The organism is Nostoc sp. (assembly GCF_036917415.1).
Taxonomy (GTDB): Bacteria; Cyanobacteriota; Cyanobacteriia; order Cyanobacteriales; family Nostocaceae; genus Nostoc.
In genome coordinates this window covers 1-57671 of sequence record NZ_JBALDJ010000062.1, presented here as the reverse complement: position 1 = coordinate 57671, position 57671 = coordinate 1, and the positions used below count along the sequence as shown (strand labels likewise).

Sequence of the window (57671 nt, the reverse complement as noted above, 5' to 3'; positions counted from 1 at the left end):
TAACTGAACCCTTCACCATTTACTCTGATGGCCCTGTAACTCCCTTATTTGAAGAATTCTCCACAGGCGCACAACTCAATGGTTGTAAGTCACCAGAAGAAAGGCAACAACTATGGGCATCGGAAATTTTTCGTCGTCAGTTTCGCCAAGAATGGCTGAGTAAATGGCGTAAATCATTCCATCGTCGGTTAGATTTGATGGAAGTTATTCACTGTCCCGAAGCAAGTTGGCAAGGGTTAAGTTTTGCCCAAATTGCTCGTCAAAAGCAACAAGAACCAGTGGATTTATTTATCCACGCATTACAAAAATACGATACAGATTTACGCTGGGTGGCGACAGGAGCGAACGATCGCCTAAAACCCCGTTTAGCGATGATGCAGCATCCCTGTATTTTGCCTGGTTTTACCGATGCTGGCGCTCACGTCCGTAACCTGGGCTACTATGATGGAGCTTTGTCTTTGCTCAAACAAGCAGTTGCAACGAAGTTCCTTTCACCTGAAGCTGCGATTTGCCGCGTTACGGGAGAACCTGCTGGTTGGTTTGGTCTTGATACGGGAGTTCTCAAAGTTGGTGCGAAAGCAGATATAGTTTTACTCGATCCCAATGCTTTAAATCAGCCAATTAGCCCGCAGGTGCAGATATCAGATCCAGTTTTAGATGGTGAACCTCGGATGGTTAAGCGTGGTTCAGATGAGATTGTGCAAGCGGTTTATATTAATGGGATTCGGGTTGTTTGTTGGGGGAAAGTGAGCGATCGCTTGGGGCGTGAAAAGTTGGGAAGTGTTTTGTTTCCTGTTTGAATTATCTCACGCAGAGACGCAAAGATAAGTTTGAGAGTTTAGCATTGAATTGCTTTTACCCCACACCAGCAATCACCTGCCCAATATCTTGAGGAGTTGCACCTGTTGCTAACATTGCCCGAATCAACAATTCAATTGATACTGAAGCATCGCCATTTTCAGCTTTAGCAATCCGAGGTTGGCTAGAACTAATCTTAGCAGCGAGTTCACTTTGAGTCATCAGTTTTTGCCGACGCTCCTTCAAGTTTTGGCTGAGAGCTAGCTTAATTTCAACAAAGATAGTTTCTTCAGGTGTTAACTCCAAAAAATCTGAAACTGTGCCAATTTTCCAGCCTTTAGATTCCAAACGTTCTCTCTTAGCTTGATCCATCACATTACTCCTGTTGATCGGTATCGTATTTGCTCAGGCGCTTTTTGCAAACTTCAATTATCTTCTTGGATGTTGTTCTGGTTGTTTTATTAAAGACTTCAACAATCAAGATTGCATCGTCATCAATTCGATAAATGATTCTCCAGTTTTTATCTGTATCTCGAATACGTAATTCATGACAGTGAATTCCTATACTTGGCATAGGGCGTGAATGTGGCAACCCAAGGGATTCACCTTCCTGTAATTGTCTGAGCAGAACACCCGCTTCTATGCGTGCTTCTTGACTGAAAGGTGGGGTTTTAACTTCACCATGCAGCCAAACTAAAGGTTTACTTTAATCTCCCATACTGTATTTATATCATATCTGATATATCGATATAATATACCTATTAAAGGGAACTTATATTAATGGGATTCAGGTTGTTTGTGTGGGCAAGGTGAGTGATCGCTTGGGGCGTGAAAAGTTAGGAAGTGTTTTGTTTCCTGTTTGAATTATCTCACGCAGAGGTGCAAAGGCGCGGAGGGTTGTTAAGATAAATTCTGTATAATCGTTGGATATTGATGATGTACAGAAAATTTATTAATATCATAATTAAAATGTTTGTAATCCTTTCTGTATATGAATCGCTTCGTGTGCTTTATGGAAAATTTTTGTATAATAAATAGTTAGACAGACAAAATTAGTTCTACTTAAGGTATTGCTACTCTTACCTATTTCTCATCCTAGATAGCAGTTGAGTTAAGATTGTGAGAAAATTTTTAACACTGTGATGACCAATTTACCAAAACGTACAAAATCTCAGAGAATCGGCCAAAGTGCGGCGGACTTCCTTAAATCAGTTTTTACTAAATTTTGCATTGTTATTCCTGTTCCTCAAGAACTGGATCTTGGCATTGATTTTATCTGTGAAATTATGCAGGGAGAGTACCCAACTGGAAAATTATTTAACATTCAATGTAAAGGGACAGAAGAAACTGAAGTAAAAGGCAATTCAATTACAGTTCCTATTGCAGTAACGACTCTTAATTATTGGTTACTTCAGAAAAATCCCACATTATTAATTATTGTTGACTGCCAAAATTACATTTTTTATTGGTCTTTTCCAAAAGATTTTCTTAGTTCACTTAATAAAAACTGGCAAAAACAAAAAAAGGTATCGATCCCGGTTTCTATTCAAAACCGTTTTGAGCAAGATATAAACTCTTTACCCGCTCAATTAGTTTCAATAGTTAATTCACAGGCTTCTGTTACTCCTCAGCATGGCAATTATCTTGGAACGTTGACTCTCGCAGATGCTATAGAGAGAGCTATTAATTCTGGATTAGATATACTGATTGCACCCTTCCACCGTCCTTTCCAGTATATTGGAATGTCCATTACAGAAGCCGCAAAAGCTGTTGGGGGGAAGCCTAATGAAGTGGGTAACATTATCATTGAATCTGAGCAATCCCACATGTTATTAGAGGCAGAAGGAAACTTTATCAGCTATGTAGATGTTGAACTCAAAAAAACTGCACCCTGGAGTCAAAGCCGCCCGTTCGATTCTGAGCAAATCTTGGGTGTACTTAGTATTAATCCATTCGAGTTAGAACTAGTCCGCAAACAGACGCACTTTCACACCTATTACGACCACAAGAGGAAGTTAAAGGTCAGCATATCCTGCCAGTATGATGGCGCACCTCTGTCAGTAGGATTCAGCAGTAAGTATTATGGAATGTAAGGTGTGAAATATGGTCAAGTGCGATCGCTATTATTGTAGGCTACATTAACGAAACATAACGCACTCTTTTTATAAGACTGATACTTACGGCGGGTGTCGCCGTGATTTGGAGTCATGTCTTGGCAGTCGAGCTGGGGTATCTGAGATACTATCTCGTAAACGCTCCTTGACCTTGGAGATGATTCGCAAGTTAAATCAAGAGTTAGGTATTCCGGCTGAGATTCTGATCCAACCGTATAATTCGGTGCAAACCTCTGCTTAATAATTCTATCGTTTTTGAGCCATTGCCATCATTACAAAAAATCGGTAGCATCAGGGTATAACTAAGGTTATACCAATCTATGAAAACAGCGATTTCCATCCCTGATCCTCTATTTGAGGCTGCTGAAGAATTTGCAAAACGCATGGGTTTATCCCGTAGTCAGCTTTATGCTGTGGCACTTCAAGAATACTTGCGATCGCATAAACGGGATGAAATTACTCAACAGTTAGATGCTGTATATGCCGATGAAGATAGCAGTCTTGATCCATTGTTTGTAAAGCTACAAGCGCGTACTATATCTGAGGAAAATTGGTAATGCAGCGAGGTAAAATTTGGTGGGCAGACCTGCTAATGCCTGTTGCCTCTGAACCAGGATATCGTAGACCAGTTCTGATCGTTCAGTCAGATGAGTTTAATCGTAGCCGAATTCGGACTGTGATTGCTGCTGTTCTTACAACTAATCTGCGGCTGGCTGAAGCTCCAGGCAACATTTTGGTGACAACAGATGAAACTGGTTTACCCCAAGACTCGGTTGTGAATATTTCCCAAGTGATTACTGTGGACAAGTCGTTTTTGATGGAGCAGGTAAGCCAAGTAAGCGATCGCGTAATGGTGCTTGTTGATGAAGGTCTTCGTTTAGTGCTTGCGCTATAGGTCTTGAGTTATGCCAGCAAGATAACAAGTTGATCGAGCGGACGGTTGAGATATCTGAGTGGTGTTGCCAGCGATCGCACTAAACAATGATTAATTCTAGAAGGTTTTGACATGAATTATTATAATCCTCAACAAAAGTTAAAAAATCAGATTAATAATCAAATTCTGGATCATCCTTTTACAGATTATTGGGATATTTTTATTCTTAAACATCAGCATCCAATTAATATTACTCTACACATTTTGGGAATATTCTTTTTTTACGGTTTACTCTTTTATAGTTGGAAAGTGCAAAATTTTTGGTTATTCTTGGGCTTACCGTTAACTCAATTGTTAGGATTAACCGGACATTTCTTATTTGAGCGTAGTCATATTGATTTACAAGATGCTGTTTTTTCTTGGCGGGCATCTTATTGTTTGGGTAAAATGTTATTTAGGATTTTCATGGGTAAATATCAAGATGATATTCGCCAACGACAAGAAATATTAAATAATTATCTGTCAAACAATTATGCAAATATTTAACAACTGGAATGTAATTGCTAAGGGTTGGTATATTGCCTGTCCTAGTCAGGAGATACCTAAAAAAACAGCAAAATCTGTAGAAGTGTGCGGTCAGAAAATTGCCATTTTTAGAGGTGAAGATGGGCAAATGCGGGCTTTAGATGCTTACTGTCCTCATTTGGGGACAGATTTAGGAATTGGAAAGGTTGATGGTAATTGGATTCGTTGTGCATTTCATCATTGGGCATTTGATGAAACAGGGCTTTGTAAAAATATTCCCTGTCAATCAGAAATTCCTACTCAAGCTAAATTGCAAGTTTATGCAACAGAGGAAAAGTATGGATTTATCTGGATTTATCCAGATGCTAAAGCACCGGAAGGAGTGGCTGATTTTGATGAATTGAAGGGAAAAGAAATTGTTGCACAAGCTGATATTGCATTTACAAGAAGTTGCCATCATCATATTTGTATGATGAATGGGATTGATGCTCAACATTTAAAAACAATTCATCATTTAGATATCAAAATGGATTTGTCGTTACATCGCAGCGAATTAGGCACTCAAATTGACTTTACAATGCGGGGACAATTCCCCAAAACTACCTTTAGAGAACAATTAGGTCAAAGATTTCTTGGTTCTACATATCAGTATTCAATGCGTTATGCTCATGGTTGCATTGGTTTGTTAACAATGATGAAGGATGTCAGGCTTTTTCCGCCACTGTATATGATATATGCTTATACTCCAATTGCACCTGGAAGAACGAGAATTCAACCGATTTATGTAACTGAAAAACGTAAAGGTATTGTGGGATATCTGCTGAGTCAGTTTTTGCTATTCAGTACTCGCTTGGCTTACTATATGCTCCGAGATGAAGATGGCAAAATTTACGACAATATTCGCTTTAATCCAAAGTTGCTCCTAAGTATTGATCGGCCATTGGCTCAATATATGGAGTATGTAAACCAGCTAAAACCGTCTCGATGGTCAAAAAATAGGAGTGTAGAATAGTAGGTTGCGTTAGCGAAAGTGTAACCCAACAAAAGCTTTGGTAATGTTTCGTTTCTCAACCTAACCTACATCTGAATTATTTTCTAGAGTAGGCAATGCCCACCAACTCTTATTAAGAAGGTGCAAGATGTGAATACAGAATTGTAGTGTAAATAACCATTCTGAAATCTGTCACATTACACCGTAAATTTACCAAATTGGTCGATAAAGTAATAATTACAAACATATTACAAATCGATTTTAGGTAATTTCCGAATAATGAAGAGTTTGCTGATTCCTGTTCAAAAGTTGCAACCAAGCGATCGCACCGCCATGTATGTGCTGCTGCAAAATTACTTTAAAGGTATAACCTGGGATGGGTTTCAAATTGATCTAGAGCGCAAAAACTGGGTTTTATTGTTGAGAGATGAAACATCCAATGCACTCAAAGGATTTTCAACTCTGATGTTATGCCAAAAGACTTTTTTAGGAGAAAAAATTAGTGTGGTATATTCAGGCGACACTATTGTCGATCCTAGTGCTTGGTCGAGTACAACACTACCACGTAGTTGGATTGCCGCCATCAATTTTCTGCGTCAACACTATCCAGAAAATAAACTTTACTGGCTGCTAATTTGCTCTGGTTTTCGCACTTATCGTTTTCTCCCTACCTTTTGGCAAGATTTCTACCCCCGTTATGATATCACAACACCTGCTGATGTTAAGAATCTAATGGGAAATTTGGCACAGGAATATTATGGTAACTTATACCAAGAAGCAACTGGTATTGTCCGGTTCTCGCATCCCCAAATTTTACAGGAAGGGTTGATTGAAATTCCATTAGGACGACAGACTAATCGCCATATCCAGTTTTTTGAGGAAAAAAATCCAGGCTATCGACAAGGAGATGAATTAGTTTGTTTAACTGAGATCGGTTATGACAATCTCACTCGTGCTGGACAACGGATGTGGGAGTCAGAATCATCGTTAACATTTGTGCAAGATTGTGTTCTCATTTAACCTTTATGCCATCTACCAACCTACACTTAAACTTTAACAATCCAACACAATTTTTAGAGGGATGGTATTGGACATTACCATCAAAAAAATTAAAAATTGGCAAGGTAAAAGCTATAACGTTGCTAGGTAGAAATCTGGCAATTTATCGGGGAGTTAGTAGTCAATTAGTAGCTATAGATGCCTATTGTCCACATATGGGTGCACATTTAGCAGAAGGTAAGGTAGAAGGCGATAATATTCGCTGTTTTTTTCATAATTGGAAATACAATGAACGCGGAATTTGTATAGATATTCCTTCTCTCGAAAAACCACTACCTGTGTATATTAAAACTTGGCACACTGCGGAAAAGTACGGCATGATTTGGATTTGGGTGGGAGAAGAAAATCCAAGTTCGCTGCCTTTTGTACCAGAATTAGAACAGGCAGACTGTGATTATATATTGGGGACTCGGTTTGTTAAAAATTGCCATCCCAATGTCTTACTAATTAATGCGATTGATGCTCACCACTTTAATACAGTACACAATCTGCCCTTAGAGATTATATTTGATTCCCAAGACCTCAACCCCAACGCTATTACCTTCAGTAACACTACACGGGGAGGGGATGATTCCTGGTTAATCCGCCTGATTCGCCCTCTATACTGCAACGAAGTTACTTACAGTATGTGTTATTGGTATGGCAACACTGGCACTGTGACGCTAGGGCCGGATTTCCTGCACTTCTACATTATATTTGCGCTGCGAATGATAGAAGGAGGAAAAACCGAGGGACAAACAATTTTAGTGACTCCCAAACGTCCTGGATTTTTAGGATGGGTAATAAATCGTGGTTTGCTATGGTTAACCCAACAGGTTGGTAATTATTTTGCAAAGGGGGATACCCAGGTATTTCAAACTATTCAATTTAGTTTACAGACTCCCACTAAAGCAGATAAATCAATTTTGCAATTTATTCAGCACGTTAATCACCAAAAAGCCTTAACTTGGGGAAAGTGGGAAACTGTTAATTACTCAAATATTCAAATACCATCAACACCTAACCCTGAGTTGAGTTTAATTGAACAAGAAAAAAATGGATTTAAAATATAACATTGTCGGTTTTGATCTACCACACACAGATTCTCATGGCCGTTTGCAGCGGATATTAATAGCAGCATTACCCAATCAGAATAATTATGCTTTTTACCCACAATTAAATTATTGGGATGCTGAATTTTTCAAATTACATCAAGTCAAAATTTTTCAACAATCTAATATTAATGAACAATCTGCTATTCTGGAACTTGCCAACCGCAGTTTGTTAGAAGAATCATATTTCATTGAGAAAGCAGGCGTTGGCTACATGGCAAAAATGGTACTGTTAGCAGAAACAGTTGAAGAACGAATGCTTTATGGACTGTTTACGGCTGATGAAGCTACCCACCTTTACCAAATTAGCCATTTTTTACCAGAAATAGAAGTAACTAGCACGGATAAACCGTTTTTGCGCTTACTATCAGAAGTGGTTGAAAGTGCAGATAAAACAGTTTTATTATTTGTGCTGCAAGTAGTTTTAGAAGGATGGGGTTTAAGCCATTATCGGCGTTTAGCGAAGGAATGCCGCTATCCAGTTTTAGCAGAACTTTTTTCCAGTTTTTTACAATCTGAATCCCGTCATCACGCCACAGGAACCACCTTGTTTAATCAAATTCCAGTTTCAGCATTCAGTCAAACAACAATTCTTGATGTATTGGCACAGTTTTTGTTTATGGTACAAGTGGGGCCACAAAGCGTACTAGCAGCAGTGGAACAAGTGAAAGGACATCTGACGCGATCGCAAAAAATCCAAATTTTAGAAGAACTGAATACAGAAACTCACAGTGGAACGCGATTACAAATATTGCGATCGCTCATGGGGATAAAATCAGCCCAGTCTATCCTGCAAATCTTGGAAGAACGCGGAGCTTTTGAACCACTCCCCGCCCATCAATGTGTGTAATAAATATCCATCTTATGTCTGCGTTCAATCAAAACGGATATGGAAAAAACTATTCATCACAAATTACAAATTAACCACACTCGCAACAAACAGCAAGACCATACTGCTTTAATGGATGAAGCAGTTACCAAGTTTTGCTATGAAGATTGTCAAAACGAGTATTGGAATCCAGAAGAGTTTTCCCTGCTATATGGTACACCTTTATGGGAACAGTCCAGCCAACATCAGCGTATAATTTTGAACCAGCTTTACTGGGTAGCTTACTACTCACAAATTGTTTCTGCTGAAATTGCAACTATCTTTTTCAATCAAACCAGTGCAGCCGGACTTTACGCTCAAGAAGATTTTCGGTTAATCTGCGATACATTAGATTTGGAGTCCTCCCAAGAGCGATCGCACATTAACGCCTTCCGCACAATTGCTAAACAGGTTGAACAAGCGTTGTTTGGGGAACTTATCTTTACCTACCCCATGCGCGGCCCCTTTACAGAAACGATGGTTTATGCTGACACCAATGCCCTAAAAACTTGGTGGAAAAAAATTCAACTTCAATACTTTGGGCTAATTTCTGCGAATAATACTTTTTTAGCTTGTCAGTATTTCACAGTCCGGGGAGTGCGGACACTAAATGGCAAGTTGGTACAGCACAAACTTAGCAATTATTATCAAAAACATCCCCATCCTGAAGTTGCTCCAATTCCTGCTAAAGTCTCATATTATCACTTTCTGGATGAAAGTTTTCACTTCAATAGTTCGACTATTATATCTCACGATGTTGTCACTTGCCTTAAGCCGCCAACTGCTTTTGAGCGACTGGTGGCTAATTTAGGTTTATGGGGATGTCAGCGCGATCACTTTCATTTTTCAGCTGCGATTAATGGGATTTTTTGGTACGATCCGGCGTTGTATAGCAAGATTTATCGGGTGTTGCGATCGCCCATTTTTGAAATGAGTGACAGGGATGCTAAAGAAATGATGCGCCGTTGTTTTACAGAGGAGTCGGAAGGATTGCAGCGCAGTTTTTCAACTCATCAGGAGGCGATGAAATCTTATCAGGTGTATGTTGAAAAACTCAATTATCTTTGGCAACATAATCGGGATATGTCACTTATGGAAACTAATTCAATTTCTCGATATTTGGCAACTCAAAAAATGGCTTTTCAAGGTTTTGAGCAGTATTATACTAACAATTTACAGAGATTTACTGCAAATGAATAGACTATTAAAAGTAAGGCAAATTCAGTTTGTGTAAATTAAAAGTATAAGAGCTTATACTAGTTTGTTTACATTTGGTGAAGAGAATAGTTTGTTTATAATGATATACGAGCGATGAGGTTCAAACCCTCTTCCTTTCTGCCTACTGCCTTATCCTAACGATAAATATTCACGCCTACCTACTTATTGCTCTTTTATCATTTCCTATTTATCGAGGATAGCGTTTGTTATGAAAGTAAATGTAATCTAATATGTAATTAATCCCTCTGTAGATCAGCAAAGCACCTGAATTCTCAGGATCTTCATGGCAATGCTTATTCACTACTTAGGCAGATCAAAAAGTTCTTTCACTTCCCACTCCTCGGAATTTTTTCCTATGCTCCAAAGACTGTATATACACAACTTCAGATGCCTAGAAAACTTTGAACTACCCATAAAGGGGATGTCATCTGCTCTCTTGATTGGAAAAAACGGTTCAGGTAAATCAACTACTGCTTCTGCATTAGAGGTACTTCAGAAGATTAGCCGAGGCATAAATAGAGTTAGTCAACTTGTCCAGTCGAAAGATTTTACTCGTGGAAGGGCTGATGTTCCAATCCGCTTTGAAATAGAAGTATTACTTGATGATAAATTATACAAATATGTCCTTGCCTTGGAGTTGCCAGAAAAATTTAAAGAGCTTCGAGTTTCTGAAGAACAACTGCTAGTTTCAGGAGATCCAATCTACTCTCGAAAGGAAGCCAAAGTCACTCTTCACAACAGTTCGCAAAATCGTGAGGCTCAGTTTTTAGTGGATTGGCATCTTGTCGCCCTTCCAGTAATTCAGGAGCAATCAGAAACTGATCCACTTCGTATTTTCAAGACTTGGCTTGCTCGCATGATTATTTTAGCCCCGATCCCAAGCTTGATGACAGGAGACTCCAATGGCGACACTTTGGAGCCAAAACGTGATGGTTCAAACTTTGGGGAGTGGTTTTCTGGGTTACTCAGTCGCTATCCTGCTGCGTACACACAGGTTGTCCAATATCTCCGTGATGTTATGCCTGATATTAAGGATTTTCTGAATGAACTAATCGGCAAAGACTCCAAAAGTATGATTGTTCGATTTCAAAAAAATAATGCGAATCTGAGTGTTGATTTTGAAGGTTTATCTGATGGGGAAAAATGCTTTTTTCTTTGCTCTGTTGTCTTAGCTGCTAACGAATCATACGGCCCTCTTTTTTGCTTCTGGGACGAGCCTGATAACTATCTTGCCATATCAGAGGTTGGACATTTTATATCATCACTGCGACGCTCATTTAAGAATAGTGGGCAAATTTTGGTGACTTCGCATGATCAGGAAGCAATCCGAAAGTTTTCAAATGAAAATACCTTTGTACTTGATCGAAAAAGCCACTTAGAGCCAACTTTAATCAGATTGCTTAGTGATATTTCTTTTCCAGGTGATCTTGTCGATGCCTTGATTAGTGGCGATATAGAACTATGAGCATAAATAAGCACAGACCACACATTCTTGTGTTGCCTGAAGATGATGCTAATCGTCAGATTGCAAACGGATTTATTCTTGATCTAAACCTCAATCGCCGCACTATTCAAGTCCTACCAGAGGCTCGTGGTTGGCAAGACGCTGTGGAGAAATTCACGAATAATTATGCCTCTACAATGCGACAATATCCAGACAGAATGATTGCTTTACTGATTGATTTTGATGAGGATAAAGATAGATTAAGTTATGTTAAGCAACAGATTCCAGATGATTTAGAAAATAGAGTATTTGTTCTTGGAGTCTTATCTGAACCAGAGAGTTTAAGGAGAGACATTAACAAGAATTTTGAAAAGATCGGAGAAGCTCTTGCAAAAGATTGCTCCGATAACACGAATGAATTATGGGGACACGATCTTCTCATACATAATAAAACTGAGTTAGAGCGTATGATTTCATCTGTCAAACCATTTCTGTTTAATTTGAAATAATGTTGGTGAATGGTAGATGTACAACTTTGTGCTGCAACGGGCAAAACCCAAATATCAGTAGTGATGCAAAGGGGATCTACCGCAGTTCAGCTTGACCGTTATACAATTACTATAAATACTCTCAGTGAATACTGTGCAATATATGTCTGACTTTTGTAATATATCTTTTCCGGAAACTGATTACCCTGCTCTGACTCTGCAACCCCATAAAAATTTGTCTGAACATCTCACGATTCAGAATTCACCTGTTTTATTTGGTTGTCGGACTGGTATTTGTGGTACTTGTTTGGTTGAGGTTATTGGTGATATTCTTCCTCCCCAACCTGATGAACACGAAATGCTGGAGACGTTAGCAGCTAATTATCCTTATGCGCGGTTAGCTTGTCAGCTTGATGTTATAGGTAATGTTGAACTTCGTAAGGTTTAGATGATGATTAAAAAAAACTAAAAGAGCAAGTATGGATTTGTGATATTGCCTCGCAAAAATTCGCATTATTGATATTTTTCAGTGAGATAGTTAACATAATCTACTTCAACATTTTCACTTGATATTTCTGTACCTTTTGCAATCCCTCGCAGTCGAGACAAATTACCCTTTTTCAATTCAGAACTAGTTTCTTGCTGTAGGGACTCCAAAAGGATCTGAACTAATGCCCAGCGATCGCTAATTGGTAACTGCAATGCCTGCTTTTGCAATTCTTGCAATGTCATTATAATTCTCCATCTGAGGCTATCTCACCTTTAATTGTAAATTGGTGCTCCTGGGGCGGTAAATACAGTAATGTTCTCTTAAGAGGTTGTCATAATTTAAATACGATCGCTCTCTCCCACCCACCATGCAATTTGCAGACTTTTGGTATATTGTCGCACTCAGCAAACAACTACAACCTAATAAGGTATTATCACGTAGCATTTTAGGAGAATGGTTAGCGATATTTCGCGGTGAAGATGGACAACCCGTAGCTTTGCGCGATCGCTGTTTACACCGCAATAGCCGTCTATCAACAGGTAAAATCTGTGATGGTGCTTTACAATGTCCCTATCATGGTTGGGTATACGACGGGGTTGGGAATGTTATTGCTGTTCCAGCCGAAGGAAATGACTTCAAACCTTCCCCACAGCGTCGAGCCAAGTGTTACGCTACCAAAGAACAAGATGGCTATGTTTATGTGCGGTTAGCCGATACCCCAAAGGTTGATTTTGAACCCTTTTCTATGCCTCACTACGGACAAACAGGATGGGAGACGGTACGGGTAATTAACCGTTTTGCTAATAATGTTACTAATTGTGCGGAGAACTTTATTGATATTCCCCATACGGCTTTTGTTCATCCTGGTGTTTTCCGTACTTCCCGTCAACAAAAGTTAGAGATGACTGTAGAACGGTGGAATGGTTCGGTTTTGGTGGAGTATCGCAACGAAAACAGTAATTTGGGATGGTACAGCCGTTTTTTGAATTTGCAGGGTGCAGAGATTAAACATAGCGATCGCTTTTATATGCCAAATATTACCTCTGTGGAATATAAAATGGCACAGAATCGCCATTTGTTCATTACCAGTCAATCTATTCCAGAAACCGATAATTCAACTCTAGTTTACACCGATGTCACCTACAATTATGGTATCTGGAATAAATTAGCACGTCCTTTTGTGCGGTGGACTGCTCAACACATTATCCGCCAAGACGTGGAAATTTTGGGTATTCAGGGGGAAGCGATCGCTAAATACGGGACACAATTTTATAATACGCCTGCGGACACAATTCATATATTTGTAGAGTCAATTATGACAGCTATATCTCGTGGAGAAGATCCGCGTTTATTGCCAAATCAATCAGTAAAAGTTACATTTTGGGTTTAAGAATAATTCGTAATTAATCAACAATATCATGTCCTGATAATTAGTTATGATTCCCACAGTCATTGCCCGCCACCCCTTAATCCCCTCCCCAGAGAATCGGCTACGGTGTACACACAAGAGAAAAACCCTCCAGATGATTGAAATATCCAAAAATCTGAAGAGTTGGTGTTTGATTTTCGCAATTTTGGTAAATTTTATGCTTTCCAAACGAAACTAACTATTTGTTTCCAATTTGAAAATATTCGCTGTCACTCCCAGACTTTCTTCAAAAAGTGACTCGTGACCCCAGCGTTGTACTTGCTGACTCAGCAATGCTTCCGCCTTTTGTTCAGAAAGTGAAGTCACCTGTTGAAACAGACCAGCAGATTGAGCGCCGCCGTGGGTTTCCATGCGCATACAACCACCAGTTTCCGAGCAAATTACTGTACCACAGTCTGCCTTCGGATTGGTCGAACTGAGGCGCAAAGCAATCAAGTCGCCAGCAATCTCACCCACATCAGCAAGGGGAACACCCGCTAATTCGGCTTCTATTTGCCGTTGGTCTTGGGCAATAAAGTTAATGCGAGTGATATCATAATCTCCAGTTTCCTTTTTATAGGAAACTGGCTGCCATTCTAGACGACTTGCCAACCAACCCAAAAACAATAATGCTTGTGCAGGGTTGCCTTTTTCGTAATCAATAGTTACTCGGTCAACTTCCCGAAGGGCAGCCCGACGATGAGGTGAGTCGTAAGCTTCAGCTGTCAATTCCTCCCATGCTGAGAGACGACGCCAGTTGAGGTCAGCCAGGGGAACCCCACTTTCCACCAATTCTTGGAGGTGGAGTAAATCACTTTCTGGCTCGTTAAAGCGGCAAGAATCCACAATCACATTATTGCAGACGTCTGCCAACCGCTTGAATAGAGTATTATTGGGGTCTGGTGTTGCTTTCCACCAAAGAAACTTTGGTAAGCCGCCAATTAACAAGGCTGGAATCATCCCCCCTACCCGTTCCAAGGCAGCAGCAGTTCCACTAAGAGTTATGTATTCGCAGCAAATTAGTGTACTTGACGATTGCTTTTGGATCGGGCAATAGGCAGAAACTTGAGCCTTGACCCCTTTATCTTCGCCAGTAATGGGAAATAGCGCAATGATGCGGCAAGGGTTGCGGAGGGCGATTTCGTCGGCAATTCTGGGGCTTGGGGCATTTAAGCTTAAGCTGGGAAGTTCAATAGAACCATTGTCTCCTGTAGCGCTGTTTCCTTGACGTTTGATGAATTCTTCTCTCAAGATAGCCAGGGTTTCAGGTGTTGCTGTTCCAGTATTTGGCAGTGCATATTTTGTCTGCACTTGCCGCAAAGCAGCTACCATCTGAGGTCCTAAAATGCCGTCAAGCGGGCCGTTGTAAAATCCCAAAGTAGCCAATAGATACTGGGTTTCTTCTGGTTCGTAAACCACTAAGGTAAATGTCGTGGCCCGAGTAGCAGCAGGAAGTCCACCGTCCTCGCCAGTCATACCGTAACTTTGCCAAATTTGATTCAGTTCCGTATCTATTTCGTTAAGCGAAATATCTTTTGGCGCCTGAAGTGAATAAATTGTAGAAGCTTGGGGAGCCATAGGAAATTTTGGATTTTGGATTTTGGATTTTGGATTTTGTCATTCGTCATTTGTCATTTGTTTTTACTAGTGACTAATGACTAATGACTAATATTTACAGTCTGCGCCAACGACGGCCATCCTGGTTAATTAAGAATTCTGCTTCTGCTGGTTCCCAGGTACCAGCTTCATACTGGGGAATAGTATTTGCGTCGGCGGGTGCATCCCAAACAGAAAGGGCTGGCGTTACCACCTGCCAAGCGGCTTCTACTTCGTCCGCCCGTGTGAACAATGTTTGATCGCCCATCATACAATCAAGGAATAAGCGATCGTAGGCATCAGATGTTGCTTGGATGCCAAAGGAACCATAACTAAAGTCCATGTCAACGGAACGGGTACGGAATTCTGCCCCCGGCATTTTCACATCAAAACGCAGGGAAATACCTTCATTCGGCTGAATCCGCATCGTCAAAATATTGGCGTTTGTCTGTTGGGCGGCAGATTGGAACATCCGAGACGGAACTTCGCGGAAGTGGATGGAAATCTCACTGACTTTTTTCGGCATCCGCTTACCAGTACGCAGGTAGAAGGGAACACCTTGCCAGCGCCAATTGTCTACCAAAAACTTCATAGCTACATAGGTGGGCGTTGTCGAGTTGGCATTAACGCCTGGTTCTGTCCGATACCCTGGCGCTGCTTCACCCTTCATCCAGCCAGCACTATACTGACCGCGTACTGCTGACCGCGACAGATTGTGAACATCAGCTAGACGAGTAGCTTGGAGTACCTTCACTTTTTCTGTGCGGATGCTGTCGGCATCCATTGCGTTGGGTGCTTCCATCGCCGTTAGGCAGTAAAGTTGCATTAAGTGGTTTTGCAACATATCCCTTAATGCGCCAACGCTTTCATAGTAACCAGCCCGGTCTTCCACGCCTACAGTTTCTGCCACGGTTATTTGCACGTGGTCAACAAATTGACGATTCCACAACGGCTCAAAAATCGCATTGGCAAAACGAAACACCAGCAAATTTTGGACTGTTTCTTTACCCAAGTAGTGGTCAATGCGGTATACTTGGTTTTCTTTGCAAAATTTCTGTACCACTTGGTTAAGGCTCTGGGCTGAAGCCAAGTCCCGACCAAAGGGTTTTTCAATTACTAGACGATGTTTGTAGGCATCTTCTAGCATCCCGGCGCTTCCTAATTGCTTAATCGCTTCGGGAAAGAATGAGGGGGCAACCGAGAGGTAGAACATACGATTCCCTCGCGTGCCCCGTTTTTCGTCTAATTCACTCAATAAATTTTTCAGTTTTTGGTAACCTTCGGGGTTGTCTATATCCCCAGGACTGTAGAACAGACCTTGAGAGAAATCTTGCCAGAGTTCCCCTAAATCGACATTAGGATGTGCCTCTTCCATGCCCTTTTGCATTTGTTGGCGGAAGTACTCATGGCTCCATTCTCGACGTGCCACACCGACAATCGTAGTTTCTGGGGGAATACGCCGTTCTCGCCGCAATTTATAAAGTGCTGGCACTAGTTTGCGCCAAGTGAGATCGCCAGAAGCGCCAAAAATGACAATAATCTGGGGTTCAGGCATCCTTTGTTGTTGCAGACCAACGCGCAAGGGATTTTCTAGCAGACTAACCATAACAATTTTGGATTTTGGATTTTGGGTTTTGAGATTGGGGACTGGGTATTAGGGACTGGGTATTGGGTATTGGGTATTGGGTATTAGGAAAATTATTTACCAGTCCCCAGTCCCCAGTCCCCAGTCACCAGTCCCTAGTCCCTACACTGGTGACAATACCTTGATCTTTTCTTCTAAAGAGTTCATCAAGGACTGGAAGGGCTGGATAAACTTGTCAATACCATCGACTAACAGTTCATCCATTACAGTATCGAGATCGATGTTGATGTCGGGATCTTTGAGGTTTTCGATCAGCGTGTAAGCATTTTCTACATCTGTTTCTAAGCGATCGCCTACGTTACAATGATCGGCACAAGCTTTTATCGTCGCTGGTGGTACGGTGTTGACGGTATCACGGCCAATCAACTCTTCAATGTACATTACGTCTCTGTAGTTGGGGTCTTTGGTGCTGGTGCTGGCCCAAAGTAGCCGCTGTACTGTGGCCCCTTTTTCTACCAAAGCTTTCCAACGATCGCTCTCGATAATTTTCTTGTATTCCTGGTACGCAATCTTAGCGTTAGCGATCGCTATTTTCCCTTTAACAGATCTTAGCTTTGCTTCCACGGCAATATCATCAACGCCTTTTTTCAACTTAGCATCAATCTTGCCGTCAATGTTGCTATCGATCCGGCTGAGGAAGAAGCTAGCGACTGAAGCAATTTTACTGATATCTTTACCTTCAGCCACCCGTTTTTCTAAGCCACGAATATAAGCCCAAGCTGTGTTGATGTAGCTTTCTACAGAAAACAGCAACGTGATATTAACATTCATCCCTTCGGCTATTACCTGCTCCACTGCTGGCAAACCAGGTTCTGTACCGGGAATTTTAATCATCAGATTTTCCCGATTAATTTCTTGGAAATAGCGTCGGGCTTCGGCTATTGTTGCTTCAGTATCATGGGCAATGGTTGGCGGTACTTCGATACTCACATAACCATCTAGTCTATTCGAGGCTTCATAAACAGGGCGTAAAATATCACAGGCATTACGGATATCTGCAAAAACTAAGGATTCGTAAATTTTGTCTATGGGTAAGCCAGCCCGAACTCCAGCTTCGATATCGCCATCATAAATGACGTTACCTGCGATCGCTTTTTCAAAAATCGCTGGGTTAGAGGTAATCCCAGAGATCCCTTGATTTTCAACCAGTTTTTTGAGTTCGCCTGATTGAATAATGTCACGGGTCAAATTATCCATCCAGATACTTTGACCGTATTGGTTAATTTCTAGTAGATGATTAGTAGCCATAGCCCTAAATTGTTTCACTCCTATATAGTGATGTTTCCAAGTGAAGTTGGCAAAACACATCAAATGTTGATGGTGACTTTTGAATTGTGGCGTTGCCAATCACTGATTGCATCGGCCAGTTGAGATAATCTTTAATACATCTTTAAAAAGTGCTATTCTGCATTCCCAATCCTAAATCACCATGATTAACTTTTAATTAATGCCAGATGCTAGATGCATCCTTGATACTTCTGTTCCCGTCTTCTAGTGCAGCATGGCAAAAATAACTATTCAGTCGAAAAAAGTTCAAAAAGCTTTATTTTGCTCCTGCATTGTGCCTTTTTACACTCATAAATGTCGGCAGAAATAAACTTACCATTTCATTACAGCCAGAAAGCCGAAAATTAAAGCATGAGTGACTTTTGACTTTTGACTTGCGGCACTAGTGTCCGTTTTGAATAAAAGACTCCACCTTTGCGACATCCTCTTTGCTACCAATAATTAAAGGCGTGCGCTGATGCAGTTTTTTTGGCACTACATCCAAGATATTTACCAGTCCTGTAGTAGCACGGCCGCCAGCTTGCTCAATCAAAAAGGCCAGAGGAGCCGTTTCATAAAGCAAGCGTAATTTTCCTTCTGGATTTTGAATTGTACCTGGGTAAAGAAACACGCCGCCTTGAACTAAAATTCTATGGATGTCGCTTACCATTGCGCCGCTATAACGAGCGCTGTAGCCTTCTGTGCGATGAACGTAACGAATGTATTCTCGAATCGATTCTTCCCACTGCCAAAAGTTACCCTCGTTCACGCTGTAAACAGAACCGTGGTTAGGAATGCGGATATTCTCTTCTGTGAGAATAAATTCTCCTAAGCTGGGATCGAGGACAAAAGAATGAACGCCTTTACCTATAGTATAAACCAACATCGTGCAGGGCCCATACAGGATGTATCCCGCAGCGAGTTGCTTACGTCCATTAGTGAGGAGATCGGTTGCCTTACCATCGCTATCAGTTCCTTCTTGTTGGCGAATGGCGAAAATGGAACCTAAGCTGAGATTATTATCAGTGTTGGATGAACCATCAATTGGGTCATACAGCAGGGTATAGCGACCAATGGGGCAATTTTCTGGGATATAGTAGGGTTTTTCCATTTCCTCAGAAGCTAGGCGACAAACTAAGCCGCTTTGCTTAAAAACTGAGATAAATACATCATTGGCATAGACATCCATCTTTTTGACGGATTCGCCTTGGACATTAACTTCCCCAGTAAATCCGAGAACGCCTTCCATTAAACCAGCGCGACTCATGCGACGAGCAACCAGTTTCCCAGCCAGGGCGATGCGATTCATTAGCGCACTTAAATCCTGTGCATCTGGCGAAAAACTCTGAAGTTGTTGGAGGACGTGACGAGATAAAGTTGTACAGTCACGATCTAAAGCTCTGTCTGTAACATCGTAGGTAGATAAGTCTAAAGATTCTGGCGCTTTAGCCATTTTTATGTTCTCCGCAGCCACTAGCTATTAATTGGATTTTAGTCATCTATAGCAACTTATAGTTGCTGCTTCTATCTTAGAAAGGTAATTTGATAACTTAGATGCGACTTTAGATAAACTAAAGAAATGAATCTTCAGTGACCCCTGCAACCCAGCGCGGTCTTGGGGTCTTCCCAAGTGGAGCGACTGGCGTGGGTTAGGAGGGATCTAAAAGTGCATAAAATCACAGTGAAATACTTTTCAAACAACCTCTAAGGCAAGCAATCTCCCCGGTTAACTAAGTACAATTTTGCGTAAAAGCGTAGCGTTTTTAATGCAGGGGGGCGCATTGGCATTGTATTGGGATGCAATGGCATTGCAGGGGCACGCATTGGCATTGCAGAGGGACGCATTGGCATTGCAGGGGCACGCATTAACATTGTATCGGGACGCATTGGCATTGCAAGGTATTGCCAAATTTAATTCACTACAAATTAATGAAATGCTGTACTAAGATACTTTTGGTTGCTGCCATAGGATGAGTTTCAATTCAGAGCAGTAGTAAGCCCGATCGCTGATTTGGTGTTCGTGGTTAGCTATCCAATCATAAATTTGTGTAGCTTTTGCTAATGCCACTTTTTCCGATCGATAAAGCTGAGGAGTAGGGCAGTAGGCTTGGCCATTGATGTGTATAGCTGCAATCTGCCAATAATCGCTCTCTGGTACAACTTCTAAAAACCCGTTACTGTAAGGCTGGATTATTCCTATGTTCATCTACAACCATCAAACTTTCTAAGATTGACCACAACAAAGCCGATACCAGCCAATTCTTCTGAGTCAAAGCTGGAATCACTAGGGAATGCAGTAGCACCCCCTGCTAATGATTTTGGGTTCGTAGTCAATGGAAATCTGAATTATTGGTCACTTTTTTGGCTTGATTCCGTTATTGGCAGCAATAATGGCAAAAGGGACTGGTCGGCGCGGGTGCATTGGGATTGCCCAAACTCAGAGTGTGGCTGGATAGATGATAATCTGTAGAGCGAATCGTAACTCTCAGTACTCACTCGAAATAACCGAACAAAAGGAGTAAATTCATTATGTCCCGTCTGTTAAGAGCGTGCCGACAGCGATTCTTGCGGAGTATCGCTTTTGCAATACTCTTAACTTTGATTAGTATAGGACTTACGCACAGGTAACGGAAAACGAACCACAGAGGACGCAGAGGTCACGGAGAAATGAGAGTTTGAAAGGGTTTTTGCGTAAGTCCTATAGTAGTTTAATACTTCCTGGGGCTACTTGGGCTGCTTCTAGCTTGGGAGTTGATAACGATCATCTTAGTTGTTGTCCGGCTTCAAACAACTGTGTTGTCAGTCAAAACGCAGATGCCAAACACGCCATTGACCCGATTCCTTATCATGTAGACCGCAATGCAGCTAGAGAAATCTTACTAAAAGTTCTCAGCGTTGTTCCCCGTACAGAAATTGTAGAACAAACAGATAATTACATCCACGCTCTTTCTAAAAGCCGCATCTTCCAATTTGTTGATGATGTAGAATTTTATTTACCTCCTAATGAGTCAGTAATTCATCTGCGATCGGCATCTCGTGTAGGAGAGTCCGATCTTGGTGTCAACCGCAGGCGAAGCGAGCAAATTCGTCTGGCTCTACGCGATTTAAACATTTGATTTTGTCGCTACTTGTTCTCATTTAACTGATAGAGATGCGATGGCAATATAGCGGTTCCCATTCAGATGCGGTACAAGATTAATCGCGAAGTGTAAGGGCACGGCAGTGCCGTGCCCTTACGGGTGTACCTCACTCAACCGAGAACGGCTATACCATTTAAAAATTTATACTTAGTAGGGAAATGTCAGACTATCTGCAATGATTGTGCTTTCCATACCTTAGTAGAAGAAGCGATAAAGTGCATTCACCCTGACGAATTTGGGGTTAATTGTTCTACTGTCATTTTCTGCAATTCATTTGAGCCAGCACTCATAATTGACAGTCCTTGCGTGACATACGCCAATGATGAAAAATAACGTCAAAAGTGTAGGCGCAACAACTAAGCCTTTGGCATTTCAGGTTACGTTTTCCGTTGCTATTTAGTAAATTATGGTAATATAAAAAGTCTTGGGCGATTAGCACAGGGGTAGCGCACATCCTTCACACGGATGGGGTCACTGGTTCAAATCCAGTATCGCCCACTTATACACAATAAAGTTTTCAGCTAACTAGCGTCAGTTTCTTAAATACGCCCCCCAGATTAAGATGCGCTTATAGGGGAAAAAGAATGGACGCTGCAATGCCGTATTAGAAAATACCACATTCGTAATTTATAAAGCCCTATTTTCTGATGTAAACAACAAAAAACGATATCGTCATAAATTGCGGGTTGAAATTTGCTTAAGATACGCTATGAGGTGCGTAAGCGTAGCCCGTCGTAGAAATCCTATCCAATTCCCAATGCCCTATGACCAACTACTTTCGCTCCAATGTTGATGCAATGGCTAGCTATGTTCCTGGTGAGCAGCCTCAACGCGGTACACAAATTATTAAACTTAATAGCAATGAGAACCCCTATCCTCCTTCTCCTGCGGCATTAGCTGTGCTACAGAATATTGATGGTGAATGGTTGCGGCGGTATCCAGAACCTTTTGGGGGGGAGTTTCGGCAAGCTGCAAGTAAAGTTTTAGAAGTTCCTAGTGATTGGATAATTGTCGGAAATGGCAGTGACGAATTGTTGAGTGTAGTAATTCGAGCTTGTGCAGAACCTGGGAAGAAGGTAGTTTATCCGATGCCTAGTTACGTGCTATATCGCACATTAACAGAAATGCAAGCGGCGGAAATTATTGAGATTCCCTACAGCAAAGACTACAGTTTACCTTTGGAAGAATTAGTTGCTGCCAATGGGGCTGTGACATTTATTGCGTCGCCCAATAGTCCATCGGGGCATCTGGTAGCAACAAGTGACTTGCGAAAATTAGCCAGCCATTTATCTGGAGTTTTAGCGATCGATGAAGCATACATAGATTTTACTGAAGAGAATGCATTAGCTTTGGTTAAGGAATACGAAAACGTCATCGTGATTCGGACACTATCTAAGGGGTACTCGTTGGCAGGATTGCGATTAGGCTTTGGGGTGGCGAATCCCAAACTGTTGCAGGGATTGTTTAAGGTTAAAGATAGCTATAACATTGATGCGATCGCTTGTGCAATTGGCACGGCTGCCATCACTGACCAAGCTTATAAAAATGCTTGTGTAGCCAAGATTAAAGCATCACGGACTAAGTTAGCAACAGACTTGAAACAATTAGGTTTTCATATCTGGGATTCCCAAGCTAACTTTTTGCTGGCACAGCCAAGAGAAGGAAACGCAGAATATCTCTATCAAAAACTCAAGGAACAGGGAATTTTAATCCGCTATTTCAAGCAGCCCGGACTAGATGATAAATTACGCATCACTGTTGGGACAGATGAGCAAAATCAGGCTTTAGTAGAGGCACTAACTACAAACCTTTAGTTATTCACACCCACTTAACTTACAGCACTTGAAAACTAAAGCTAAGACTTGCCCAATTATTCACATCCAAGCTATGTGAATCGGCTGCTGTGCCGTTCATATCTGTTTTGAGGGCACTAGCGTTATGTAAGTCCTGTAGCAAAGCTTGTACAACGTCTAAAGAATTCAACAATGGGCTAATTGGCCCTTCTTCGGCTGTGGAATACTTGGCAGGGTTCAAGGCGGCGAGAGTTCCGTTAAAGGGGGCTGTACTAAAAATCAGTTGGTGTTCGCACTCAGAAGCTGGCCCTGAAATCACCCATTCGGAAGCAGTATTAGTTTGGGGTAGGGTGAGGGTTTCACCTGGAGAGATGACGACTTGTTTAAGGACAGGCTTGGTGTCCGCAGTGTTTGGTTCTTCGGGGGTTTCCCAAGAATAGAAGGCGATCGCTGTATGATTATTGTTTAATCCCAGCAAGATTAAATATACTGGGCGATCGCTCTGGTTTTCTACCCGATATTGTATTTGACTACCGATAGGCACAATCGGAGTAGGAAGTAATTTTTGAATCGAAGTTTCTGTTTTGAAAGTTCGTACTGTCTCGCGCTGCATGATAACGCGAGGCGATATGTTGTTAATTATTTCTAAGGTTGTCTTGAGAGGCAAGCGGGAAGAACCTTGATTTTCTGTCAGTCGCCATAACTTAGCTGCTAACAAGGTTGATAATTTTGGCGCTAACTTTTGCACTGTTGATTTTACTGCTTCTCCTGCTTCCCCCGTGGCATTGGAAATTAGTTCGCCACTAAGAGAAAATAGACCATAGCGACTAGGTGTTTGCTGTAGTTTGGCAAATAGATAATCAGCTGGTTTTTCTCCTATAACTACGGTGGAGACATAGGGAAATGCAGCAAAGGCACTTGTAGCGTCTACGCGCTCAATTCTTTCCAATCCAGTATCTAAAGCAATTATTAAATGGATCTTTCGGGCTAAAACCCGGACTGCTTCTTGGACAAGTTGCCCGACTTGTAGGGATACACCTTCAATTTGGGAAATTTGCGCTTTTGCTGTTAACCCAGTCCGCGATCGCAATACTAATTCTTCTGTTGTTGTTGCTAAGGTGAATCGAGAATTAACTCCGTAGTATAGCAGCACTTGTGGCGGTAATCCTGCTAACCACAGATGGACTGTTTTGCCGTCTTCTTCAATTGCTGTCACTGCGCCTTCTGCACCAATAATACCGTCTGGCGATAGAGACGTTAGATGTTGATTTTTTTGACTGCTTAATAACGCTGGTTGCTGTTTACTACCCAATTTGGATAGAGAATTTTCCATATAGGAGAGGGCGACTTGAATTCTGGTAGTTGGGGTGAATTCCCACAAATACTGCGTCAAGGCGTAGGTAAATAACCCAGCACTAAAACCAGAAAAGAGTTCTTCCCTCGCCGACTGTTTGGGATTTGAGGTAGCTGCTAAAACAATCGGCGTGCTGGGTAACTTCTGAGTTTTAAGTTGTTGGAGAAAGTCGAGTTCTTCTGCTGCTAGCTTTGCTACTGATTCTGGAAGGGCGCGACTTTTTAATCCTAATACTGGGGTTGGCGCATAATAGCTAGTATCTAATACTGCTGTGACTCGATCTGTAGAGAGCGAGCGCAATAATAGCAGTAGAGTTTCTTCTAATATATAGTTGACTATTTTTTCATCTTGTGATCTGAAACTGGCATTAGCTGACACCAGAGCATTTTGCATTATATCTGGCGATGTCTCCAATTTGACACGGCTGCCATAACCGCTAAAGTGAAAGACGATCAGATCATCAGGTTTAGCTTGCTTAACCAAGCGATCCAAAAAAGCCGTCTCAATGAATTCCCTACTAGCTTCTTCCTCAGTTAAGGTTAGAATATCTGACCCTTGGAAGCCAAAGCGATGAATCAAAAGTTCTCTTTGTAGTTCCACATCCGTCAGACAACCACTGAGGGCTGGGGTTTTTGGGTATTGGTTAATACCTATTAACAATGCCAACTTACGCGGACTGGGTTGTGCCAAAGCTTGATAATAGCGATTTCCCAAAGACAACCACTCAGCTTCAGTTATCCCCAATATCGCGAGTATTGAGCCAATTCTCTGTAAAAACGTGCGACGTTTCATAATTAGCTATCAGCCCTCAGCTATCAGTTAGCAGCTTACAGGGCTGAACTCTGTATTGTAAAGTTATAAAAATGTGGGGAGTGGAGGGGCAGGGGGGCAGGGGAGAATAATTTATAACCAATGCCCAATGCCCAATGCCCAATGCCCTAAGCCGTTACTTCTATCCGCATTGCCCGCGCCAACTCTGCTGCTACCTCTGGACGGGAAAATTCTGGTGGAGGTAATTCACCTCGCCGCAGCATTTGCCTAACTTTTGTGCCTGATAGGTGAATGCGTTCTTCTGGCCTGCTGGGACTGGTTTTAGATGTTGCCATCTGCTTAGTGCGCGTGCAGTAAAAAGCGTGTTCAAATTTCATCGGCACAATGCCTAATTCACTTGGCGCAAATTCATCAAAGATATACTGAGCATCGTAAGTGCCGTAATAGTCACCGACACCAGCATGATCTCGTCCAACGATAAAGTGAGTACAGCCGTAGTTTTTGCGGACTAAAGCATGGAATATAGCCTCACGAGGCCCAGCATAACGCATTGCAGCTGGATTAATTGCCAAAGTTACCCGGTCTAAGGGGTAGTAATGTTCTAGCAAAATTTCATAGCAGCGCATCCGCACGTCAGCAGCAATATCGTCCTCTTTTGTCGCCCCGACTAATGGGTGCAAAAATAGACCATCAACGATTTCTAAGGCGCACTTTTGAATATATTCATGGGCGCGGTGGATGGGGTTGCGAGTTTGAAAGCCGACGATGGTTTTCCAACCCTTGTCTTGAAATAGTTGCCGTGAGGCAGATGGATCGATTTGGTAAGTGGGAAACTGGGGATGAGGTTCGCGTTGCAACAACCAAATATCACCCGCCAGATTTACAGTACCTTGGTTATAGAGTACTTGCACGCCAGGATGATTGACATCATTAGTACGGTAGACTTTTATTGCTTCGCGGATTTTGTCGTAGTGATATTTTTGCGTAAGTTGCAAAACTCCGATAAATTCGCCTATCGAGTTATCCAGACGGATTAAGCCGCCTTCTAGCAACGGTGAAGCTACTTCTTCACTGACCGATAGTGTAATCGGGATTGACCACACAAGACCGTTAGCTAATCGCATTTCTGTCACAGTGCGATCGTAGTCTTCCTGGTTCATAAAACCCGTCAGTGGACTAAAAGCACCGATCGCAATCATTTCTAGATCGGAAACGGCGCGATCGTCAAGTTGCACTCGCGGCAAAAAGTCAGCTTTTGAGAGAAACTCTGCCCTTTGTTCTGGTGTGGCGATACGGTTAACCAACTGTCCACCGTGGGGGGCTATGGCATCTAGATTGTGACTCAACGTAATCCCCTCTTTGTATTAACTGTTATTGTTTCAGATTATGTACTAACTTATCAAATGCTGGTACTGAGAGAAAAAGAGTTTGGGGAATGGAGGAAAATTTTGCAACTAGCCTGTAAGCGATCTGATTAGGTTACGCTAAAGCTAATCCCGCCTCAAGTTTGAGAATAGTTCCTTTATAAGGAAAATGCTTATGACTGCTGTATCCCCCGTTGTTAAACCTGTTAGCCAAATGCGGCTAGCACCTGGTAGTACAGTGTCTATTCAAGATATAAGCTGGCAGGAATTCGAGTCTATTTTGCAAGAACTGGGGGAAAAGCGATCGCTACGAGTTGCTTATAGCAAGTCTACGTTAGAAATTATGGTTCCTCTACCCGAACACGAAAAATCAAAGGACTTAACCCTCTTCTATCACTTTGGGGAAAGAAAAATAAATGTAGGTTGGGTTGAACAAAGTGAAACCCAACTTTTCTAAGGTCTTTGGGTGTTGGGTTTCGTTCCTCAACCCAACCTACGTCTAAATTGATAAAAGTCATGAAAAATAAGGGTTTTAGGTTTTTATCTACCGATAGTGATTAAAGAGGGTTAATTTCGGATATTGTAAAAATCTTGGTGAAGATCGCCGGAAAAAGTTATGAACCCTTTGTTTCAACCACCTTTAAGCGGGAAAATATAGCGGGGGTAGAACCAGATGCTTGCTTCTACATCCAAAATTACCAAAGAATGATTGGTCGTCGCAAACTGGAACCAAACGATCCACCTGCTGATTTGGCAATTAAAACAGATGTGACATCAAAAATAACTCTTGATGCTTACGAAGCGATCGCTGTTCCAGAACTATGGATTTACGATAGTAAAAAGCTGAGAATTTATTTACTCAGAGATGGACATTACATCGAATCTGATAACAGTCTTAACTTTCCAAATATCCCTCTAACTCAAATTATTGCCGCTACAGTTGAACAAGCTTGGCAAGTAGGAACCGTACAAGCTTTGAAAGAGTTTGAAGGGGCATTAGATAGAAGTAGTTTTTGATAGAGAGTACGTAGATTTAGTTCGCCGCAGGTATCGCTTCTGCTCATTGAGCCAAGTATGGCAATAAATGGCATAAATTGCCATACAATAATATTATGAAGGAAAAATTAGGGAAGTAGTGCGAGTGAAAAGTATAAATATATCTCTCCCTGATGCGATGCGGACTTATATAGAAGAGAAAGTGGCAACTGGTGGTTATAGCAGCGTCAGTGAATATTTTCGTGAGTTAGTGCGCCAAGACCAAAAGCGTCAAGCGGCTGAACGTTTGGAAACGATGCTTTTAGAAGGTCTAAATTCTGGGAATGCAACTGAGATGACTCCTGACGATTGGGAAGACATCCGCCAAGCTGTGCGCGAAAGAATCGCCAAGCATAAAGGGTCAAATCAAGGTTAATGAGCGATGTAAGCAAACGACCGCAAGTCATCCGCGACTTGATAGAATTAGCGACTTATATTGCAGAAGATAACTTGGAAGCTTCAGATAGGTTTCTTGCAGCAGCAGAAACAACTTTCAAACAACTGGGTAAAATGCCAGGAATGGGAAAATCTTGTCAATTCTATCATCCCAATTTAGCTGGTGTTCGACAGCAAGCAAGAAAAGGATTTAAAAAGGATCTTATTTTTTATCTGACTTCGGATTCGGGTGTAGAGATTCTTAGAGTCATTTATGGCGGACGAGATATCGAAGCAATCTTGGATGAAGATTTAGGAGAGAATGACTTGGAATAATAATTACGAATATTTTACTGTGTCACTTTTAGGATGAACGAGCGCTGTTCCAGAACTATGGATTTACGATAGTAAAAAGCTGAGAATTTATTTACTCAGGGATGGACATTACATCGAATCTGATAACAGTGCTAACTTTCCAAATATCCCTCTAACTCAAATTATTGCCGCTACAATTGAACGAGCTTGGCAAGTAGGAACCGTATAAGCTTTGAAAGAGTTTGAAGTGTCATTAGATAGAAGTGTTTTTTGATTTTATTCGGTTATTTTAGGGCTGAAAATATTTAATTTATATTCTAAAACTATTTTGTATGCATTTAAAAACTTTCGCGAGAACTGAATGAGAGGCTTTCAGGCAGTTCTGGATCAACTTTCAAATGTCTTGGTACTCTTACGGCTTTTATTTGTTTTTCCACATCTTCAGATATAAAATTGGCGCTTTTTAAGGCATTAGCTAACGCTTCTGTGCTGACCTAAGTTTATTTGCCCATTCAATACCTTTTTCAGAAGTCCAAGCTCGACAATCTGGAATTTTCTGTAGAAATTCTGGTGGCATTAAATAATCGGCTGCAAAGTTGTTGGCTCTCTTTTCAACATCTTTCTTTTTGTCAGTTTTCAAAGAAATAACAAATTCCTGCAAGTTGCGTAACAGCTTAGGATTTGAAGAGTTAACTTGACTTGAATTTTGGGAATTATTATAGGAACCGCCAAAATCCATTGTAAAACAACATTCAGGTAAGTAATAGTGTTTAAATTGATTGCTCGTATCCCGGACTATAGTGTTGCCAGTTTAATTTATGAAGCTCCTGCCACAGTAATTTATCGAGCATACTCCAAGGCTAACGGAGACTCAGTTGTAATCAAACTGCTCAAAGCAGATTATCCTACTGTCAAAGAGATTGCTCAGATCAAGCATGAATACGAAATTATCCAAAACCTGAATATTGCAGGTGTAATCAAAACCCATAAATTAATCAATTACGACAATGGCTATAGTAATGGTCTAGCAATGGTTTTAGAAGATTTTGGCGGAGAATCTTTAAAATATCAGATATCTACCACAGGGTTTGAACTTACAAAATTTCTCAACATCGCTGGTCAAATTACTGAAACATTAGGAAAGTTACATAGTCACCACATTATCCATAAGGATGTTAAGCCTGAGAACATTCTTTATAACCCCAATACCGAAAAAATAAAACTGATTGATTTTAGCATTGCTTCGCTGCTGTCAAAAGAAAGCCCAGAAATCAATAGCCTTAACCTGCTAGAAGGAACACTGGCTTATATGTCGCCAGAGCAAACCGGACGTATCAACCGAACCTTAGATTATCGTACGGATTTTTACTCATTAGGCGTGAGTTTTTACGAAATGCTGACGGGTCGGCTTCCCTTTCACAATGCTCAAGACCCAATGGAGTTGGTGCATTGTCACATTGCAAAAATTCCAGTGCCTCCTCATGAGGTTAATCATAATATACCACCGGGAATTTCTGCGATCGCCATGAAACTCCTGAGCAAAAATGCTGAAGATCGCTACCAAAGTGCTTACGGATTAAAGGCTGACCTAGAGAAAGCAATGCTTCAACTGGAAGCAAAAGGAAGGATTGACCTTTTTAGCTTAGGTGAGCAGGATTTTTCGCATCAATTTCAAATAGCTCAAAAACTTTATGGTCGGGAAGTAGAAGTGGCAGCTCTTATGGCTGCCTTCGAGAAAGTTAGCCTTGGTTCGAGTGAAGTTGTATTAGTAGGGGGATACTCAGGTATCGGTAAATCCTCACTAGTTAACGAAGTTCATAAACCGATTGTACGGCAACGAGGTTATTTCATCGGTGGCAAATTTGACCAACTCAAGCGAGATATTCCTTATGCTTCTTTAATTCAGGCATTTCGAGAATTGATGCGGCAACTGTTAGCTGAAAGCCAAGTCAGAATTGAGGTTTGGAAAAATAAATTGCTACAAGCATTGGGAGTTAACGGTCAGGTCATTATTGATGTTATCCCTGAAGTAGAACTGATTATCGGGCAGCAACCGCCTGTACCGCAGTTGGGGGTTACTGAGTCTCAAAACCGTTTTAATCGGGTATTTAAGCAATTTATCCATGCCTTTACTGCTGCGGATCATCCCTTAGTACTGTTTTTAGATGACCTGCAATGGGCAGATGCTGCCTCTTTGAAGCTGGTCGAGAATTTGATGACTGACCTTGAAAGCCAGTATTTATTGATGATTGGGGCTTACCGAGATAATGAAGTTAGTCCTACCCATCCGCTGATACTAACGCTAGAGGCAATTCGAGTATCTGGGGCAACCGTTGAAGAACTGCTCTTGAAGCCATTAGCAGCACCTCATATTACTCAACTGCTTACTGACACATTCAATTGCGAATCATCTCAGGCAGAACCTTTAGCTAATTTGCTACTTCAAAAAAGCCAAGGTAATCCCTTTTTCTTGACTCAGCTATTAAAAGTATTGCATCAAGATAATCTCTTGACATTTGATTACCGTTTGGGTTTATGGCAGTGGGATTTTAACAAAATTCAGTCACAAGCCATTACCGATAATGTAGTCGATTTAATGGTGAATAAAATTCAGAGACTATCAGAACCAACCCAGCAAGTTTTACAATTAGCTGCTTGTGTTGGTAATCGTTTTAATTTAGAAATTCTAGCAGTAGTAAACGAAAAATCTGTATCAGCAACAGCAGTTGATTTATGGTCAGCTTTACAGGCGGGATTAATTCTTCCCTTGAGCGATACTTACAAAATTCCTCAGTTATTGAATCAGTCGGAATTGGAAATATACTGTGATAATGCGGTACAAGTTGACTATAAGTTCTTGCACGATCGCGTTCAGCAAGCTGCCTATTCTTTAATTCCAATCGGTCAGCAACAACAAGTACACCTGAAGGTTGGAAAATTACTATTACATAATACTGAAAAAGCCCAGTTAGAGGAGCATCTTTTCGAGATTGTCAACCATTTAAATGCTGGAGAATCATTGATTATTGAACCAGTAGAAAGATACGAAATGGCAGAATTAAATCTGAAACTAGGTCAGCGAGCAAAATCATCTTCAGCGTTTGTCACTGCTCTAAAGTTGTTGAAAACAGGGATAAATTATTTAAATAGAAATAGCTGGCGAGATAAATATTTACTAACGTTAAATTTATATTTACAAGCTGGAGAAGCAGAATTTTTAAATGGAAGATACGAGCAAGCTTTGCTGATTTTTGAGCAGACTTTCAGCCAAGTTGAAAATACTCTTGATATGTGTCGAGTAAATGAATATCGGATTATGTGTTATCGCATGGAGAATGACTTAAACTCCGCTTATGAAATTGGGTTAAACACCTTGAAGCTTTTAGGTTTTGAGTTTACAGCTTATCCCGATGATGCATATCTGTTGGAAAAACTTAATCAAACAAAAGAAGTTATTGGCGATCGCTCAACTTTCAGTCTGGCAGAACTACCACAAATGCAAGACGAAGAGAAGTTAATGGCTCAACGCATCTTAAAAGAAGTTTGGCCTATTGCTTACTTTTTAGGATCTAAAGCGTTGCATATCACATCTATGAACATAACTCAACTTTCAGTTCAGTATGGCAACTCACCGATTTCGGTATTTGGCTATATGCTGTATTCCTTCAACTTGGTATTTCACTATGGTGAGGTAGATTCAGGTTATGAGTTTGGGCAGCTTTCTCTTCGACTTCATGAAATTATGAGAACGAAGGAATTAGAAGCGAATATTTTGAATATGTGGGGAGGTTTAATCTGTCATTACAAAGACCATATTAGCCTAGCAAAACCTTATTTATTAAAGGGATTTAATAGCGGTTTAGAAACAGGTTCTTACCAATGGTCTGGTTATTGTTCAGTTAATTTTTTATGGCAATCTTTGTTTGGGAATGAATCTTTAGAAAAAACCGCAGAAATAGCCGAAGATTTTATTCCTACCCTCCGCAAGATTGACAAAAATATGTTGAACTACCATCTGCTGGCTATGGAAGCGATCGCTAACCTAACTAAGCCAGCAGGGAAGATTGATCAACTTGTTGGAACTTGGGCAGATGAACGGCAAGTGCTAGAGTTTGCGTTAGTATCTTCGGATATGTTGAGTGCATTTGTAGTTTACATCTATAAACTTGCGCTCTGTAACTGGTATGGAGAGTATACCAAAGCTGTTGAGTATGCAGAGAATGCAGAAAAATTTGTTGGGGGATCGCGAGGAATTTTTATTAATCCTGTTTTCTACTTTCACCAAAGTATTGCTTTGGCAAGAGCTTATGCTGAGGTAGATACAACAACTCAAGTCATTTATCTGCATAAACTAAATGTCAACCTGGAAAAATTCCAGCAATGGGCAATGCACTGCCCAACCAATTATCAACACAAGTTGCTGCTGATTCAAGCTGAAATTGCTCGGATTTATCAACAAGATTATCAGGCTATGGAGTTGTATGACAAGGCGATCGTCTCTGCTGCCGAAAACGGTTATTTACAAAATGAAGCCTTGGCAAACGAACTCGCATTTCGATTTTACTTGGCGAAGGGCAGGAAAAACCTTGCAAAAGTTTATCTTACAGAAGCCCACTATCGCTATTTGAAGTGGGAAGCTATGGGTAAAGTCCGGCAACTAGAGGAACAATATTCTCAATTTTTTACAGATACAGCAGCAGAAGCCGCTCTTCGGGGTACTCCTACAAACCCAATCAGAGATATTTCTGAAGCTAAAACCCAAATTTTAGATTTAAGCACAGCAATTAAAGCATCACAAGCACTGTCGAGTGAGATGGAGCTAAATCGGCTGCTGGAGAAGATGATGACGATCGCGATCGAGAATGCTGGTGCCCAAATGGGTTATCTACTTGTTAAACGGGAGAACCAATGGCTGATTGAAGCTGAAGGAAGCGTTGATCGAGACCAAGTGATAGTGCAATCATCCAGCCTGGTTCAAGTAAAGCATAAAATACCAGTTTTGCTGATTAACTATGTTGAAAGAACAAAAGAAAATTTGGTTTTAGACGATGCTAGCCACACAGAGCGTTTTGCCAGTGACAACTATATTGTTGCCAATCAACCCAAATCAGTTTTGTGTTCGCCTTTCGCTCATCAAGGTAAGCTAACCGGAGTTCTTTACTTGGAAAATAACCTCACTACTGGAGCCTTTACCGCAGAGCGACTAGAGGTACTCAACTTATTGACTTCGCAAGTTTCCATCTCTATAGAAAATGCTCGGCTCTACACAAATTTGCACATATACTCCCAGGAGTTAGAGATTTCGGAAACACAAGCGCGTCAGAAAGCAAAGGAGCTAGAGCAGACGCTCGATGAATTGAAGCTCACCCAGTCCCAAATGGTGCAAAGCGAAAAAATGTCTAGCCTGGGGCAGTTGGTAGCAGGTGTTGCTCACGAAATCAATAACCCAGTCAGCTTTATCTACGGCAACCTTACTTACGTCAATAATTATATCAAAGACTTGATGAGTGTAGTACAACTTTATCAGCAGCAAAACCAGAATTTACCACCTAAAGTTCAGAATGAAATAGATGCAGTTGACTTAGATTTTTTAATGGAAGACTTACCTAAGCTGTTGGCTTCAATGAAAGTGGGAACCGATCGCATTCGCCAAATTGTATTATCTTTACGAAACTTTTCCCGCCTAGACGAAGCTGAAGTCAAAGCCGTTAATATCCATGAGGGCATTGATAGCACCCTAATGATTTTGCAAAATCGGCTTAAAGCCCAACCAGACTCTTTGGGAATTCAGGTAATACAGGAGTACGGGAACCTGCCACCCATAGAGTGCTACCCTGGGCAACTGAATCAGGTATTTATGAACCTGCTCGCTAATTCAATTGACTCTTTGGAAGAATTTAACAAATATCGTACTGATGCCGAGAGAATACGTCACCCAGGCATTATTACAATTCGTACTACTGTTGAAGGTGATCTTGCTGTCATTCGCATTGCTGACAACGGTTGTGGGATCTCTGAAAATATTCGGCAGCAACTATTCACACCCTTTTTTACTACCAAACCTGTTGGTAAAGGAACTGGTTTAGGACTATCTATTAGTTACCAGATTGTAACTAGTAAGCATCAAGGACAGTTAGAATGTGTATCGGTTTTAGGACAAGGGGCTGAATTTCTTATCTCTATCCCCCTTCAGGCAAGACTAAAAGCAAGAAGTGTCTAATCTTTACATTTAAGCAGATCCCCTGCTTTCACATAATACTAGCAAATAAATTTTCGCGGAAGCATTACAGCTGCTGCGTCCTGGGGGTTATATTGCATTAGTAGATAGCAATCCTAAATCTCCTGTAATCCAAAACCTTTCACCTATCCTCTTTACTTTAATGACCTGAGTTCGACGCTGATGAGAAGGGGTGGTTTTGGCAGAAGCCAAAATAGGGGTAGGGTTCAACTAAATTGTTCAATTATTCCGCCACCTAACACTTTTTCCCCGTCGTACCACACTGCTGCTTGTCCGGGGGTGATGCTAATTTGGGGTTCATCAAACACCAAACGCACACGGGAATTTTCCAACGGAATCACCGTCACTGGTGTAGGCGTTGAACGATAGCGAATTTGCACTCCGGCATGAATTGGGGTTGATGGTTCAGCAATAGAAACCCAGTTTACCCGTCCGACAGTGCATTCTGGCTGAGTTCCCTTAGTGCGATCGCCTACTACTACTTTATTATTTTCCGCATCTAATTCAATCACATACAACGGTTCGGCAGCAGCAATCCCCAAGCCTTTGCGCTGGCCAATGGTGTAGTGATGGACACCATCATGCTGTCCCAAAACTTTGCCTGTAACATCGACAATATCGCCTGTTTTGGGAGCTAAATATTTATCCAAAAATGCCCGCATGGAACCGTTACTTTCCACTAAGCATAAGTCTTGACTTTCTGGCTTATCAGCAGTTTTCAGTCTGTATTCAGTTGCAATCCGGCGAGTGTCAGTTTTTTCTAGTTCGCCTAGAGGAAATATCGTTGCTCTTAGTAAATCTTGAGACAAATCATAGAGAAAGTATGACTGGTCTTTGTTGCGGTCAACAGCCCTTAATAATTGGTAACGTCCAGTTGCTTCGTCATAGCTAATTCGGGCATAATGACCGGTGGCAATGCGATCGCATCCCAATTCTTCACGAGCATACTGCACCATTGGCCCAAACTTCACCGTTTTATTGCACTGGGAGCAAGGCAAAGGCGTAATTCCAGCACTGTAACCAGTTACCAGGTAATCGACAATATGCGTCTGAAAGACATCCCGAATATCGACAATCTGATGGGGAACGCCCAATTGTTCACAGATATCAGCCGCGTCGATCATACCTTCAGAGCAACATTGACCTTTGCCTTTCATTAGCCAAAGAGTCAAACCAATCACTTCATAGCCCTGATGGTGCAGGATAGCTGCGGCGGTGGAACTGTCAACGCCACCAGAAAGACCAACGACGACTTTTTTCATACAAAGCACGACACGATAGCTGCGTGGTTGTCCAATTGTAACACACACTCTTCAAAGCCTTGCTACTAAAGCGCTTCAGTTTTAAAGGCAGGAGGCAGGAGGCAGGAGGCAGGTGGTCACTGAGCGTAGTTGTTGGCGCAGCCTAAGAAGAGAAGTGAGGCAGAAGGCACGGAAGAGGATTTGACTTGTTTCTTCCATTCATAACGCAAGCAAGCGCGTCCGTAAACAGCTTTCATCTAAGATTAATTACAGATGTATTTTTTGCCACGCAGATGAGGTAACTTTACGTTAACGCTATATAGTTGCTACAACGGTGAACTAATTAGTTACTGACGGAAATTACCTAAAAATTCTGTGACTACTTTCTAACTATTATGTCGAGAGGAATATCAAGTAAATTTATCCCTTTTCAGATGCTGCGCCGAAGTTCTCAGGGTTGGAAGCCCACTATCAGACTTCTCTTTTTGTTAGTAGGAGGATGGTTAGTACTGATTCCCGACTCTACCCCAGCACAAGCACAAATCTTTAACAGTAACGTGCTACTAGCTCAAGAAACTGGTGAGATTTTACCACCACCGCCAATTCCTTTTGGTCAACAGCCATCACCGCAGTTACAACCAAGTCAAGCAGAGGACTTCAATCAACCGGAAGTTAACTTTCAGCCCTCTCAACCAGTACAAAACAATCAATTTGAGCAGAATTTTCAGCCCCCTCAACCATTACAGAACAATCAATTTGAGCAGAATTTTCAGCCCTCTCAACCTTCACAGTTTAGTCAATATAACCAGAACTTTGAGCGCTATTTAGTTTACGTTGATGGTAGTGATTTCCAGACACTACAAGCCATACGTCAGATTGAACCCAGTGCTTACATTCGCCAGTTCCAAGGTCGGACTGTAATTCAGTCAGGAGTTTTTAACAGAGTAACCAACGCCCAACAACGGGTGAATGAGCTACAGTCGCGAGGCATATATAACGCCCGAATTATCAGCTTTGGTAACGGACAGGAAATAAATGCAGACAATGGCAACTATAACTATAGAGACGATCGCAATAATATAAATGCTAATAGGCGAGTCTCTAGATATTATGTCGCTATTCCCACCACTTCTGAACAGTTACCTGCGATCGCAGCACAAGTTAGGCAGAATTTAGGCCGATTTACCCAAGATTTAGGACGATCTGGCGGAGTCCTTGAAAGGACGCAACCACGAGGCCCACACGTAGCAGTAGGGCCTTTCCCCAATCGATTCCAAGCTGAGGAATGGAACAGGTATATACGAAAACTTGGATACGGTAATGCCAGAGTTTACTACGGAAAGTGAATAAATGGGGAGTTGGGAGTAAGATTAATAGCCATTATACAGAGAGGCGATCGCACTCGATTTAGCAGTTACACGCTACGATTACACCAACAGCAAGGCATCCAATGTAAGCATCATAGAATTTTAGGCAAATCAGTTGTAAATCATGCCACCGCTATAGAACGAGCACTTGCAGGACAAAATTTTCTGTGTCTTGGATTTGAACCTGGAATCAGTGGGTTAGTTGACTGGCAAGCAGGACAACGAATTCTGAAATTTGATATTCATATTACACAGGACTTACGCACAGGTCACGGAAAATCAAACCACAGAGAACGCAGAGAACACAGAGGAATAAGAGTTAGAGAGGTTTTTTGCGTAAGTCCTATTACAGTTGAAGCATTTGTGAATGCGATCGCCCATTGTTTAGAGCTGGTCGATCCGAAGCCAATACGGTTCGGTTAAAGGGGAAAGGGAAAGGGGAAAAGTTTTAAATATATCCTTTACCCCTTACCCCAAAACCATTTCCCAGACCACAAGGAAAGTTCATAGTGCTTATCCGAACCGTATTGGGATGGATTGGATTGGCAATTCCAGCACATGGGAAAGAATTAACCCAACCAGTAAAACGACTGTGGGAAAGCGATCGCCAACTCACCAGGGCTATTATGCTAGTGCAATCGCCAGCAGCCCAAACAGCGCCCTCAACAGAAGTTGTGCAAGTTACGGGAGTCAAAGTCAATCCCACCGAAAAGGGTGTAGAGGTGCTTTTACAAACATCCAAAGCTCAACAGTTGCAAATCACAAATCGCAGTGTTAATAATAGCTTTATTACTGACATTCCTAACACCCAACTGCGTTTACCCATAATTCTCCTGTTACAGGCTAATTTCTTCGGCAGCCTGTCGATAATTCTCATCTAAGTGCCTGTTTGATGATCCTCAAAAGGTTGGCGAAGGAATAGATCCCAAATAGGTTCTATAAGTCAAAATTTTTATAGATACTCACACAAGTACAGTCAAAATGGATATAAAGAATGGCTTCATTGGCACTGTTGGCAACACCCCTTTAATTCGCTTAAACAGTTTTAGCGAAGAAACAGGGTGTGAAATCCTTGCTAAAGCAGAATTTCTCAATCCTGGGGGTTCCGTCAAAGACCGCGCCGCACTTTACATTATCGAAGATGCGGAAAACAAAGGTCTACTTAAACCTGGTGGCACCGTTGTAGAAGGAACTGCTGGTAATACTGGCATTGGACTAGCACATATTTGCAACGCCAAAGGCTACAAATGCCTAATTATTATTCCCGATACCCAGTCACAAGAAAAGATAGATGCACTGACAGCACTAGGAGCAGAAGTTCGTCCCGTCCCCGCCGTACCCTACAAAGACCCGAACAATTACGTCAAGCTATCTGGTAGAGTCGCTGCTGAGTTGGAAAATGCCATTTGGGCAAATCAGTTTGATAATTTAGCCAACCGCCTCGCCCACTACGAAACCACAGGGCCGGAAATTTGGACGCAGACAGATGGTAAAATAAATGCATGGACAGCTGCAACTGGTACTGGTGGTACTTATGCTGGTGTAGCATTGTACTTAAAAGAACAAAATCCAGCAATTAAATGTGTTGTAGCCGATCCGCTGGGTAGTGGACTTTATAGCTATGTCAAAACTGGCGAAATCAAGATAGAAGGAAATTCCATCACTGAAGGCATCGGTAATGGTCGTGTCACAGCCAATATGGAAGGCGCACCTGCTGATGATGCTATCCAAATCGATGATAAAGAAGCTTTGCGAGTAGTTTACCAACTGCTGAGGAAAGATGGACTGTTGATGGGCGGCTCAACGGGTATTAATGTTGGGGCAGCTGTTGCCTTAGCAAAGCAGTTGGGGCCAGGACATACCATTGTCACCATCTTGTGTGATAGTGGTTCCCGGTATCAATCGCGAATATTCAACCCGGAATGGCTAGCCTCAAAAGGACTTTCAATAGATTAGTCATTGGTCATTGGTCATTGGTCATTGGTCATTGGTAAAAAATAATATAAAAGACAAATGACAAAGGACAAATGACAACTCAACCATCAGACTTCCCGAAAATAGACCTAGACTCTTCTCCTAAATGCGTGCGTGTTTGTCAAAATCGTACTTGTAAAAAGCAAGGTGCAGTCAAGGTTTTAGCAGCTTTTACAGCTTTGCCAATCCCTGGTGTAACTGTAACGGCTAGCAGCTGTTTAGGACAATGTGGCAATGGGCCGATGGTGCTGGTATTACCTGATATGGTCTGGTATAGTGGCGTTCAACCAGATGAAGTATCTCTACTGATAGAAAATCATTTGCTAGGTGGTCAAAGAGTCAAACAGATGCTCTATTATCGGTTTCATCCCCAGAAAGAAAGCTAATTAACAATATTAAGGTCTGCAATCTTTTTGACTGAAGTGAGGCATCCAATGAATATCCAGCAGCTGCGTCAATCCTTAAAACAAAAGTGGCTTATTTACTACAAGCAAAATATTTCCTGGCTGGTCAAAATGCGAATTTGGGCCACTTACGATGGTCTGCGCCGTCCTTTGTCCGGTTTTATTTTGGCAACACTGTCTGTTTTGGAACCCCAGTTTGATGAAATACTTGCTTTTATGCTGGATCTAAATAACGATCCAGATAAAATAGTTGCTGCTTTAGGTCTTAACTTCAATCCCGATGAAGAGTTATGTTTAATAAAATTAGACCATTCTCTAGCTACCAACCAAGCTGAAAACGAGTTGCTAGACGAGAAGTATTCTAAGGATAAACATCTGTCATCAGTTGTAACTGCTACCAAGATTGCGCCTAATTCTCTTGCCAAAACTCTAGACTCCAACTTGCCTGCCGAGCAACTTGTGCCATCATTTACAGCTACCACGGAGACAGTTCGGACACGCGAATCGGAGTTAGGAGTTGCATTTGCTACTAAAATTGCTCCAGATACTCCAGCAAAAACGCCAGCCCCCGGTTTTGTCAGCGAATATCAACCACTACGTAGCGGCTTTGCAACTTCTCGTCAGACATCACTGACAATGACTGCTGAGGTTAACACCAAAGCCAAAACTATGCCATATGCGGCGTTAGCTACTGAGGTTAAAAGCAACGCGCCATCTAACCTAATCCCTGTGGGCGCATTCCTGGCAATTACCACTGAGATTGACAGTAATGGCAAACCAGTGCGATCGCTAGCAATTACTACTGACGTTAAAAGTAACGATAAACAGCCGAATATTCAACCACAAGAGGTTAAAAGCAAAGTGAATATACCAACCACTAATGCCCGTAGTCTAGCTTCTTGGGTAGATGAATTTTGTTACGGCGCTAGGGATAAAAAAGAAGATATTTTGATTTGAGTTACTTACGGATACTCGTGAGAAACAAACGGGATTTCTACTATTTCACCCTCAGTTTCTCCTACTTGGACTTTTAAACCTACACCACCAGCTTTGGTGCGAATATAACCTAGTCCAAAGTAACCATCAGCTGTTTGGGTGTAACTAGTAAGTTTGCCGACCTTTTCATCTCCAACTGCGATCGCACTTCCAACTTCCACAGGGGCACTGAGGCGAACTCCAAGCAGGTGTTGTTTTACACCTTTATATGTATTTAACCGAGCAATAGTTTCTTGCCCAATATAGCAACCTTTAGTAAAAGAAATTGTTTGCCACAAGCCAACTTCCAGAGGATTGTAATCATCTGTAAGTTCCGCATCTGGCGCGGGGCGGCCTTGTAAGATTCGTAATGCATCCCAAGCGCGATCGCTCATCTCTACCGCCCCAGCTTCTAACAGTTTGTTCCACACCGAAGATTTATCAGTATAGGGGAAAGTGAAGGTATATCCGGGTGCAGCTAACCCGCTACCCACAGCAATTCGTACGCCCTCAGCCGGAGCGATCGTGTATACTTGGTGACTACCATAAGGTTGGCCGATGAGTTCGCCAATACCCAACTTTTCTAAAACAGCGTCGCTTCCTGGGCCAATCAGGCTAAAGGTGTTGGTATATTGGGTAATATCAGATAATTCCACCTTATCTGCATAGAAAATATATTTATCCAGCCATTCCATCAAAAACTGGCGACGGTTAGGTGAAACTAGCAAGATTACCGCATCTTCTCTAACGTAGGCGGTTACTAAATCAATTGTTCTGGCTGTGGAAGTGACAAAAACCGTATCACAACCTTGTCCTGGCTTGAGTATTTGGAAATTGTTAGTACTTTGGTTGTGTAAGAAGTTGAGGCGATCGTCGCCAGCTACTTTGATCCGTCCCCAGGCGGTGCGATCGCAAATTGCAACCCCAACTCTGGCGGCTTGGATAGCTGCTGCGTCTTTATCGTCAAGTGTAGATGTTGGCATAGCGATCAGAAGTTGCCCTGTTTGAATGTTGTCGCACTGGAAATCTTAGCAAATAAGCGTTTGCGGCTTCAATAGCGTAGAGGTGAAAGGAGTGAGGCGATGCCTACGGCGGGCTGCGCCTACGCTCTTTTTCAAAATTACATTATTTAATTATAAAATTAGCGATCGCCATAATGATATCGCGCCTGAATCAACTCAACTCGGTCATCACTTACTACGTAAACAATCCGGTCAGTTTGAGTGATTCGGCGCAACCATACATTTGCATCATAGTATTTCAATCTTTCAGGATTGCCTGTCCCTTCAAAGGGATTCCGTCTAATCTTTTCAACTAAAGATAAGACGCGGAGTGCAGTTTTTCTATTTGTCTCTACCCACTACCCGTTCAGAAAATAATTTAGCTAAATCTTGCCGCAAACTCTGCCCAATGTAAAACTTGAGTAATGCTTCAAGTGTCATATCTCGATTAGCTGCAACTTTTTTGAGCGATTCTAATGCATCTGTTGGTATTTTTATTGATACTGTTTCTGTACTACGGGGCTTTAAGTGTAGTTCGAGTTCTTCATTATGATTGTTCATATAACTTTCTTTCTGTGCTAGTAGCTGGACGGGCAGAAATAATGCGTGTTCGCCTACTGCGTTCTAGATAAACTACGAGCAATAAGCGTTGAGAAAGAGAATAGCCTAAGATGAAATCACGCTGTTGATTATTAGCAGTAGCATCACCCACTTGGTAGAAGGGGTCAAAGAATACCTCTGTAGCTTCTTCAAATTTAACACCATGTTTTTCGAGGTTGCTTCGTGCTTTATTTTCATCCCATTCAAATTCAACACCTTGTAGACGATAAACAATATCCATCTATCAATTTTGCTTTTGGATTAAGCGCTCCCCATAATATTTTATCAAGATTATATTTATTAACCTTGTTAAAAAGGTATATTATTATCAGATATATTGTACAAGTCCATATTTAGTAAAATTTTCCCAAAGTACGTAATAAATTCTCGCATAATTGAAGATTTTGCTGCTTGAAGAAAAAGCGATCGCCTTATCTCATAAGCCCACTTGCGTGGGCTTTGTTCGTGTATTCTATTTTCAGGGCTTCAACTCTCTGGCAATTTGGCAAACGCCTGCTCAACTAACTCCTTTGACTTAGCATCCAAACGCAGCCAATCCACTTCACCGAATTCATCGATTAAACTAGTATCAATATCAGCAGTTTCCTTCTCTGGGGTGTATTCAAGAAAACACACCTCATAACACAGTTCCCACAAATCGATACTCGCTTCTTGCTCTTGACGCTGCAAACGTAGATGATATCCTGGATGGGGCATGGGCAGACGAGCCAGAGTTCCTCTGATTTCATCTGCTTCTTGGGGTGTTGCAGTTTCTATTGCTTGCAATAGCTCAGTCACCAATGCTTTGATTTCATCAGTGGTGCTAGGCGGCCAAATCAGGACATCATGGTAAGTTCCCGTCCAGGAAGATTCATCAAGCTGCTTGCGGATATTGTCGATAACGCGAATGAAAGCAGGTTGCATGAGGATTTCAGCCTGCTGCCATGCAACTGGATTTGTTATTTTAGGTGGCATTGGTAATAAACAGGGGCACTAAAAGAAAAATAAACAGTCTGCGTTTATTAAAAAGCTGCGTTTTTAATCTAAATCTTTTCTCAAGATAGCGGATTTCATTGAAGAAAATTTGGAGATATTTATTACCAGCTGGAAAATTAGGTAATAACTCTGGGGAGGGAATATGATAGGCAAGCTACTAGACCATCGTTACCAAGTAATTCGAGTCCTCGCGATGGGAGGATTTGGCCAAACCTACATTGCCCAAGATACTAGGCGGCCCGGCAATCCCATCTGCGTTGTCAAGCACCTTAAACCCGGAACTGACCCCAGAGTTTTTGATACTGCTAAACGCTTGTTCAGCAGTGAAGCCGAAACCTTAGAAAAACTGGGAAACCATGACCAAATACCCAGGCTGCTAGCGTACTTTGACGAAAACCAAGAATTTTATCTAGTACAAGAATATATTGAAGGACATACCCTAGCTGAGGAACTTATACCTGGTAAGCGCTGGAGTGAAAGCCAAGTAGTTCAACTGTTGCAGGAAGTTCTAGAGATTCTGGAATTTGTCCATCGCCAAGGCGTGATTCACCGCGACATCAAACCGGATAATATCATCCGCCGTGCCTCAGATAATAAGTTAGTTTTAGTTGATTTTGGAGCAGTGAAACAACTGCGTACACAACTGGTAACAGTGGGCGGACACCCCTCTGCGACAGTGGTTATCGGTACTCCTGGCTATATGCCCACAGAACAAGGGCAAGGTAAACCTCGTCCCAACAGTGATATCTATTCCCTTGGCATCATCGCCATTCAAGCATTAACAGGATTACAGCCAACAGAATTGCAAGAAAACCCGGAAACGGGGGAAATTATTTGGCGGCATTCAGTAACCGTGAACCATCGACTGGCAGCAGTATTGTCCAAGATGGTGCGTTATCACTTCAAAGACCGCTACCAAAACGCCACGGAAGCACTGCAAGCGTGTAAAGACGCGATTAATCCAGTACCTGCACTTTCCACACCTCAAGAAGCCGCCAACAATTCCAGTTACCAAGTAGCCAAATCCCAGCCTCAAGTATCTCGGCTGCAAACTGTTGCAGTTGCACCAGCCAATCCTGTCAGACCTGCGCGTAAAGACTCTAGTAAATCCGACCCCTGGCCGATATTAATTGGCATATTACTGGCGGGTGGTGCGGCTGCCTTGGTAGCAAATGTATATCCAAATGTGAAAAATTTAGCTTTAAATCTTACAGGTAAGGATACTGCCTTAGCAAACAAATGCTCGGCTGTTGTCGTCGGAAATTCTAATATCCGTTCTGAACCTAGTTCGATAAATTCTGATAATATTGTGCAAACTGTTGCTAATAACACCAATTTCGAGGTGACTGGCAAGCGAACAAAACGAGGTTGGATAGAAGTTAAGCTTAAATCTGGTGGTTTGGCTTGGGCACACCCAGATGTCATAGCCAATAAAGATGAATGGGGTTCTTGCCTGCGCGAAAAAGGTATTGCAACTAGGATTGTAGATGATAGTAGCTTGATTGCGACTCAAACAATTCCCCAGCCACAACCAAAATCTAAGGATGTAGTAACTCCATTACCAAAAAAGCCGAAGGGGTCAACTGACGATGCTGAGAAATCACAACGATCGCAGCCTAATGATAACAGTGCCAATATTATCGAACAAGCGAAAAAGAAGTATGATTCAGGGGATATAATTGGAGCGATCGCACTTTTAAGATCAATTCCGGCAAATGCTGCTTCTGGTATCCAAGAGACAGGCAAAATGATTGCCCAGTGGCAGGAAGATTGGGCTAAGGCGGAGGCATTATCTAATGAGATCAACAAAGCAATAGATGATGGTAAATGGGATAAAGTTTTAGATTATAGAAACCATCCAGAAAAGTTGCCTAATACTCAATATTGGCGAAATAGAATAGAACCATTATTTAAACAAGCAGCCGAAAATCTCGCAAAACAGACACTAACTCAGCTAGAAAATCAAGGTAATCAGAAAAATACCCAACAGAAACTTCCTCATATTAACCAACCTGTCACTACAGAGAGTCCTAATGCTACAGAAACTCCGAAAGGCAGTTTATAATATCAAGTTTGATTAACCATCCTGTTTAAACATCTATTGATAATGAATAATAGATAATTTTATTACCTTTATTTATTACCAATAGACACCAAAACAAGGAAACTGTGGAAACTATACTAACGTTGTTAGTTTACACTTTCGCTCTGACTTTATACTGCTGTTTGGACTTCAATAGTGAACCAAAACCTAAAGCGCCAAACGCTAATAAACCTAATCCAGAAGCAGGTTCAGGTATGGTTCGTCCCTGAGATATTGCCCCAGTCACATTGTCCAATCCAAAACCTTCTCCTCCTGAATTGTTAGTTCGTGACACGAAAGTAACTTTGCGAATGTCTTCTACACGATTAGTGACAAACCCAAAAAAGCCATCGTTGACTGTTACTGGAATGGTGTCCAAAACTCCACCTATATCCAACACAAGGTCTAAATTCAGTCCTTCTCCATCATTTGCAGCAAAAAAATCTGCTCCCCATCCAAAAACTGGAGTATTTAAACTTAAGTCTACTTTGGTAGCCCCAAAATCAGTGAATACTGAGGCATGATTTGTACCATTATTGTCATTGAACTCGAAAGGTGACACCTCAATCAAGTTGCGGAATAAAGTATTATTGCCGACTTGCATGAGTGTGAACTCTCCAACGTCAACAGGGGTGGTTCGGAATTCTGTATCAGAAGTAAAACTTTCAAAATCTTCACTGAATGTGTTGCTTTTTGATACAGCAGTGTTCCAATCAGTACGTGAAGTGAAAATTGTAATAGCCTTTACCTGTTGCGTGTCAAGGCTTAACAAAGCAAGAATTGCTGTTATGCTAGCAACCAGATGTAACCTTTTCATACAAACTAAGTGTTGTTACTAACGTAGATTTCCTCCGCTATATTAGTAACTTTTGCAACATTTATATTTAGTCTTCATGCAAACCATAAAAATTTTCCAAAAAATTCATCCCAGCTTTAAGATTGACAATTTTCCTAATCCCTTTGAACTTCAAACGACTGTTTTTGAATGATTAATAATTTACGTAAAAGAAAAACATCTAGGTGATAATTTCACAGTGCTACCCTGTATATTTTTCACCTAAATGCTTTTGTCCAACATTTTTTACTTACACTTACCCACAATTGTAGTAGTTGCTACTTCTACTAATAAATATTTCCTATTATTGCATTTCGTCGTATTCTGGGGCTTCAACTCGTCTTGCTTCCATCCGCGAAGCAGGCAAAAACTCAGCACGACGGACTGGAACCAAGGGCGGCGTATTTCCTTGGTAGGGGTGAATAACTTGTACAGTCCGGGCTGGACGCTGCCGTGGTGAGAATAAAGCCAATACCCCAGCGACGACAACACCACCACCAATAGTGAGAGTTGCGCCTCCCACAGCCCAGAGCATGGGTGAAGACAACCAAGAATTTTGCGGCTGGAATGTTGCTGCTGCTTTTTGTTGGTTATTTTGCTGCGCTAATTGCCACTGTTGCTGAGTATTGAAATTTTGGACTTGGCCCTGGAGTTGTTGATTTTGCACCTTCAGCTGTTCATTGTCGTTTTTTAAACGCTCCAGCTGCATCTGCGTGTTCAGCTTCTCCATCTCTACGCGCTGGTCAGTATTAGTACCAGTCGGTGGCTGAACCTGATTGGGATACATTGGTTGCCCATAAGGCCCGTAAGGATACATTTGTGGCTGCATTCCTTGGGGTGTGACTACACCTGGGATTTGTGGAGCAACAGCGAAGTTAGGTTGTAGGGGGGTATTTGTTCCTTTGAGCAATACGAGAGCCGCCAGCCCAGCTACGGCAACCCCGCCGATAAATGCCATACTCTCACTCATCGCCTTTGCTCCTCGATCGCGACGTAACTATAATCATTTTTGACTGACTCACTCTCACACTCATAAATTATGCCTACTTGATTTCACATAATACTCAAACTATAAGCGACTCTATCAGCTAGTTTTTTTACACGATCGTATCTGATGTTAATATTCAAGACCATAATGGTCAAATTGTCTACCAAATAAGGATAGAAAAACTACACTGTTATCATTTTTAATCTACTTTCTCCGTCTAATCAAGAGGAGTATTTGTGCTGGTGTTGGTCGGCTTGATGGCTGCCTTGAGACTTTGGCAAAATTCGGCGATCGCCGAAAGTCCCTGCTCTGGTGTCCCTTCGGCTAACCGTTTGACAACAGCGCTACCCACGATCGCTGCATCTGCGCCCCATTCCTTTACCTGAAGGGCTTGAGCAGGTTCGGAGATGCCAAAGCCTACACCGATGGGCTTATCAGTAACACTACGAATTTGTTGGAGTAAATCAGACACGCGGTTTTCCAGTTGCGATCGCACCCCTGTTACTCCAGTGACGCTGACTAAATAAATAAATCCTTGGGAAGAACGAGCGATCGCTTCGATCCGTTCAGCAGAACTGGTGGGAGCTATCAACAAGATTACGTCAATTCCCATCTCACTAGCTGATTGGAGCAAGCCTGCTGCTTCCTCTAAAGGTAAATCAGGTATTACCAATCCTGCGACCCCAGCAGCAGCAATTTGCCCAAGAAATTTTTCAATCCCCCGGTGCAAAATTGAGTTGTAATAGATGAACAGAACAATAGGCGATCGCAATTTGGGAATAATCCCTTGCAGCATTTCTAGCACCTGCTCTAACTTCGTACCCCTTTGTAAGGCGCGGGTAGCAGCAGCTTGAATGACTGGCCCATCAGCTAAAGGATCGGAATAGGGTATACCCAATTCTATAATGTCGGCTCCACTACGATCTAGAACGTGCAAGGCTTTTGCTGTTGTTTCTAAATCTGGATCGCCAGCGGTGATAAACGGAATCAGAGCGCACTCACGATTGTGCCCAAGGGTTTCAAAGCAATCAGAAATCGCAGTCATTTTAGTCAGTGGTCATTGGTCATTGGTCATTGGTCATTAGTCATTGGTCATTAGTAAAGGACAAATGACTAATGACAAAGGACAAATAACAACTGACCAATGATAACTTTACACCTGAGATTGCTCTTCTTGTTCTATTTCGGCTTGAATTCGTGCTAGTTCTTCGGGAGTAAGCTCGTCTAGCCGCTTTTGCAGAAAGTCTTGCTCATACTGTTCCCGCTGTTGGTGGTAGGTCATTTTTTGTCCCACCGCACGGAAAAAATAGGTGGTCAGCCAGCCAACTAACCCACTGACTAGTAAGACTTGGCTCCATATACCAGCTTTCTGATTATCCAAACCAACTAGCTGCAATCCCAAGTATGCCAAGCCGCCGGCAATAAAAACACCCAAGCCAATTCCAATAGCGTCAATCCGTCGCATGAGAGTTATGACCTACCAATCTCGTTAAACTTGAACTTGTCGCCGTTGGGGTCGGAAATTTGCAAACGGCGATAGAACCAACAGACCCGGAAAGAAGAAAAACACCAAAAAGTACATAAAGACACGCTCAATGGAGCTAGCTACATACCAACGCTGCTTCAGGTACAGTAAGACAGCAATGGGGATTACTAGAAGGTAAGCTCCAGCCAAAATCAGATATAGCAGGGCGACAATCATAACTTTCAAGTCTTAAGCATCTGTTTTCCATCATAGGCTGAAGAGACAGACTCAGAGAAGTATAGTCATAATGCTTTCAACACAACTGCGCCAGAATTCCTCGAAACCGCTAACTAAGGATGCGAAAGCCCAGCTTTGGCGGGCTGGAGTACTTTTACTGTGGGTGATTCAACGGATTTCATGACAAAAGCTAATATCATGCTATTATGTGAATCCACTAGCAAACAAATGCTCTAGTCAAACAAGATCGAAAACTCATCCAGATTGATTACGAGAAAAGCAAGAAAACTTCCAAATCTCTTAAGCGATCGCCCAATCTGAAAAAAATATTTTCAATCTAGTTGGACAAAAGACACAATTGATGGTGGAATAGATGAGGAGGTATTTGCTACCTCTAGAAAATGACTAGTTATACTAGTTGCCAAACACCTGCGGGGGTGTGGCGGAATGGTAGACGCTACGGACTTAAATAATTGAGCCTTGAAGGAGAAATCCCTCAAGTGGAAGCTCTCAAACTCAGGGAAACCTAAATCTGTTCACAGACATGGCAATCCTGAGCCAAGCCGAAAAAAGTCCTGAGTCATGAGTGTTGAGTGCTGAGTAAATTTAAAACTCATAACTCCTAACTCCTAACTCATTAACTGTTCGGAAGGTGCAGAGACTCGACGGGAGCTACCCTAACGTTAAGTCGAGGGTAAAGGTAGAGTCCAATTCTCAAAATCTGAGCTGGCTATTGTCATCAGGTAGCAGTGAAAACTGCGGGAGAATGAAAATCCGTTGACCGTAAAAGGTCGTGTGGGTTCAAGTCCCTCCACCCCCACTAAAAATTTAAAATACCGAAAAGCTTCGATAGAAGGTATGGGCGGGTTGTATCTAATCTAGAGATAAACTCGCCCATATCCATATATGTATGGTCTTTTCGGCTTATAAGTAAGTAATTTCACTGAACTATTTGATGAAGGATTAAACAATTTGTCTTTAATACTTTATTTAGAGTCCTAATTAATCAAATTTGTGTAAAAAGATGACTGAATTTCTGAAGAATAGATTGATGCTCCTGTTTACCAAGGTTAAGCTGGTAATAATATGAACAGGAAGCCTTTTTGTCCTGATAACTGAAATGACCCCTAATCGTTTATCAATTAGTCAGGAAAATCCCCATTGTGTTACGTCTAACTCTAGACAATTAGATGTGCAAACTGCCCAAGACGAGGTTTATAGCTTCTTTGTGGAAATTGTCAATAAATTGCCACCAGAGGATGTTTTACGAGAATTTAAAGGTTTATTTATAGATGGTCTTGATTCAGAAAATTCCGATTATATACCTGGAATATATAGGATTTTCTTAGATGATAATGAACAGGAATTATATAACACCCTTAAGCGGTGTTGCTATATCATAGTTAATAATTGGAAAACCAACCGAAAAGACAAATATATCCAAGAATTAGTTAATTTATTTGTTAATGAAAATCTGAAGATAAAGACCAATAATCCTCCATTAGTAAAAACTTGTAAAAGCTGGCTAGAGAATTTTGTCAATAGTAAAGATTACAAGGATCTGAAATTATTTGCTACTAAATATGATGAATCATCTAAAGGTCATTGGGCTAATCGCTATACTTCGTATTTATTAATTGATCAATCTCTTAATGAGAGGAATCCCAGAGAGCAACAAGAGGCTGCTAGAAGGCTTTCTAAACAGATGAAAGACAAATTTAAGTTTGAACTAGCAATGTATATTGCTCGTTCTCAGTCTGCCGTCTCAAGCACAACACGCTACACAAATCCCAGTATTTTAGGAGACCAAGCTCTGCGTTTAATAAAAGCAATTGTCTTAAAAAGAGGTGTATTTAGTCATGAAAATATCGCCCATATATTCATTAAGCAAACTGAAAAACAAACTCTGGAAGAATTTAAAATAAATCTGGAAAAATATCTATTTATTTCTGTAGAAAGTCAAGAATCAGTCGAGACTTGGCGGCAGCATTTTGTACATAGTTTATCTTTATGGAAGAAGGATTATAATCAAGAAATTATCACTAAAGAATTGTTTTTAAGAACCTGTAATCGAGTGATTGATTACTTTACAATAGAGAATGCTAAAGAGCCTTCACAATTATTTATTTTATTAATTAATCAAGGTCATGCTCTGACATTGGTAATTATACTATTAAAGATTATTTTAATTTGTAGAAATTCCCGGAGACATTTAGAAACTCGGATTGCTAATCTAATTCGTTTTTACGAAAAATATTCAGAAGAGGAATGCAAGGGAGTAATAAATTTTATCGAGATTTTTAATATCACATTCGCCATTTATGCAGAAAATGTAGAATATAACTTGATTAAGATAGAAGAAGAAAAACAAAGCAGTAATCAGCAATTAAATCTGGATAGTTATCGTGTGTTTTCACAGATGAAGGTAGATAGACAAAAATAAGTTTTGCCTGATTTATGATTTAGCAACGCATTCGTCTAACCAAGCTAGGGCAGCACCAGCAGTTTCAGCTAGAATACTAATGAGGCGATATAGAGCGATCGCACTAAATACTAAGGCAGCTGGAAAGTGGTGTCGTAAAAGTTCATACGCAGTCGCTTCAAATACACCTAACCCACCAGGCGCACCCGGTATAACAAACCCCAACAACCAAGCACAACTAAAAGCCCCGAATAACAAAGGAATTTGATTCGCATTCAACGAACCCAGAGCGAACATAGTTAGTATAAACCCAGTGGCGCGTAATCCCATAAAGCCCACTTCTCCTAACAAAGGGCGTAAAGGGTAGCTTTTAAGACTGAAGGGAATAGTTGGTTGAGTGGTAGCAACAGACTTTTTTGCTTTTAATTTGTACAAAAAACGAATAACTGGGTTTAAAAACCAGGGATGAATTGCACAAAGGACTACAGCTAAACTCAGAAATTGTAGTATTTGGATAACAAGGGTAGTATTCGCTGCTGCAAATTGGCTACTGCATAAGACAATAACGATTAAAGCAGCCGCTAGCATGAGTAACGGTTCCAGCAAAACGCTTAAGGTGGCTGCACCAGTAGGAATATTGGCATTTTTGGCGGCGACAATTCGCCCGTAGTGATGCCAGATATTACCTGGTAAATACTTAGCTATGTTCGTTTTTAGGTAAACTTGGATGAATTGGGGAGATGATACAGGTTGATTTAACTCTTGCAAAATCCAAGTCCAGATCCAGCCTGCCCAAGTATGAGCTAGTAATGTTACCCCTGTAGCGATCGCTATAATTGCCCATCCTACATCATCAATGCGGATAGCAGTTACCTCAATCCAATTATCCTTCAGAGCTTTCCCTAAAAAAAACAGCGTTCCCCCCAAAATTATCCAGCGTAAAAATTGCTTCATTAATTTAGTAATTTAACGGTTAGAGCAACAAGGGCTGAATGCCTCAACTATTACAGTGCATCAGCTACCTATCCAAAGCTTTTGAAGTATTAAACAGGTTTATGTAGTTTTTTTTTAAATACGATATTATTTTATTTTATATCTCTCTACAGTTAGATAAAAATATTTTATTATTAATAATAAAAATGTGGCCTGCGCTAGAGGTACAGTTAATTTTATTATTCATATCCTTAATAGAGGTTATCAAAAGTCAGGGAAGCAACACAAGCACAATAAGTTGCTGACTAATCCAATAATTCAGCAAACTATTAGCTTATTAATATTTTGGTAAGGAGGACTACGTGAACGCGGTGAGAGTATTCTTGAAAAAAATAAGATTGCGCCAGATATTAACTATCTTTTTAGCTGGACTAATGTTGATAGTTAGCACTGCTTGTACTGGAGCAAATGCTCAAGGTGCAAATCCACAAAATCCTGCTGTACAAGCTGGCGGAGCAAACAATCCTTATAAGAATGGTGGAGACAATTATACCAACAACAATATGTCCACCGATCCGAAAATAACAAACCCAAAAGCCAATCAGGGACGCGACCAAGCTAGCTTACAACCAAGTTCGCAATTGTTGATTGCTACAAATAGAGAATCTGAGATACTTTATCCTGGTGGCGAGACACCAGCAGGTCGAGTCGAGAAAGAAGCAGAACTGCCGCTCATCACAGATAAAGACTTCCGACAACCTGAACCCGGTGGTTTGATTCAGAATGAATCAAATGTAGGAGATCGGGTTAAAGATCGTCTTGAGACTGTAAAAGAGGCTGTTGAAGAAGCTTCCGGCTTTTTGAAAAACAAGCCAGATGAAGCTAAAGCAAGACCTTAATTACAACCAAATGCAGCATTTAGATAGATAAAAGTTTTATTTTGTCTGAATGTTTAGGATGTAAAATTAATTCCAAATGCTATCTTGGTTGAAGTTTAACTTAGTCACAAAAATGCAAGGAGTGAGAACTATGAAAAAAGCAATGAATTGGCTGAAAAACATTCGTCCCTTAAAAGTTTTAACTGTTTTTTTAGCAGGAATATTCTTATTTCTGACACAAGCTTGTGGTGCTCCAGGAATAGCAACACAGCCACCACAACCTGGTGCTCAAGCACCTAATATCGAGCGATATGATTCTACAAAGGATTATCCTCTGAATTCTCCTACTGGTGGGATGAATAACTTTAGTGATGTAGATCCCAGAGCAACAGATGAAAAGGCAGCTAATGACAGAGCTGATGCGTTGGCAAAAAATGCTCAAAAGAACATTGACCAGAAAGGGGTTAACAGTCCAGGGGAATATATCCGCAATTTTAAGGAAGGTACACCCTTGGGTCAAAGAGGGAAAAATCTGGGTGATGATATCGGCAGTTCAGTTAATGAATTGCGCGAAGGTGTTGTTAAGGGGACTCAGCGAGGAATTGAAAATATCAAGGGTAATACCCAGAATGCTGCTGAAGACGTAACGACAAATGTTCAGCGTGGAGCTGAGGATGCTGGTAAAAATGTTAAGCGCACAGCCGAAGATGCAGGTAACGCAGTGAAGAAGACAGTTAGAGACGTTGATTGAAATTAGTTATTCAATCTGTTGAAAAAATCTGAAAGCGCCCACAGACCTTGAGTTTGGGGCTACCTAAACAAAGCCTGCGTAGACAGGCTTTGTTTTAGTTTTAAGTAGGCAGGACTTACGCAGTGCTGATTTGTCATTGCGTTCGCCCTTAGTGTTCCCGTTGTTGCAGCCTCTGTCTACGACATACTCCGCGAACGTAGAGAAGGATACGGGGCTAGGACTTACGCAAAAACTCTCTGAAACTCTTATTTCTCCGTGTCCTCTGCGTCCTCTGCGGTTTGATTTTCCCTTACCAGTGCGTAAGTCCTGGGAGCAAAGCAATCTCATGAAGACTGGGATTGCTTCGCTCCGCTTACAATAGACCTCTTGCACGAATGCAAAACTTGCCCTCATCCCCCAACCCCTTCTCCCAATTTTGGAAGAAGGGGAGTCAATTTTAAAGTCCCTCTCCCAAGCTTGGGAGAGGGATTTAGGGTGAGGGCAAGGATTCATGCAAGAAGTCTAATGACAATAAATATTTTGTACCCCTTGACAACTTACCTGTTTTTGGGGGTGTCACCAATACTTGAAGATTGTAAACGAAGACTTGAACTCCGTTAATGAGTCTTTTAGCTCCCTTGACGAGTATTTGAACTCCGTTAATGAGTGTTTGAACTCCGTGAGCAATTTTTTTGTGCTGTCGGTAATTGCCTGCAACTGCACTGTAGTAGAGTGTAACTAATTGATTGCGCTGTGAATAACATCTTAATTCGTTTAGCTAATCCTCGAAATAGGGAAACACTGCCCTTGGATGACCAAGCACAGAATTACCCAACTTCTGTACAAAATTGACTCGCAACTAGACAAACTTTTCCACTCAAAAAGCTGAAGGAAGACAAGGTTAATAGTAATGTTAAACTCACAGGCTAAACGCATCTTCATCAGCTACAAGCGTAATGCTAGCCCCGATGAACCGGTGGCGGTGCAAGTCTTCCAGGCGCTATCGCAACAGCACAAAGTTTTTATCGACCAAACAATGTCCGTTGGCACACATTGGGCTGAACGTATTGAAGCAGAAATCCGCCAAGCTGATTTTCTGATTACTTTCCTTTCGGCTTTGTCAACCAACAGCGAGATGGTGGTGGCAGAGATAGAGACAGCACACCACTTAGCAAAATCCCAGTCGGGACGCCCGATAATTCTCCCGGTGCGTCTGGCGTATCAAGAACCGTTTGTGTATCCCTTGAGTGCTTACTTAAATGGGATTAACTGGGCGTTCTGGAAAGATGCAGAAGATACGCCGCGCCTGATTGCAGAGTTGTTGCAGGCTGTCTCTGGCGGTGCATTGGCTATCAGTGAAGAAAAATCGAAAGCAGATTTACTCCAAATAAGTGAGCCGTCACTCCTACCCCATCCGTTTCCTTCAGCACAACCTGTCTCCCTGGAAATGCCCGAAGGGACAATGGAATCGCAATCTACTTTTTACGTAGAACGCTCATCTGATCCACTTACTTTGCAAACTATTCAGCGGCAAGGTGTGACAATTACAATTAAAGGCCCCCGGCAAATGGGCAAAAGTTCCCTGTTAATCCGCACAATTCATACTGCTGTGAATGCGGGAAAGCGGGTTGCTTTGCTGGATTTCCAATTGTTTGACAAAGCCGCCTTAACTAATGCTGACCTTTTCTTTCGCCAGTTCTGTACTTGGTTAACCGATGAACTGGAAATGACTGATAAAGTTGATGAGTATTGGAATATGCCTTTGGGCAATAGTCAGCGTTGCACTCGCTACGTCGGGCGCTATTTGCTCAAAGAGTTTGGCAACCCCATTGTCTTAGCGATGGATGAGGTGGAAAGGGTTTTTGATACTGATTTTCGCTCTGATTTCTTTGGAATGCTGCGAAGCTGGCACAATAGCCGCGCCACTACTCCCATCTGGAAGCAACTGGATTTAGCGCTGGTTACTTCCACTGAACCCTACCAGCTAATTGATAATCTTAACCAATCTCCCTTTAATGTTGGGCTAGTTATTGATTTAGAGGACTTTACAGCAGCACAGGTTGCTGATTTAAACCGCCGTCATGGTTCACCCTTCAACGCTAGCGAAGAAAAGCAATTAATCGCGTTGCTAGGTGGACATCCTTATTTAGTACGCCTTGCACTCTACTCAGTTGCTAGCGATCGCCTCTATCCTACCGAACTATTTGCCAATGCGATCGCAGATAATGGCCCCTTTGGCAATCATCTACGTAACCACCTTTTCCGTCTGCATAACAAACAGGAGTTGGTTCAGGGTATGTTCCAAATAATTCGCCAGAATACCTGTGAAGATGAGCGCATCTTTTTCCGCTTGCGGGGTGCAGGTTTGGTACGCCGAGAAGGGCGTGTAGTGTTTCCTCGTTGTCAACTTTACACCGAGTATTTCCGGGAGCATCTTCGTGGCTGATCCAACCATTTACACTGTTGGGGGAACTGTACAGGCTGGCGGTGGCATTTATATTCCTCGTCAAGCCGATGAAGAATTGCTCAGTCTGTGTGAGTCAGCAACTTTCGCCTATGTTCTTACGCCGCGCCAAATGGGTAAGTCTAGCCTGATGGTACGCACGGCAGAAAAATTAAGGGACAAAGGAATTCGCTCGGTAATTGTTGACCTTCAGGAATTGGGGGCAAATGTCACAGCCGAACAGTGGTATTTTGGCTTTTTGGTCAAACTAGAAGACCAACTGATGTTTGATACAGATGTGGTGAGTTGGTGGCAAGAACACGAGCATCTAGGAGTATCGCAACGGCTGACACAGTTTTTTGAGAGAGTTTTGCTGGCTGAGGTTAAGGGGCAAGTTGTAATTTTTGTGGATGAAATTGACTCTACCCTTAGCCTGGATTTTACCGATGATTTTTTTATCGCAATTCGTTATCTCTATGTTGCCCGTGCTACTAATCCGGAATTTGGGCGGCTTTCTTTTGTCTTAATGGGGGTAGCAACTCCTGGCGATTTAATCAGCGATGCCAAGCGCACACCATTTAATATTGGACAACGTGTAGATTTAACTGATTTTACCTTTGAGGAAGCTTTACCTTTAGCTGAAGGATTGGGATTATCCAGCGATGAAGCCAAGCAGGTATTACGCTGGGTTTTAAAGTGGACAGGCGGACACCCATATTTAACCCAGCGTCTCTGTGGTGCTTTATTAGCAGAGAGTCGAGAATTTGTAGAGACGCGATTCATCGCGTCTGTAGATGTAGACAAAATAGTTAGCAGCACATTTTTTGGCGTGATGAGTGAGCAAGATAATAACTTGCAGTTTGTCCGCGATATGTTGACTAAACGCGCACCTCATGGTTTTGAGAAGGAGGTGTTGTCTATTTACCGCGACATCCGCCGTGGTAAGCGGAAGATTGTTGATGAGGAGCAGTCTTTAGCCAAATCTCACCTGAAGTTGTCTGGTGCAGTGCGTCGAGAAGGAAACGCTTTAGCTGTCCGCAATCCCATTTATCGGCAGGTATTTGATGAGCGCTGGATTCGGGAACATTTTCCTGAAAATCTCTGGCAGCGTCTCCGGCCTGCTTTACCTTTAATTGCCACTCTGTCTGTATTTTCCCTGGCAATGACAGGATTGACGTGGTACGCTTTTGACCGCACCCATGAGGCAGAAAAACAGAAAGAAAATGCCGATATTATTGCCCAAGCTTTAACGGCAGACAGTATGCAAGCTTCCGATTTAAATATTGAGGCGTTAATAGAGGGCTTGAAGAGCGGGCAACAAGTGAAGAAATTAGGCAAAGATGTAGATCCAGAAACTCGAATGCGGGTAATTACCACCCTGCAAAAGTCATTTTACAGTATCAAAGAACATAACCGACTAGAAGGGCATAGCAGTTATGTCAGAAGCGTGGCATTCAGCCCCGATGGCAAAACCATCGCCTCTGGCAGTTCTGACAACACAGTCAAATTGTGGAATTTAGCCGGGCAAGAGTTGAAAACCCTCAAAGGGCATAGCAGTTCTGTCTTTAGCGTGGCATTCAGCCCCGATGGCAAAACCATCGCCTCTGGCAGTTATGACAACACAGTCAAATTGTGGAATTTAGCCGGGCAAGAGTTGAAAACCCTCAAAGGGCATAGCAGTTCTGTCTTTAGCGTGGCATTCAGCCCCGATGGCAAAACCATCGCCTCTGGCAGTTATGACAACACAGTCAAATTGTGGAATTTAGCCGGGCAAGAGTTGAAAACCCTCAAAGGGCATAGCAGTTCTGTCTTTAGCGTGGCATTCAGCCCCGATGGCAA

The 57671-nt window shown here is 41.7% G+C and carries 57 protein-coding genes, 1 tRNA gene and 1 pseudogene (1 of these 59 running past the window's edge); 36 read left to right on the top strand and 23 right to left on the bottom strand.

All coding sequences use genetic code 11. The features are described 5' to 3' along the window. Window positions 1-800, top strand: partial view of an N-acyl-D-amino-acid deacylase family protein gene (locus V7K41_RS12385; RefSeq protein ID WP_334848477.1) — the end only. The gene continues 928 nt to the left of window position 1, outside the view; the window shows 800 of its 1728 coding nt (coding positions 929-1728); its start codon lies beyond the left edge, outside the window; it ends in the stop codon at window positions 798-800. A gap of 55 nt (window positions 801-855) precedes the next feature. Here the strand turns inward: V7K41_RS12385 and V7K41_RS12380 are convergent, their stop codons facing one another. Next, on the bottom strand, window positions 856-1170 hold the full coding sequence (locus tag V7K41_RS12380; RefSeq protein ID WP_334800912.1) for a helix-turn-helix domain-containing protein: 315 nt from the start codon (window positions 1168-1170) through the stop codon (window positions 856-858). 4 nt (window positions 1171-1174) lie between these two features. After that, the gene (locus V7K41_RS12375) at window positions 1175-1486 is read right to left on the bottom strand and encodes a type II toxin-antitoxin system RelE/ParE family toxin (RefSeq protein ID WP_334848495.1); all 312 of its coding nucleotides are present in this window, start codon (window positions 1484-1486) and stop codon (window positions 1175-1177) included. 454 nt (window positions 1487-1940) lie between these two features. Between V7K41_RS12375 and V7K41_RS12370 the strand changes: the two genes are divergently transcribed. From V7K41_RS12370 to V7K41_RS12315, 12 genes are all read left to right on the top strand, one after another. Beyond that, on the top strand, window positions 1941-2891 hold the full coding sequence (locus tag V7K41_RS12370; protein WP_334848475.1) for a DUF4365 domain-containing protein: 951 nt from the start codon (window positions 1941-1943) through the stop codon (window positions 2889-2891). A gap of 341 nt (window positions 2892-3232) precedes the next feature. Then, window positions 3233-3469 carry a ChpI protein gene (locus tag V7K41_RS12365; RefSeq protein ID WP_334848473.1) on the top strand — a complete coding sequence of 79 codons (237 nt, stop codon included), beginning with the start codon at window positions 3233-3235 and terminating at the stop codon, window positions 3467-3469. Then, on the top strand, window positions 3469-3807 hold the full coding sequence (locus V7K41_RS12360) for a type II toxin-antitoxin system PemK/MazF family toxin (protein WP_334848472.1): 339 nt from the start codon (window positions 3469-3471) through the stop codon (window positions 3805-3807). The genes V7K41_RS12365 and V7K41_RS12360 overlap by 1 nt, the downstream gene beginning before the upstream one ends. A gap of 111 nt (window positions 3808-3918) precedes the next feature. Continuing rightward, the gene (locus V7K41_RS12355; RefSeq protein WP_334848470.1) at window positions 3919-4332 is read left to right on the top strand and encodes an Mpo1-like protein; all 414 of its coding nucleotides are present in this window, start codon (window positions 3919-3921) and stop codon (window positions 4330-4332) included. Next, window positions 4319-5323, top strand: coding sequence for an aromatic ring-hydroxylating dioxygenase subunit alpha (locus V7K41_RS12350; RefSeq protein ID WP_334848468.1), 1005 nt, complete (start codon window positions 4319-4321; stop codon window positions 5321-5323). Before V7K41_RS12355 ends, V7K41_RS12350 begins: the two co-directional genes overlap by 14 nt. 258 nt (window positions 5324-5581) lie before the next feature. Further along, entirely contained in the window at window positions 5582-6322 is a 741-nt protein-coding gene (locus tag V7K41_RS12345) for a hypothetical protein (RefSeq protein ID WP_334848466.1), read from the top strand. Between the two features lie 5 nt (window positions 6323-6327). After that, window positions 6328-7413, top strand: a complete 1086-nt coding sequence (locus V7K41_RS12340; protein WP_334848464.1) for an aromatic ring-hydroxylating dioxygenase subunit alpha — start codon at window positions 6328-6330, stop codon at window positions 7411-7413. Continuing rightward, the gene (locus V7K41_RS12335; RefSeq protein ID WP_334848461.1) at window positions 7397-8302 is read left to right on the top strand and encodes a ferritin-like domain-containing protein; all 906 of its coding nucleotides are present in this window, start codon (window positions 7397-7399) and stop codon (window positions 8300-8302) included. The genes V7K41_RS12340 and V7K41_RS12335 overlap by 17 nt, the downstream gene beginning before the upstream one ends. A 39-nt stretch (window positions 8303-8341) precedes the next feature. Beyond that, window positions 8342-9520: a P-aminobenzoate N-oxygenase AurF gene (locus tag V7K41_RS12330; protein WP_334848460.1), complete on the top strand. Its 1179-nt coding sequence runs from the start codon at window positions 8342-8344 to the stop codon at window positions 9518-9520. 373 nt (window positions 9521-9893) lie between these two features. Further along, on the top strand, window positions 9894-11003 hold the full coding sequence (locus V7K41_RS12325) for an AAA family ATPase (RefSeq protein WP_334848458.1): 1110 nt from the start codon (window positions 9894-9896) through the stop codon (window positions 11001-11003). A 29-nt stretch (window positions 11004-11032) separates the two neighbouring features. Then, a complete protein-coding gene (locus V7K41_RS12320) occupies window positions 11033-11491 on the top strand; it encodes a hypothetical protein (RefSeq protein ID WP_334848456.1) in 459 nt (152 codons plus the stop codon). Between the two features lie 214 nt (window positions 11492-11705). Further along, window positions 11706-11918, top strand: coding sequence for a 2Fe-2S iron-sulfur cluster-binding protein (locus V7K41_RS12315; protein WP_334848454.1), 213 nt, complete (start codon window positions 11706-11708; stop codon window positions 11916-11918). Between the two features lie 65 nt (window positions 11919-11983). Here the strand turns inward: V7K41_RS12315 and V7K41_RS12310 are convergent, their stop codons facing one another. Next, a complete protein-coding gene (locus V7K41_RS12310) occupies window positions 11984-12202 on the bottom strand; it encodes a hypothetical protein (protein WP_334848451.1) in 219 nt (72 codons plus the stop codon). A gap of 125 nt (window positions 12203-12327) precedes the next feature. Between V7K41_RS12310 and V7K41_RS12305 the strand changes: the two genes are divergently transcribed. Then, window positions 12328-13350, top strand: coding sequence for an aromatic ring-hydroxylating dioxygenase subunit alpha (locus V7K41_RS12305; protein WP_334848449.1), 1023 nt, complete (start codon window positions 12328-12330; stop codon window positions 13348-13350). A gap of 213 nt (window positions 13351-13563) precedes the next feature. Here V7K41_RS12305 and opcA read toward each other — a convergent pair whose 3' ends face one another. The 5 genes from opcA to V7K41_RS12280 form a co-directional block, all read right to left on the bottom strand. Further along, window positions 13564-14946 (bottom strand): glucose-6-phosphate dehydrogenase assembly protein OpcA, encoded by a 1383-nt coding sequence (gene opcA / locus V7K41_RS12300; RefSeq protein WP_334848447.1) that lies wholly within the window; start codon window positions 14944-14946, stop codon window positions 13564-13566. 94 nt (window positions 14947-15040) lie between these two features. Further along, the gene (gene zwf / locus V7K41_RS12295; RefSeq protein ID WP_334848445.1) at window positions 15041-16570 is read right to left on the bottom strand and encodes a glucose-6-phosphate dehydrogenase; all 1530 of its coding nucleotides are present in this window, start codon (window positions 16568-16570) and stop codon (window positions 15041-15043) included. A 141-nt stretch (window positions 16571-16711) separates the two neighbouring features. Further along, window positions 16712-17857, bottom strand: a complete 1146-nt coding sequence (tal, locus tag V7K41_RS12290; protein ID WP_334848443.1) for a transaldolase — start codon at window positions 17855-17857, stop codon at window positions 16712-16714. Window positions 17858-18278: 421 nt separating this feature from the next. Further along, window positions 18279-19328 (bottom strand): class 1 fructose-bisphosphatase, encoded by a 1050-nt coding sequence (gene fbp / locus V7K41_RS12285; RefSeq protein WP_334848441.1) that lies wholly within the window; start codon window positions 19326-19328, stop codon window positions 18279-18281. Window positions 19329-19817: 489 nt separating this feature from the next. Next, window positions 19818-20081 carry a hypothetical protein gene (locus tag V7K41_RS12280; RefSeq protein ID WP_334848439.1) on the bottom strand — a complete coding sequence of 88 codons (264 nt, stop codon included), beginning with the start codon at window positions 20079-20081 and terminating at the stop codon, window positions 19818-19820. 24 nt (window positions 20082-20105) lie between these two features. Between V7K41_RS12280 and V7K41_RS12275 the strand changes: the two genes are divergently transcribed. The 4 genes from V7K41_RS12275 to hisC all read left to right on the top strand — a co-directional run bounded on the left by V7K41_RS12275 (window position 20106) and on the right by hisC (window position 22829). Then, the gene (locus tag V7K41_RS12275) at window positions 20106-20345 is read left to right on the top strand and encodes a hypothetical protein (RefSeq protein WP_334848437.1); all 240 of its coding nucleotides are present in this window, start codon (window positions 20106-20108) and stop codon (window positions 20343-20345) included. A gap of 217 nt (window positions 20346-20562) precedes the next feature. Next, window positions 20563-20991, top strand: a complete 429-nt coding sequence (locus V7K41_RS12270; RefSeq protein ID WP_334848436.1) for a DUF1499 domain-containing protein — start codon at window positions 20563-20565, stop codon at window positions 20989-20991. A 450-nt stretch (window positions 20992-21441) separates the two neighbouring features. After that, window positions 21442-21513 (top strand) — tRNA-Val (locus V7K41_RS12265). 266 nt (window positions 21514-21779) lie between these two features. Further along, a complete protein-coding gene (gene hisC / locus V7K41_RS12260) occupies window positions 21780-22829 on the top strand; it encodes a histidinol-phosphate transaminase (protein WP_334848434.1) in 1050 nt (349 codons plus the stop codon). A 19-nt stretch (window positions 22830-22848) separates the two neighbouring features. Here the strand turns inward: hisC and V7K41_RS12255 are convergent, their stop codons facing one another. Both V7K41_RS12255 and sat read right to left on the bottom strand, forming a co-directional pair. Then, window positions 22849-24954, bottom strand: a complete 2106-nt coding sequence (locus V7K41_RS12255; protein ID WP_334848433.1) for a caspase family protein — start codon at window positions 24952-24954, stop codon at window positions 22849-22851. Between the two features lie 146 nt (window positions 24955-25100). Next, on the bottom strand, window positions 25101-26279 hold the full coding sequence (sat, locus tag V7K41_RS12250) for a sulfate adenylyltransferase (RefSeq protein WP_334848431.1): 1179 nt from the start codon (window positions 26277-26279) through the stop codon (window positions 25101-25103). Window positions 26280-26472: 193 nt separating this feature from the next. Here sat and V7K41_RS12245 point away from each other — a divergent pair, with 193 nt between their 5' ends. The 4 genes from V7K41_RS12245 (at window position 26473) to V7K41_RS12230 (ending at window position 28043) form a co-directional block, all read left to right on the top strand. Next, window positions 26473-26754: a hypothetical protein gene (locus V7K41_RS12245; protein ID WP_334848429.1), complete on the top strand. Its 282-nt coding sequence runs from the start codon at window positions 26473-26475 to the stop codon at window positions 26752-26754. Window positions 26755-26891: 137 nt separating this feature from the next. Further along, window positions 26892-27314: a Uma2 family endonuclease gene (locus V7K41_RS12240; RefSeq protein WP_334848493.1), complete on the top strand. Its 423-nt coding sequence runs from the start codon at window positions 26892-26894 to the stop codon at window positions 27312-27314. Window positions 27315-27438: 124 nt separating this feature from the next. Continuing rightward, complete coding sequence (locus tag V7K41_RS12235; RefSeq protein WP_190896190.1) at window positions 27439-27708, top strand: type II toxin-antitoxin system ParD family antitoxin; 270 nt, start codon at window positions 27439-27441, stop codon at window positions 27706-27708. After that, window positions 27708-28043, top strand: a complete 336-nt coding sequence (locus V7K41_RS12230) for a type II toxin-antitoxin system RelE/ParE family toxin (protein WP_334848427.1) — start codon at window positions 27708-27710, stop codon at window positions 28041-28043. The genes V7K41_RS12235 and V7K41_RS12230 overlap by 1 nt, the downstream gene beginning before the upstream one ends. Before the next feature lie 454 nt (window positions 28044-28497). On the opposite strand, the gene V7K41_RS12225 is transcribed toward V7K41_RS12230, so the two are convergent. Then, window positions 28498-28761: an ImmA/IrrE family metallo-endopeptidase gene (locus tag V7K41_RS12225; protein WP_334848426.1), complete on the bottom strand. Its 264-nt coding sequence runs from the start codon at window positions 28759-28761 to the stop codon at window positions 28498-28500. Window positions 28762-28788: 27 nt separating this feature from the next. Between V7K41_RS12225 and V7K41_RS12220 the strand changes: the two genes are divergently transcribed. Both V7K41_RS12220 and V7K41_RS12215 read left to right on the top strand, forming a co-directional pair. Then, window positions 28789-34242 carry a trifunctional serine/threonine-protein kinase/ATP-binding protein/sensor histidine kinase gene (locus V7K41_RS12220; protein WP_334848424.1) on the top strand — a complete coding sequence of 1818 codons (5454 nt, stop codon included), beginning with the start codon at window positions 28789-28791 and terminating at the stop codon, window positions 34240-34242. A gap of 49 nt (window positions 34243-34291) precedes the next feature. Continuing rightward, window positions 34292-34405: pseudogene (locus V7K41_RS12215) on the top strand (class I SAM-dependent methyltransferase); the annotation flags it as partial. Between the two features lie 61 nt (window positions 34406-34466). Here the strand turns inward: V7K41_RS12215 and mnmA are convergent. After that, window positions 34467-35522, bottom strand: coding sequence for a tRNA 2-thiouridine(34) synthase MnmA (gene mnmA, locus V7K41_RS12210; protein WP_334848491.1), 1056 nt, complete (start codon window positions 35520-35522; stop codon window positions 34467-34469). Window positions 35523-35896: 374 nt separating this feature from the next. Between mnmA and V7K41_RS12205 the strand changes: the two genes are divergently transcribed. The 6 genes from V7K41_RS12205 to V7K41_RS12180 all read left to right on the top strand — a co-directional run bounded on the left by V7K41_RS12205 (window position 35897) and on the right by V7K41_RS12180 (window position 40203). Then, window positions 35897-36847 carry a hypothetical protein gene (locus V7K41_RS12205; protein ID WP_334848422.1) on the top strand — a complete coding sequence of 317 codons (951 nt, stop codon included), beginning with the start codon at window positions 35897-35899 and terminating at the stop codon, window positions 36845-36847. A 12-nt stretch (window positions 36848-36859) separates the two neighbouring features. Beyond that, a complete protein-coding gene (locus tag V7K41_RS12200; RefSeq protein WP_334848419.1) occupies window positions 36860-37291 on the top strand; it encodes a hypothetical protein in 432 nt (143 codons plus the stop codon). 86 nt (window positions 37292-37377) lie between these two features. Beyond that, a complete protein-coding gene (locus V7K41_RS32855; protein WP_442943176.1) occupies window positions 37378-37749 on the top strand; it encodes an AMIN domain-containing protein in 372 nt (123 codons plus the stop codon). A gap of 100 nt (window positions 37750-37849) precedes the next feature. Then, a complete protein-coding gene (locus V7K41_RS12190; RefSeq protein WP_334848417.1) occupies window positions 37850-38824 on the top strand; it encodes a cysteine synthase A in 975 nt (324 codons plus the stop codon). 71 nt (window positions 38825-38895) lie between these two features. Then, entirely contained in the window at window positions 38896-39228 is a 333-nt protein-coding gene (locus V7K41_RS12185; RefSeq protein ID WP_334848415.1) for a (2Fe-2S) ferredoxin domain-containing protein, read from the top strand. A gap of 48 nt (window positions 39229-39276) precedes the next feature. Then, window positions 39277-40203: a DUF5331 domain-containing protein gene (locus tag V7K41_RS12180; RefSeq protein ID WP_334848413.1), complete on the top strand. Its 927-nt coding sequence runs from the start codon at window positions 39277-39279 to the stop codon at window positions 40201-40203. Window positions 40204-40208: 5 nt separating this feature from the next. Here V7K41_RS12180 and ygfZ read toward each other — a convergent pair whose 3' ends face one another. The 5 genes from ygfZ to V7K41_RS12155 all read right to left on the bottom strand — a co-directional run bounded on the left by ygfZ (window position 40209) and on the right by V7K41_RS12155 (window position 42797). Further along, a complete protein-coding gene (gene ygfZ, locus V7K41_RS12175; protein ID WP_334848411.1) occupies window positions 40209-41204 on the bottom strand; it encodes a CAF17-like 4Fe-4S cluster assembly/insertion protein YgfZ in 996 nt (331 codons plus the stop codon). Between the two features lie 158 nt (window positions 41205-41362). Then, window positions 41363-41527, bottom strand: coding sequence for a Txe/YoeB family addiction module toxin (locus V7K41_RS12170; RefSeq protein WP_334848490.1), 165 nt, complete (start codon window positions 41525-41527; stop codon window positions 41363-41365). A gap of 37 nt (window positions 41528-41564) precedes the next feature. Next, complete coding sequence (locus V7K41_RS12165; RefSeq protein WP_334848409.1) at window positions 41565-41783, bottom strand: hypothetical protein; 219 nt, start codon at window positions 41781-41783, stop codon at window positions 41565-41567. After that, window positions 41770-42063 carry a BrnT family toxin gene (locus V7K41_RS12160; RefSeq protein ID WP_334848407.1) on the bottom strand — a complete coding sequence of 98 codons (294 nt, stop codon included), beginning with the start codon at window positions 42061-42063 and terminating at the stop codon, window positions 41770-41772. Before V7K41_RS12160 ends, V7K41_RS12165 begins: the two co-directional genes overlap by 14 nt. A 245-nt stretch (window positions 42064-42308) precedes the next feature. Beyond that, window positions 42309-42797: a hypothetical protein gene (locus tag V7K41_RS12155; protein WP_334848406.1), complete on the bottom strand. Its 489-nt coding sequence runs from the start codon at window positions 42795-42797 to the stop codon at window positions 42309-42311. 163 nt (window positions 42798-42960) lie between these two features. On the opposite strand from V7K41_RS12155, the gene V7K41_RS12150 reads away from it, so the two are divergent. Beyond that, entirely contained in the window at window positions 42961-44883 is a 1923-nt protein-coding gene (locus V7K41_RS12150; protein ID WP_334848404.1) for a serine/threonine protein kinase, read from the top strand. A 130-nt stretch (window positions 44884-45013) separates the two neighbouring features. On the opposite strand, the gene V7K41_RS12145 is transcribed toward V7K41_RS12150, so the two are convergent. The 5 genes from V7K41_RS12145 to ndhL all read right to left on the bottom strand — a co-directional run bounded on the left by V7K41_RS12145 (window position 45014) and on the right by ndhL (window position 48426). Further along, window positions 45014-45718 carry a hypothetical protein gene (locus V7K41_RS12145; protein ID WP_334848402.1) on the bottom strand — a complete coding sequence of 235 codons (705 nt, stop codon included), beginning with the start codon at window positions 45716-45718 and terminating at the stop codon, window positions 45014-45016. A 322-nt stretch (window positions 45719-46040) separates the two neighbouring features. Next, window positions 46041-46706: a heterocyst differentiation related protein gene (locus tag V7K41_RS12140; protein WP_334848400.1), complete on the bottom strand. Its 666-nt coding sequence runs from the start codon at window positions 46704-46706 to the stop codon at window positions 46041-46043. 235 nt (window positions 46707-46941) lie between these two features. Then, the gene (gene trpA, locus V7K41_RS12135; protein ID WP_334848398.1) at window positions 46942-47769 is read right to left on the bottom strand and encodes a tryptophan synthase subunit alpha; all 828 of its coding nucleotides are present in this window, start codon (window positions 47767-47769) and stop codon (window positions 46942-46944) included. A gap of 108 nt (window positions 47770-47877) precedes the next feature. Continuing rightward, on the bottom strand, window positions 47878-48189 hold the full coding sequence (locus V7K41_RS12130) for a DUF3007 family protein (RefSeq protein ID WP_334848397.1): 312 nt from the start codon (window positions 48187-48189) through the stop codon (window positions 47878-47880). A 24-nt stretch (window positions 48190-48213) separates the two neighbouring features. Next, window positions 48214-48426, bottom strand: coding sequence for an NAD(P)H-quinone oxidoreductase subunit L (gene ndhL / locus V7K41_RS12125; protein WP_094347179.1), 213 nt, complete (start codon window positions 48424-48426; stop codon window positions 48214-48216). A 1120-nt stretch (window positions 48427-49546) separates the two neighbouring features. Here ndhL and V7K41_RS12120 point away from each other — a divergent pair. Next, window positions 49547-50869, top strand: coding sequence for a hypothetical protein (locus tag V7K41_RS12120; RefSeq protein WP_334848395.1), 1323 nt, complete (start codon window positions 49547-49549; stop codon window positions 50867-50869). A gap of 12 nt (window positions 50870-50881) precedes the next feature. Here the strand turns inward: V7K41_RS12120 and V7K41_RS12115 are convergent, their stop codons facing one another. Then, complete coding sequence (locus V7K41_RS12115; RefSeq protein ID WP_334848394.1) at window positions 50882-51802, bottom strand: lysylphosphatidylglycerol synthase transmembrane domain-containing protein; 921 nt, start codon at window positions 51800-51802, stop codon at window positions 50882-50884. A gap of 341 nt (window positions 51803-52143) precedes the next feature. Here V7K41_RS12115 and V7K41_RS12110 point away from each other — a divergent pair, with 341 nt between their 5' ends. The 4 genes from V7K41_RS12110 to V7K41_RS12095 all read left to right on the top strand — a co-directional run. Then, entirely contained in the window at window positions 52144-52680 is a 537-nt protein-coding gene (locus V7K41_RS12110) for a DUF6658 family protein (protein WP_334848392.1), read from the top strand. 130 nt (window positions 52681-52810) lie between these two features. Beyond that, a complete protein-coding gene (locus tag V7K41_RS12105) occupies window positions 52811-53410 on the top strand; it encodes a hypothetical protein (RefSeq protein WP_334848391.1) in 600 nt (199 codons plus the stop codon). Window positions 53411-54299: 889 nt separating this feature from the next. Then, a complete protein-coding gene (locus V7K41_RS12100) occupies window positions 54300-55835 on the top strand; it encodes an AAA-like domain-containing protein (RefSeq protein WP_334848388.1) in 1536 nt (511 codons plus the stop codon). After that, on the top strand, window positions 55828-57671 hold a 1844-nt coding region (locus V7K41_RS12095), incomplete at its 3' end, for an AAA-like domain-containing protein (protein ID WP_334848385.1). The genes V7K41_RS12100 and V7K41_RS12095, both read left to right, overlap by 8 nt.

Coding starts and splice junctions, on each gene's coding strand:
- V7K41_RS12340 (WP_334848464.1), top strand. CDS start 6,328: ATGCCATCTACCAACCTACACTTAAACTTTAACAATCCAACACAATTT.
- tal (WP_334848443.1), bottom strand. CDS start 17,857: ATGGCTACTAATCATCTACTAGAAATTAACCAATACGGTCAAAGTATC.
- V7K41_RS12205 (WP_334848422.1), top strand. CDS start 35,897: ATGTCGAGAGGAATATCAAGTAAATTTATCCCTTTTCAGATGCTGCGC.
- V7K41_RS12180 (WP_334848413.1), top strand. CDS start 39,277: ATGAATATCCAGCAGCTGCGTCAATCCTTAAAACAAAAGTGGCTTATT.
- V7K41_RS12140 (WP_334848400.1), bottom strand. CDS start 46,706: ATGAGTGAGAGTATGGCATTTATCGGCGGGGTTGCCGTAGCTGGGCTG.
- trpA (WP_334848398.1), bottom strand. CDS start 47,769: ATGACTGCGATTTCTGATTGCTTTGAAACCCTTGGGCACAATCGTGAG.
- hisC (WP_334848434.1), top strand. CDS start 21,780: ATGACCAACTACTTTCGCTCCAATGTTGATGCAATGGCTAGCTATGTT.
- V7K41_RS12335 (WP_334848461.1), top strand. CDS start 7,397: ATGGATTTAAAATATAACATTGTCGGTTTTGATCTACCACACACAGAT.
- V7K41_RS12155 (WP_334848406.1), bottom strand. CDS start 42,797: ATGCCACCTAAAATAACAAATCCAGTTGCATGGCAGCAGGCTGAAATC.
- V7K41_RS12280 (WP_334848439.1), bottom strand. CDS start 20,081: ATGAACATAGGAATAATCCAGCCTTACAGTAACGGGTTTTTAGAAGTT.
- ygfZ (WP_334848411.1), bottom strand. CDS start 41,204: ATGCCAACATCTACACTTGACGATAAAGACGCAGCAGCTATCCAAGCC.
- V7K41_RS12150 (WP_334848404.1), top strand. CDS start 42,961: ATGATAGGCAAGCTACTAGACCATCGTTACCAAGTAATTCGAGTCCTC.
- V7K41_RS12120 (WP_334848395.1), top strand. CDS start 49,547: ATGACCCCTAATCGTTTATCAATTAGTCAGGAAAATCCCCATTGTGTT.
- V7K41_RS12245 (WP_334848429.1), top strand. CDS start 26,473: ATGACTGCTGTATCCCCCGTTGTTAAACCTGTTAGCCAAATGCGGCTA.
- V7K41_RS12355 (WP_334848470.1), top strand. CDS start 3,919: ATGAATTATTATAATCCTCAACAAAAGTTAAAAAATCAGATTAATAAT.
- V7K41_RS12190 (WP_334848417.1), top strand. CDS start 37,850: ATGGATATAAAGAATGGCTTCATTGGCACTGTTGGCAACACCCCTTTA.
- V7K41_RS12310 (WP_334848451.1), bottom strand. CDS start 12,202: ATGACATTGCAAGAATTGCAAAAGCAGGCATTGCAGTTACCAATTAGC.
- V7K41_RS12165 (WP_334848409.1), bottom strand. CDS start 41,783: ATGAACAATCATAATGAAGAACTCGAACTACACTTAAAGCCCCGTAGT.
- V7K41_RS12185 (WP_334848415.1), top strand. CDS start 38,896: ATGACAACTCAACCATCAGACTTCCCGAAAATAGACCTAGACTCTTCT.
- V7K41_RS12255 (WP_334848433.1), bottom strand. CDS start 24,954: ATGAAACGTCGCACGTTTTTACAGAGAATTGGCTCAATACTCGCGATA.
- V7K41_RS12345 (WP_334848466.1), top strand. CDS start 5,582: ATGAAGAGTTTGCTGATTCCTGTTCAAAAGTTGCAACCAAGCGATCGC.
- V7K41_RS12370 (WP_334848475.1), top strand. CDS start 1,941: ATGACCAATTTACCAAAACGTACAAAATCTCAGAGAATCGGCCAAAGT.
- ndhL (WP_094347179.1), bottom strand. CDS start 48,426: ATGATTGTCGCCCTGCTATATCTGATTTTGGCTGGAGCTTACCTTCTA.
- V7K41_RS12130 (WP_334848397.1), bottom strand. CDS start 48,189: ATGCGACGGATTGACGCTATTGGAATTGGCTTGGGTGTTTTTATTGCC.
- V7K41_RS12365 (WP_334848473.1), top strand. CDS start 3,233: ATGAAAACAGCGATTTCCATCCCTGATCCTCTATTTGAGGCTGCTGAA.
- V7K41_RS12305 (WP_334848449.1), top strand. CDS start 12,328: ATGCAATTTGCAGACTTTTGGTATATTGTCGCACTCAGCAAACAACTA.
- fbp (WP_334848441.1), bottom strand. CDS start 19,328: ATGGCTAAAGCGCCAGAATCTTTAGACTTATCTACCTACGATGTTACA.
- V7K41_RS12350 (WP_334848468.1), top strand. CDS start 4,319: ATGCAAATATTTAACAACTGGAATGTAATTGCTAAGGGTTGGTATATT.
- V7K41_RS12325 (WP_334848458.1), top strand. CDS start 9,894: ATGCTCCAAAGACTGTATATACACAACTTCAGATGCCTAGAAAACTTT.
- V7K41_RS12100 (WP_334848388.1), top strand. CDS start 54,300: ATGTTAAACTCACAGGCTAAACGCATCTTCATCAGCTACAAGCGTAAT.
- V7K41_RS12360 (WP_334848472.1), top strand. CDS start 3,469: ATGCAGCGAGGTAAAATTTGGTGGGCAGACCTGCTAATGCCTGTTGCC.
- V7K41_RS12105 (WP_334848391.1), top strand. CDS start 52,811: ATGAAAAAAGCAATGAATTGGCTGAAAAACATTCGTCCCTTAAAAGTT.
- mnmA (WP_334848491.1), bottom strand. CDS start 35,522: ATGAAAAAAGTCGTCGTTGGTCTTTCTGGTGGCGTTGACAGTTCCACC.
- V7K41_RS12330 (WP_334848460.1), top strand. CDS start 8,342: ATGGAAAAAACTATTCATCACAAATTACAAATTAACCACACTCGCAAC.
- V7K41_RS12380 (WP_334800912.1), bottom strand. CDS start 1,170: ATGGATCAAGCTAAGAGAGAACGTTTGGAATCTAAAGGCTGGAAAATT.
- V7K41_RS12230 (WP_334848427.1), top strand. CDS start 27,708: ATGAGCGATGTAAGCAAACGACCGCAAGTCATCCGCGACTTGATAGAA.
- V7K41_RS12225 (WP_334848426.1), bottom strand. CDS start 28,761: ATGGATTTTGGCGGTTCCTATAATAATTCCCAAAATTCAAGTCAAGTT.
- V7K41_RS12115 (WP_334848394.1), bottom strand. CDS start 51,802: ATGAAGCAATTTTTACGCTGGATAATTTTGGGGGGAACGCTGTTTTTT.
- V7K41_RS12160 (WP_334848407.1), bottom strand. CDS start 42,063: ATGGATATTGTTTATCGTCTACAAGGTGTTGAATTTGAATGGGATGAA.
- V7K41_RS12145 (WP_334848402.1), bottom strand. CDS start 45,718: ATGAAAAGGTTACATCTGGTTGCTAGCATAACAGCAATTCTTGCTTTG.
- zwf (WP_334848445.1), bottom strand. CDS start 16,570: ATGGTTAGTCTGCTAGAAAATCCCTTGCGCGTTGGTCTGCAACAACAA.
- opcA (WP_334848447.1), bottom strand. CDS start 14,946: ATGGCTCCCCAAGCTTCTACAATTTATTCACTTCAGGCGCCAAAAGAT.